Genomic DNA, 48,513 nt, shown 5'->3' with positions numbered 1-48,513 from the left:
ATTAAGTGAAATTGGTATTAAGCAACAGTGTAAAACGAAAATGCCAGCCCGGGTAAGGCTGGCACAACTTAATTGGTCTGTGAAATTGTCTGGATTACAGCTTATTATTTACCAGTGCATCCAATTCAGACAAAGAAGCCGCGATTTTTACGCCAGGCACGTTGGTACCAATCGTTGCCTCAAATGAACCTTCAACAGAAGAGCGGAACGAGGTAAATCCAATACGATAAACGCCGCGAACCAGTGCTTCGGTAGGGTTATTCATCGATGTGGTTTTACGCAGCAAAGAGTTGTAGCTTGCACCACTTGGGTTAGCTGGCAGCTCACTGCTGTCGTCATTACGGCCCAGGTTTTGTAAGACTTTGCCACCATCAGCAATGCTGTTGCTGTCGATGATGTTCATGCGGTCCAGGACAATATAAGTGTCGAAAAACTTATTGGCATCCTTGTCCATGCCTGGTTTAAAGTTTGCGTGAACAAAGTCTTCCTTACCTGGTGTTGCAACGGCAGGTGAAATCATAGAAACGCCAATTTCGTCGACCGCAGCAGGCACCCAGACATACAGATAGTAGGTATCTTTGCCTTTATACTTACCTTCTGGCACAACCGACTTATCTACATAACCGAAGTAGTTGCTGTAGTTGGCATAAGGCAACCGTGCTTCTATGCCAGCAACGCCTTCAGAGACAGAGCTTTTAAGATGTGGACCAGTACTCATACAGCCAGCAAGTGTTGTGAGTGCAATCAGAGGGAGGATCTTTCCGGATAACTTCATTTTCATTGTGTTGACTCCATGTCACCATTTTTAAATTCGCTCGAATTATAGGCGTGTACTGTGAAAAGTAAAACAATTTTTTACACATTTACCTGATGGCGGGTGAGTTAACGCCGTCTAACGAGCTAGCCAGCACAAAACATAACGTATTGATACGGCACAATAACACCTTTTTAGTTGATTGCATCTACCTTGCCACTAACGAACTAGTTTAAACTGTTGAATTTGGCGGTTGAGCTTGACTGACATGTCACTGAGTCTGGAAGCGTATTGCAGACTTTCTTCTGCGTCATTCAAAAACTGGCTGGAGGCACTTTGAATATTATCCGTATTTTGCCGTATGTCGTTTGTCATTGCCGATTGTTGCTCAGCTGCGGTAGCAATTTGTGAGGCCATTGCATTTATATCACTGATAAGGTTGGCTATTTCGCTAAAGCTACGAGAGGCATTGCTGGCGTCATCCACACTGGCTGAGGTCAGCTCATAGCACTGATTCATCGTCTCTACTGCCGAGTGAGAGGTAGATTGTAAGGTATTGATCATTGCTGAGATCTCTTCTGTGGAGGCATGGGTACGCTGCGACAGGACTCTGACTTCATCGGCCACCACAGCAAAACCCCGGCCCTGCTCACCGGCTCGGGCAGCTTCAATGGCAGCGTTTAACGCAAGCAAATTGGTTTGCTCCGAGATCCCCCGAATGGTGGCAACAATGGTGCTGATCTGCTGGCTGCTTTGCTCCAGCTGGTCCAGTACCTGGGTGGCATCCTTTACCCGGGATGACAGCGTGTCTATGGTTTGCTCAAACTTGCTGGCCAGAGTCTGGCCGGTGCGACTGTTATCAACCGCTTCACGCAATGCAGAGGCTGTCTGTTCGGCGTTACTGGCGATTTCTCCGGTTGCGGATGTCATTTGGTCGACAGCGGATGATATCTTAACAATTTCAGATTGTTGTTCCTGTGCAGCCTGGGCACTGCTTTGGGCTTGTCGCGTGGTATCTTCAGCTTGTTGTGTGAGGGTTTTTGCCGTGTTGGCAGTATCGAGCAAGGCATTGTTGAGCCGGTCAAAAAAACCATTAACAATGCGCGACAAGTTGGTTTCTTCCACCGTGTCTATACGGTCGGTTAAGTCACCGTCTGCGCCTTTTTGCACCAGGCCAATTACCTGATTAGAAGCGACAAATTTAATGTTGCCATCATGGATATAGTAAATGGCAATGGCAGCGCCTATCAGGGCAATCACAATATGGTACAGCAAGGGTGCGATCAGCCCCCAGTCGGTTTGATCTCCCCAGGAGAAGATAATAATTGGTGTGCCCCATAATTGTGCCCCAATGCTTTGGCAGTAGGTCATGGTGAGGTGGTGGGCAACGGTAACACCGATTAGGGCCACCAAGGGCATGACATCCCGGTAGCGGATCAGAATCGTAAAATTGAGAAAGAAAATAAAGTGACCTTCGCCCAGGCCGTTGGCTTGCTGTATGGTGATTGCCATCATCGCGGTTAACCCAACCGCCATAATTATGCGGGTTATGAATGCGCCCGGCATGGTTTTGTAAGCTGCCAGGCAAATACCAAGCACGGCACCGCCACCTAAGATCCCGAGCATAAAGTAGCCGTTTTGCCAGGGGGTTAACAGCGCCACCATAAAATAAAACGCCAGCAGGGTCATCAGTACTACTTTGTCCGCGCGTTTAAAGTCCTCATCAAACCTGGCTTTCATATAGTCGCTGAGTTTATCGTCATAACAAATTAGCAGGTTTTTAAGCATGATGTGCCTCTTTAATAAAGCTCGTCTTGTAGCGTTTTAAAATCAAAGGTCTCAGGATTGTAAGCCTTAACTATGCGCCATTGTTGTTGTGACCTTGCAAGCAGATAGGTACGCCCCTGGTGCCTGATCTGCTCGCCATCTTGTTGAATATTCAAGCCAAAATCCCGGCTCAGCTGAGCCAGAGATTCCGCTTTGGCATGAACGCCAGAAAAAGCATTGTGATAGGAGTGGGCATGTGCCTGCGCTTGTTGTGTTGAGCTATTCTCGTCTATATCAACAAACACCACCTGCGGCCACTGACTTTGCCGTGTTGTATTGTCTAATAGACTTTTTAAAATCAGCAGGGTAGTAGGGCAAACACCACCGCAATGACTAAAGCCAAAAAACACCACCGCCTTATTGCTACCCGAGTGCTCTAAAAAGGGCGCTTCTACTTGGCGGTTGCTTTCCAGCGGTACAAACGGCAGCCCAAAAATAATCCCCAGCAGCAGGCAAAGCAACAACACCATAAACGATGATTTCAGCATAGTGATATTAACAACAAGGCCTTGATCTGTGAGTCATTACTAAACTGTAGACTGCAAAGGAGAAACTAGCAATTTGGGTTGCTTTATTCCTATCGTTATACGTTTGTTTGCTTTTTAACTCTAGTCAACCGTAAGTAACTCTGAAAAGAGATAATGTTAGGCAGGTGATCCGAGCCGTATTGTTGTCCAGCGAATATGAGCAGCAAATGACCGTTGGCTATGATGACAAAAGAAACCAAGTTTTTTTACACCTGACGGCCAGCAAGCGCACCAGCTTGTTTATACAGTATCAAACATAAACATTCGCTTAAACAGGCGCAATAAAGCCACTCAATTGACCAAGTCAACGAAATGTTAGCTGTAAAAAAGAAGGGCATTGCTAAGAAGAGACTCAGCCAGCAGGCGAGCACATGTGTCAGATTAGCCAGCTTTGACTTCGGCCCTTTTCTCGGTACCCGGCTTGTATTTTTGGTAACAGCGTCATCGTGGGAAAAGGTATCCTTATTCCCTCTAAGTCATTGTTATAAGTTTATAGTTGCAAAAAAAAGGCGCAAAGCAGAACAGTCTTAAAGTTTGTGCAAATAAAAATAAATCTCATTTATATTGTTTTTTCAATAATATGCCAATACCATATTGCCGCTTTTACATCATTATTATTCTAAATCCAGCAAGGATAACCATGTTAAAAACTACTCTCAGTATGGTAGCGTTGGCTGTTAGCGCAGCAGCCATTGCAGACGATACCAATGTTAAAGATCTTCAAGCTGCAGATATGGAGCATATCGTGGTCTCGGGCAGTCGTGTGTTTGAAAGCATCGATGAAGTGCCTGCCTCCATTACAATTATTAATCAAAAACAAATTGAAGATCATTTAAAAGTAAATCCAGAATTACAAAGCTTGTTATCTCAAATTGTTCCTGGTCTTGCTCCGGATACGGGTAGTTCAAGCAATACAGGGCAATCGTTGCGTGGACGTGCGCCACTGGTAATGATTGATGGTGTACCTCAGTCTACACCACTACGGAACGGCTCCTTGGGTATAAAAACACTCGATCCAAGTGCCATCGCCCGTATAGAAGTGATCAAAGGGGCAACCTCAATTTATGGTAATGGTGCTTCAGGTGGGATCATTAACTACATCACCAAGCAGGCCAAAAGCGATGGTAAACCAGAAGGTGAAATTAGCCTGTCTAGCCGCTTTAGTGCGGTAAAGCTTGCAGAGAGTGCCGGTGCCCGAGTTGCGGGCGCGATTAATGGCCGCGTTGACCAGTTTAGTTATTTAGTCACGGCAAGCTATGAAGAAAATGGTGTTCAGCGTGATTCCCAAGGCGATATTCTGGGTTTACAGTATGGTCTGTCGGATACCGTGACAGAAAACTACTTTACTAAGCTTGGCTATGACTTCAATGAAGACAAGCAACTGCAATTTAGCTATAACTTCTATAGTTCACAGCAAAAAACGGACCTGGGTGATGTGTTTGGCAACATCAATTTAGGTGAAAAATCTTACGCTATTCACGTGCCCCCAGCTCAGCAGAAACAAGGGAAGCCACAAGGTCCAGAAGGCAACGAGAACATTACAGTCAAGTACACCGATTTTGAGATCTTTGCTAATACACAAATGACGCTAGATGCGTATATACAAGACATTGAGAACGTGTTCTTCTTCTCGCCAAGCTTAGCAAACCCTGATGAAGGGTACACTGGCGGTCAATCTGTCATCCGCTCTGAAAAAAAGGGCGCGCGTGCGACATTTAATACCTTGGTTGATTTTGACAATGTCCAGGCTACCTTCATCTATGGTATCGATGCGTTGAACGATGTGACCTCACAGCCACTTGTTGATGGTCGTATCTGGGTGCCAGAAATGGATATGGAAAGCATCGCAGGTTACCTACAGACCAAGTGGATTGTTGCCGATGACTTAGTGTTAAAAGCGGGAGTGAGACAAGAAAGTATTGATCTTGCGGTAGCTGATTACCAAACACTAAAACTTTGTCGTTCAGCGGATCAGTGCTCTGTGCCACTCAACGTGAAAGGTGACACTATTGACTATGACGCCACAACTTACAATGTGGGTGTTAAATATAACGCAAACGAAAAGTTCAGCCCATTCGCCAGTTATTCGCAAGGGTCTGATATCTCCGATATTGGCCGTCTGCTGCGCAGTGCAACGGTAGAAGACATTGGTCAAATTCAAACAGAAGCATCGATTGTTGATAACTACGAAATCGGTTTTAACTCTCAATTTGAGACGTTACGATTTGAATTTGCGGCATATAGAAGTACGTCTGAGTTTGGCACAACGAATAAATTCAATGAAGTAACCGGAGTGTATGAGCCTGTTCGAGCACCACAAAAAATATGGGGCTACGAAGCACTTGTCGATTACAAGATCAACGAAACGCTAAAACTCATTGCGACATATAGCTATGTAGAGGGTAAAGATACCGAAGCCGATACTTATCTTGGTTCAAGGCAAATTAGTCCACCAAAGCTTACGGCAAACCTAAACTGGCAACCGGTTGATGCGTTATCAATGACGCTGAGCTGGTTACATGTGGGCGACCGTAAACGTTTTGAGCGGAATGATAAAGGTAACTATGTTGGAGATCAGGGTCCAATTGACAGCTATAACGTGGTTAACTTCAGTGGTCAATATCAATTCGACCAAAGCTGGCAAGGGTTTGTTGGTATTGAGAACTTATTTAACTCAGACTACTTCCCAGCTCGCGCACAAGCCTACACGTACGGTGGCTACAATATTAAAGGTCTTGGTACAACGGCAACTGTTGGCGTGAAATACCGCTTCTAATACAACGACACGTGGGTTTGCTGGTCACCAAGTTCAGTAAATTCTAACACAATAAAGGTGTATCAGGGCTGATACTAAACCTAATCTCACAGTAGTTTGCGTTGTATCATTTTCATAGAAAAAGGCTTGCCAATCTGGCAAGCCTTTTGTCTTTTTATACCATAAAAAGCAGAAGCTTATTTATTCTGCTCTTTCACCGCTTTTAATTTAGCGGCATGGTCAATTTCATACGCTGGCATGTCTTTGTTGCCGTGGATCAGGTAGTTATCCATCCAGCGCATTAAGCGCAGGCTGTAGTCATACTGCGCAGCAACTTTACGGTTACCGTGACCTTCGCCCGGGTAGTAAACCAGACGTACGTCTTTGTCTTGTACCTTCATATAGCGGTACAGTTCCATAGACTGGGCCGGGTGAACACGCGGGTCGTCTTTACCATGCATGATCAACAGTGGGGTTTTCGACTGGCCAGCCCAGTAAATTGGGCTGCGCTCAAGGTACCACTGCCATTTTTGCCACGGGTAGGAGCGGGCATGTACCAGGAACATTTCGTTTGAAATATCGGTCGTACCAAACTTAGACAGCTGGTTGGTTACACCCACAAACATCACACTGGCTGCAAAGTGTTCGGTCAATTTAGTTGCGCCCCAGGCAGAAGCGTAACCACCGTAAGAGCCACCGGTGATACCAACGCGCTTGGTGTCAACCAGGCCCATGTTAACCAGGTACTCTTTCATGTCGACCAGATCGTCAAACTCTTTGCCGGCATAATCGCTCTGACCCAGTTTAGAGTAATCCACGCCTTTGCCCGTTGAACCGCGATAGTTCGGGTAGAACACCGCATAGCCACGTGCTGCACCCATCTGACCTGGATCTGAGTAGCTGGTCAGCCAGCCGTTTCTGTCATGGCTTTCAGGACCACCGTGTACCGCCATGATCAGAGGGTAACGTTTGCCTTCCTGATAATCCAGTGGGTAGATAAGCACACCACCAATCTCAACGCCGTCACGGGCTTTGAAGCTAATCGCTTCTTGTTTCGCCAGACGCTTGTCGTTCAACCAGGGGTTTGAATCGGTTAAGCGGGTTGGCTTTTTAGAGCGCACCATAAACACTTCACTTGGGTGTTTCGGGCTTTCTGCTCGTACGCCAATGGTTTTGTCAGAATCAGATACTGACAGGCTGTGCGCAATAAACTTGCCTTCTTTAACCAGCTTTTTGTATTTGCTTGAGCCTACTTTAACCTGACCAATGAAAGTCTCAACGCCCACATCGGCAATAAAGTTCAGTACGTTTTTACGGTTTGACCACTCAAAGTCTTTGAAGTGACCCATAAAGTTCGGGATCCACTCTTCTACTTTACCGGTTTTGGCATTGGCCAGATACAAACGTCCCTTAGCCGGGTCGTGTTTGTCTTCGGCGCCTAAAATGGCAATGTATTTACCATCGTGTGAGAATTCCGCCTCACCAAGCTTACCTTCGGTTTTAAACGAGGTGGTGATTTTTTGCGTTGCCACATCCATCACATGCCACTGAGACTTCATATACTGATCATCAATCAGCGCTGTTGGCTGGGTTTTTACTAATAATTTGCTGGCATCGTCAGACCAGTTGATATCGCTAACATAACCCTCAACAGGTACCACGGCAGGCGTCAGCGGTTTGTTGGTCTGTGCCAGGTCGACCAAATGTAGCTGCTTGTTTTTCAGGCCCAGCTCATATACTTCTGCCATAAAGCCAAGCTTTTTAAGCTCTTTTTCGCTTGCATCTTTGGCTGGCATAGCCAGGATAGCAACCTGCTTACCGTTCGGGCTCAGGCGATACTTGCTGATAGAGGTGCCTTTCAGCGACAGTACTTTTTGTGCTTCACCGCCATCGACTGCGATGCGGTAAAGTGACGTGAATTTGTCTTCTTTTTTCTTGGCCGTGAAGTAAATGAACTTGCCGTCTGCTGACCATTCAATCTTACCTACGTTGATTTTACCTGTGATGAAAGGCACTTCATTGCCTTCGTCATCAACAACATACAGTTCGCTGTAGTTTTTACCGTTGCTGTCTACGTACAGCTCACGGGGTACTGAGCGACGAAATGCCACCGATTCGCCATCCGGGCTCACTGCTGTTTGAATAACGCGTTGAATAGTAGGAATATCTTCAACTGTGATTGTATCTTTTGCCGATGCGGCAAAGGTGCTGGCACTGGCAAGGCCAATGGCAAGCGCGAGCGAGGTTTTTATTAGTTTCATAAATGTTCTCTGGATTACACTTTTTTATAAACTAGACCGCAGGGTGTAGTGCTAGTGAGCAACATTTTACGTTAGCATAGGCTGAAAACTAGTGTTTGCGATTAACCGTCAGCTTTATGGGATAAATAATTGCGACATATCAATTAAATGACATATTTTAATGCACAGGAGTTACTATGTCAGAATCACAGCCGCACCCTTTGGATACCAAAATACCCCCACTGGTTGTTTTATTGCTACATATGCTCTTGAGCTGGGGCCTGGTTCAGGTAGCCGGGCATGTCACTGTGTCTGAGCCGCTTAAAATTGGCGGGACACTGGTGCTGAGCGCGATTGGTATTATCGTTGCTCTGGCGGGAGTTTGGGCGTTTCGCCGCCATAATACCAGTGTTGATCCGGTGCATGTCGATAAAGCATCGACGTTGGTAACTGGCGGCATCTATCACTTTACCCGCAATCCTATGTATGTCGGATTTCTGTGCTTATTGATTGCACAAAACTGGTATCTGGGATCACCAGCAGGTGCGCTCGCTGTACTGAGCTTTATCGCTTATATGACTCGTTTTCAGATAAAGCCGGAAGAGCGGTTTTTACTCAAAACCTATGGACAGGCCTATCGAGACTTTCTGAGTACAACTCGTCGCTGGATTTAGGCCTTTGCTTTGTTTTGGGCAGCCCTAACTGTGCGCTCATATCCCCTGCACTTTACCTCCTGTCGATAATTTCTACACTTAGGGTAAGAGTAGGTCAGCGATTCGGGAAAGTACGTGTAATTATGCCAGATGCTCAGAGTACTAAAGCGCGTGTTTTTAAGCGGATCACTGATGTGTTTACCGTGCTTATATTTATGAGCACACCTGTATGCTTTGCAATATCAAGCCAGGTACTTGAGCTGGTTAGCAGTGAGGGGCCTCCTCATACCATTAACCACCCAGAGCGCAGTGGCATAGATCTGGATATTACCAAAGCCGTACTGGCACAGCTTGGATACGCAGTGCGCCTGGAGTTTGTGGCGCTGGGGCGCGCTGAAAAGTTGGTACGTACGGGGCAGTATGATCTCATGGCCCCAATTTTTTCGACGCAAGACAGCAAGAGCTTTTATATCAGTGAACCCATTGTCATTTACAAGCCTATGGTGTTTTCGTTGGCCAGGAGGAACCTGACACCTCAGTCTATTGGCGCGCTGGCGGACCATTCCGTGATCACTTTTCAGGGCGCGCCCGGATACTTTGGTGCGGCATTCAGAAAGATGTCTGAGCAGGCTGTTTACAGGGAGTCTCCCGATATGTCCGTGATCCCGCAAATGCTGGTAAAGTCGCGCTATGATTTTGCGGTGCTTGATCAGTATATTTTCTATTACTTCTATCGGCTCAAAGACAAGCGACGACCACTGACGCTGTTCCGTCATCATTACTTGATCCCCCCCGTACCTGCGAGCGTAGCGTTTAAGGATAAATCACTCAGGGACAGTTTTAATCGCGCGCTGGTGCAGTTTAAGCACAGTGCTCAGTATCAGCAGATCATTGAAGCTTATTTAGGGCAAGTTGAAAAGGAAATGTTTGCAGATAAGGGCAGGGGTGTCTCCTGGCAAAACCAGGAGACCGGTAAAATCACAGACTTTTCTTCGGTGGCAGTGCCACATTGGCAAAGATAAGACCAGCAATTAACGACATAAAAATTAAAAAGGTTTGCTGGCCAATGTGATCGGCAGCAACAAAGCTTTGGCCTTCTATTAGAGAATTCAGACCAATATAGGTTTTTGACCCGGGCACCAGCACGATCAAGCCCTGCATGGCGACAATCGAAGCCGGCGCGTTAACGGTCCGGTTAAACACGTTACTAAACACGCCGACGGCAAATGCTCCGACAAAGGTGCCCAGCGAATAATCCAGATAGACCGCCGAGCCAATACTGGCGGCGTAGGCGATAAAGCCCGATGCAATTGACCAGCTGGCGTGTTTGAGCTTAGTGCGGAAAATCACAATCAGGCTGCTACACAGCAGCAAAATTGCCATCCAGGCTGTCCATTTGGGAAGCGGATCGGGTTGCACATAATCGCTCTGTCCAAACAGGAAAAAGCCAATACTGATCCCCAAAAAAGCACCAAAATACAGCTTAAACAGCAACATAATGGCATCCATCACCCGCGCTGTGCCCGACACCAGATGGCGTGCAGAGAGCTCTGCAAACCCCAGTGCTAATGCCAGCCCCGGTATAAAAACAATGATGGCCGACAACACCACCAGGCGAATATTGACCATAGGATCAAGGTACGACGAAATCGCACAGGCTGCCAGCGCAGAAACGATGGCCACTACCGGCTCCAGCATATGGGTGACCCGCTTTGAGCGCGTAGACCACAGCACAAAGATAAAGACCAGGATAGATAACACCGCAGACCACAGCACATCATTCCAGCTGGTTCCCATTAACATGGCAAACGCGCCACCCGACACCGCAAATGCGATACCCGTCAGTAAACGGCCATATGGGTCCTTTGCCTGGGCAATGGCATCCAGGTTTTGATCAGCCTGCTCTATGCTGAGTTCACCTGCCAGCATGCGATTTACCACATCATCGGTATCGGCAAGGGATCCCAAGTTGTGATCGCCGGGCTCTACGCGGGCAACATGGGTGTATTCATCCTCATGTCCTTCTGTCCAGATCACAAATGTGACCGACGTCGGAGACATAACAAAGGACGACTTAAGGCCCAGGTGGGTGGCAACTTCCATCAGATGGGCTTCCAGGCGATAAGCCGGGGTTCCGTATTGATGAAGCATTTTGCCTAATTTAACAATAAACTTGCGTTTTTGTGTAAAGGTGGCTGAATTCAACGGCGTGTAACCTAATTATAAGTAAAAATCGACAGCAACTTTGCAGTATGGAAGCTAACAGCTTGTTTCGCCTCCACACTCAGTTTAGGCAATAACCTAAATTGCCGCGAATTCTAACCACTTTTCACGCAAATTCAACGCATTTTATTTGCATTTTTTGCTTCAATCCATTGTGACATATATTGGGTACTGCGAAGTGTGTGGTGTCGTAACATGCTGCCGGTAAAATTGGCGCGCCTGTGCGCAGTTAAATTATTCAGTGTATCGCTAATCTTTTGTTTTAGTTGAACCTCCAGGGCGCGCTTGTCATAACGAGCCTGGAGCAACGCCAGCCCGTTTTGCTGGGCCTGTTGATAGCGCGCTTCACCCTGATATAAAGCTACGGCTTCAGCCGCAAAGGTATGCGGGCAGTCGCTTATCGCGCCATGCCAGGGTAAATCGCCGTGCATGCCTTCTGCACCGATCTTTGTGGTTACACACGGGGTTTGTGTGATCATGGCTTCGAGCAGCTTGCCTTTAATCCCGGCACCAAAGCGCAGCGGCGCCAGACACACTCTACTTTGTGCCATCACGCTCAGTGCATCTTTTGCCCAGCCTTTGATTAAAAAGCCCGTTTTAGGGTTATGCAGCGCGGTCGCTTTGGGTGGCGGGTAAGAGCCATAAATATGCAGTTGCGCATCCGGTAGTTGCTTGCGGATCATCGGCCAGATCTGTTGCAGATAGAGTACCGCGTCCCAGTTAGGGGCGTGGCGAAAGTTACCTATGGTCATAAAGTGCTGACGGGCTTGATAATCTGGTAGCTCGCCATTGATTGCCTCCAGGTCCACCATAAATGGCAAGTGATGCAGCAAATCTTCGCACACGCCAAAGTGAGATGTCAGTAACTGATGTTCATAGTCAGAAATAATCAGAGACAGGTCGCAGCGCAGAATGGCGGCGATTTCGCGTTTGGCTAAGTCACTGTCCAGTAAGTTATCCAGTGTAAAAGCTTGCTGTGCTCTATGCGCGTCATGGCGTGCATTACGCAGGCATTGCAAATCTTCTGTATCGAGAATTTTGAGCGCGTCGGGCGCAAACTTATCGACCCGCCAGCCAAATTGCTCTTCCATCATAAAGCGGTCATACATCACGATATCGGGCTTGAGCCGAGTGATATAGTCGTCAAAGCTGCTGCAATTGAGCGTGATGGGTGTGCAGGTGATCTGCTCCTGGCTTAAATCAGCCATATGCTCGGTTTGCTGGGCCGGGCTGGCAAATTCAACCTGCCAGTTCTGAGCGCGGAAAAAGCGCAGTAAGGACATCATATGACTGCCGGCGGCCGAGGAATTCGGCTCCGGCCAGACATAACCAATTACTAAAACTTGTGTCATTTAAATGGAAGATTCTCTGAGTTGCAGCGATACATCCACCAGGGTGCGTACCGCAGGTTGCGATTTATTCATAATTTCTGCCAGTGCCTGACAGGTACGTTTGCCTATGTCATCGGCGTCGATGCGCACAGAAGACAAGGCAGGTTTCATCAATCTGGAGTCGGCCAGGTCATCGAACCCGACCACTTTGATGTCTTTGCCCGGTACCAGTCCATGTTCGCGCATCGCTTCCATCACCCCATACGCGATGACATCACTAAAGCAGACCACGGCCTGAGTCTCCGGCGCCTGGGCATACAAGGTACTAAATGCCTCGCGGCCGCCCTGGCGATTAGTTTGCGCCGCAATTTCCGGCATAGGCTGAGTCATATTGCGTAGCGCCAGCGCACTGCGAAAGCCTCCCAGGCGCTCGTGGTAATCCGAGATGTCAGGTGTTCCCCCCAAAAACGCCAGTCGCTCTAACCCCTGGTCGAGCAAATGCAGCGTGGCCAGGTGGGTGCCTTTTTGGTTATCGGGCAGAATACAGGGCGCATTGCTGTAGGGGATTTCCCGCATGATGTTGATCACCGGAAAGCCCGAGTCAATCAGCTGGTTGACCCATTCCATGGTGGTGCCCGGTGCGGGCACCATCACAAAGGCGCTAACATTGTACTCTTTTAATGTGTTGACGACTTGCAGCTGACGCGTCAGGTCTTCACTGGTATTAACCAGCATAGGCACCAGGCCTAACGCATAAATATGTTTCTCAAGGCCCACTGCCAGTTGGGCGGAATAAGGGTTAGTCAGGTCGTTGATCACCAAAGCGACCAGATTGGAGCGTTTACTGCGCAGCGCAGCGGCATCGCGGTTGTAGACATATCCCAGTTTGTCGATGGCGGCGAGCACCTTTTCCCGGCTTTTATCACTGACTTTGTCTGAATGGGTGAGTACCAAAGAGACGGTGGACTTTGACACCTGCGCTTCTCTGGCGACATCGAATATGGTCACTTTGTCTGGCTTTTTATTGTTGTTCATAATGGCCTGAATAGCTGATCAAACGGTTGACGAACGCTTAGTTTACCGTAACTTTGCGCCCGGTTGCACCTTAATCCCGATCAACACTAATTCATAACCGGTTTGAGGTGCAGAATTACCCCTCAAAGTGTTAGAAAACGTTTATTCATAACAACTAAATATAAAATATTCTGCCTTGTTATCTGGGAAGTTTTCTCGCCTCAGCGCTGGCGACTAAAATTATGTAGATTGCTATTAAACTAGTGCACATTTAAGGGATTTCGTTATATCATGAGAGGTTAAGATACGAATTCAAGGGTAGAAAAGTGGTGAATAAGAGCCCGGCTTTGCTGTTTTTTTTAGCTTGTTGTATGTGGGTCAATGCTGCGTTGGCGTCAGGTGGTTATCAGGTGCCCAGAGAAGAAATTGCGCAACTCGTTGATGTAGCGCCTATGCCCGAAGTGTTGCTCAATGAGCAGCATGTCTGGATGGCTTTGCTGACCAAGCAAAAAAAGACCGAGCAGGCGAGCGAGTCGGGTGTGCGTTACGGCGATTTACACTTTAATCCTACCACCTTTATGCGCCTGGGCCTGACAACCTATTCGGGCCTGAGTTTTAAACATGTGGCAACCGGCGCTGAGGTTGCAGTAAACGACCTGCCCCCGGGCAAAGTCTTTGCCCCGCGCTGGAGTGCCGATGGCCGCTATTTGGCTTTTATTCTGCTTAACGAGCAGGATGGCCGCTTATGGGTGTACGACATCAAGCAGCGTGAGCTGCGCGCAGTGTCGCGTTTTCCGCTTAACGGCGTCACTAGTGAAGTCCCTTATCATTGGCTGCCCGACAGCTTTGCGCTGGTGATCAACAGTGCTGTCAATCATACCGGAGAGCAGCCACAAGCCGCCCAACAGTCGCATTTGATTGGGCCGGTGGTGGCGCAATCACATGGCGCACTGAACCTGGTGAGTCAAACGGCTGAATCACTCTCGACGCAAGCCTTTGCACATTATGCGCAGGGGCAGTTGATCAAAGTGCCGCTGCAGGGGCGACCAACGGCCATTGGCGGGCCGGCTTATTTTCATCATTTTTCGCCCTCACCGGACGCCACTAATCTGTTGGTTGCAATGGCCATGCTTGAAGCACCGCAGCAGTCACAAACGGTCCAGCGAACACTGGCAGATCACCCCAGTGTCTGGCAAGTCTGGGGCATGACTGGATTTGCCTTGTATGAGTTATACCGGCCTGTGGTGCAGCCAGTATTGTCTGCGCCTCAAACGGAAGAACAAAACGTACTGGCTGCCATCTCACAGCCCAGCGCTGCACCAATGCGCAGTCACTTTCAGTGGCGAGCAGACAAAGGGGCTACTGTGGTTTGGGTACAAGCAGGTGATAGTGAGCACGACTATGGTTTGTACCATATTGCATCACCCTTTAAACGAGAGCCGCGCTTGTTTATGGCCTTGCAGGAGCCTTTTGTTGCGATGCAATGGGGCGACTCAAACATCGCCTTGCTGACCACGGCAGAAAACGAACGCTTCTGGCGCACGTCGGTGATCAATCCACTGGCGCCGCAACGTAATCCGCTGGAAGTAACCCGGTATAAAGTGTCGGATGCAAACTCAGAGCAGTGGCTGACAACTCGCAATGATCTCGGTGCACAGGTTGTAAAGGTGGTGGGCAGCCGCTACTTGTTTATTCGCGGTACTGAACGAGCGCAAGGCGAGGATCTGCCGTTTCTGGACCGGTTTGACGCCAGAACGAACACCCGCACCCGACTATGGCAATCTCAGGCCCCGTATTTTGAACAGTTCGTTGCACTGCTGGACGATGAGGGCATGCGTTTCATTACGCTCAGACAGTCTAAACAGGAGCAGCCGAATTACTTTGTGCATGACAGGACCTTCAGTTCCGTCGAGCAGATCACACATTTCAGGCATCCCTATCCGGCTTTGCGGGGGTTGTCTCGCGAAGTGCTGAGCTTCGATAGCGGGGATGGCACACAAAGGTCAGGTACGCTGTATCTGCCGGTCAATTATGACCCCAGCTTAGGCCGTATACCTGTGTTGATGTGGGTGAAATCACCCGAACAGAGCACGCAGGCATTTCGTTCTCCTCATTACTTTGTGCCGCTGGATCATTTTGGCCCCTTGCCACATCTGGCACAGGGCTATGCCGTATTTGAAGTGGATGGCTTTACCTTGCCAGGTGAGCAGGGCATCCCTGCAGAGCTCAGAACGCAATGGCAGTCAATCGCCAAAGGCGCTGTGGCAGTGCTTGCACAACAGGGGATTGCGGATGTCAGTAAAGTGGCCATTGGTGGTCACGGCGCGGGTGCAACCATTGTGGTGGACTTACTGGCCAATACGGACTTGTTTGTGACTGGTATTGCACGCAGTGGCACCTATAACTTCACGCTGGCGCCGTTTATGTTTGAGCAGCGCATTGGGACTTTATGGCAAGACCCGCAAGCTTATCTGACGAGCTCACCGCTGGCTTATGCTGCGAATGTTGCTGGCTCAGTGTTATTGATCCACGGTTATCAGGACCGTCAGCCGGGTAGTTTTGCGGTGCAAAGTGAACGCCTGTTCAGCGCATTAAATGACTTGGGTAAACGAGCGCGTCTGGTGCTGCTGCCCGAAAGCGATCACCAGTATAGTAATCAGCAGGATGTATTGCATATGTTGTGGGAGCAGCAAATTTGGTTGCAACGCCACTTTGATCCATTGCCACTGATCGAAGAGATTAACCAGGTACCAGAAGCGTTGCGGTTTGAATTAGTGCCAGAGCCTGCCACGCCCTGGCCGATGTAAAAGGAATAATGCGTGAATAATCCATGGAATAATTCGTGGAATAATTCGTGGAGTAATCCGTGGAGTAATCCGTGGAGTAATCCATTAAATAATCAGTGAATTATTCCTTTGCAGACATTGAACTGCCCAGTGATGCGGCGATCACCATAAAGATCGCCAGCCACTGCCAGGCGCTCAGCAATTCACCTAAGATCATCAAACCGGCCAGCGCAGCGATGGCGGGCTCCATGCTCATCATAATGCTAAAGCCCTGAGCGGGCATTTTCTTTAGCGCGACCATTTCCAGGCTGTATGGCAATGCACTGGATAATAAACCAATGGCGATACCCAAGGGGATCAACGACCAGTCAAGCAGCGCAGCGCCTTGCGATACCACGCCAACCGGCACCACCGCAACAGCAGCGACACTCATACCGATCGCAACGGTCGTGCCACCAGAGCCATGGCCACCACTTTTTTTGCCAAACAGAATATAGCCAGCCCAACAGGCACCAGCGGTCAGCGCAAGCACCACGCCTATCGGGTCCAGGCCATCTACTTCGCCCATTTGTGGTAGCAGCAATAAAATGCCGGCCAATGCCAGCGCGACCCAGAGGTAATCTCGTTTACGCCGGGACGAAAATAACGCCACAGCCAGCGGTCCGGTAAACTCCAGTGCGACGCCAATCCCGAGCGGAATACGCTCTATCGCATAATAAAAAGTCAGATTCATAATACCCAGGCTGAGGCCGTACAAAATGACCGGGCGCCAGTTTTTGGGTAGGTGTCGCCAGGGTCGAAACACCAGGCATAAGATCAGGGCCGAGAACCCCAAGCGATAAGCGGTTGTGCCCTCAGGACCAACATGCGGGAATAGCTGTTTGGCAATCGAAGCGCCAGACTGAATGGTGACCATTGCCAGTAACAAGCACGCGATGGCATACAGAAAGCTTTTGTTTAAAACATGCATCGAGAAGTCTCGTCATAAATGAAGGCCGCCAGTCTACTTATCAAACTGACACTGCTCAATAGCTTTGTATACATTATTCCATGATTTTCGATATTGCGGTAATTTAAGCGATTTTCATTTAAATTTTATTAGCATTGTGTATTAATTTTCTTTCAAGTTGCGGAATTAATTAACCTGCTTGTTGGCCGCATGAGCGCACCTGGATATTAACGGCATCTGCTTTTCGTTATATAATCTAATTCGTATGTAGGAGAGCAGTGCAGTGAAAAGTATCTATGTGAGTGCAGAAAACTCAGATCTGGTGTGGTTAGTTGTTTCATTACTGAAACATCACAATCCGAACATCCGGGTGTGTCATGGCTTAACCGCCAGCCAGCAATTAAGCCTTCAGGCCGAGCAAGCGCTTTCGGAGTTTGGCCTTGCTCACAACACAGAGAGTTGCCACAGTGAGCTGAGAGAGCCCCATTGCGACATGTGTATTCATATCGGCAACTCCGAAACCGCTGAGCAAGCCGCCAGCGCACACATGTGGCACATTGAGTTAGAGCAAGTGCTTGAACCTTTTAATCCGTATCGCAAGGCCTTGTACGAATTAAACTGTAAAGTACGTGCCCTTTTAGCTGAGTTCGAACAAGCCGACCCCATCACACCTATGACGTTTTACAAAGCCATGAGTGATGAGCTGAGGCTGAAAACTTTACTGCTAATTTTACAAGAGCAGGAGCTTTGTGTGTGTGAGTTAATGGTTGCGCTGGATGAGCCCAGCCAGCCCAAAGTATCCAGACATCTGGCACAGCTCAGAAAAGCGGGCATACTCACCGTGCGCAAGCAAAGCCAGTGGGTCTACTACGCATTAAATGCACAGTTGCCTTGCTGGATGCAGCAGGTGTTGCAGCGTACTTTGCTTGGCGAGCCTGACAGTATCGCACTGGAGCTGACAAGACTGGCTAAAATGGGAGATAGGCCTGCTCGTCAGCAAAGTTGCTGTGCTTAGTGTTGCTTCAGGTAGGCGAGCCAGTCTTGTTCATGCCTGTGCATCAAGGCGTGTTTTTTTGACCCCCAATGCGCCTGTTTGTCTTGCTCGCTCAGAAATGGACCTGCACGACACATGGCACAATGATTGTGGGTTAAATAGGGCGGCTGGTTGAGCGACTGGCGCAAACCTGTGTGTGGCTTTGCCGACCAGTAGTAGGTAATTCCGCTGGTGTCTTTTACGTGTTTATCTCTGTCGACATTGCGGATCCGATAGCCTTCAAACGCGTTAATGTTAAAATCAGACTGGCCCAGATACCGGTAATCCAGGCCAGTACACAAAGACCCTTCCAGATTCCATTCACAATAGGGCTTCACATCTTTCGAGGTGACCAGTGCGAGCATTGGGCCGTCGGGGGCCAGTGCAAAGCGATGGCTAAAATCAACAAAGTTGCGCAATAATCGCCGATTAAGCGTGTTGGTCGACAGTGTCTGCGCATCAAATGCCTGTTTGCTGGTAAACGCGGGGATCAAAGGAAACTGGAAGATCACAGCATCAAACTGGCGACCTGCCAGGGTCGCCCAGCTGCGCTGATTGTTGACGTCAAACTCTGTCAGTACTGGCACATTCTGCGCGCGCAACTCATCTAGCGCGTGCTGCTGGTACTTGCTTCTCAGCGTTACTTCATCGTCGTAGATACTGGCACATAAATGGCCAGGCTTTAGCTGTTTGTTCAGTGACAAAGAAAAGCTCAGATCACCATCGCCGACGGTTAATACGCGCCAGTCAGGCTCTATCAACATAACATTACTGTCCGGAAAAATAACAAAGGCGCGATGATAGCAGAAGCGCAGTAGGGGATAAACCAACGGATTATGTAAGGCCTCCCCTGCGTGGCTTAGTGGGTTATTTCATCCAGGAGTCTCAGCACATCGCGGCTGGCCTGCTCCATACGATTTAGCTCGCTAATGGCTTTTTGCTTTTCACCCGCGACAAACAGGGTCATAGCTTCGACACCCGCGCGATGGACCTCTTTGTGCGGGCCATCAATGCGATTGATAATACCCGACTTATTCAGCCCTTTACTCGCTTCGCCGCTGAGCCATTTACCCAAACGACAACTGGTGTGGTCGGCAAATTCAGTGATCCGCTTATTGCTGTTGCCGGCAATAACGCCATACACTTCACCTTTCCAAACCACATGATCGAGCTTGGCAGTCTGGACAAAGGTTTGTAATGAGGCCGAGACAATGGTCTTTTTCATCGAGCCGCAGCAGCTAACAATATTGCCGTACTCGTCATTAAGATGAGCAATGCTTGAAGACAGGTCGTTGTTGGAGTTTTGGATCACATTCACGCCATCAACCGTCAGCTGAGTGGTATCTATGATCTTTTTAACCAGATCTGACACTTCGTTGGCCGACTCATTGGTATTGTTCGCCAACGCGCGCACTTCATCAGCGACCACGCTAAAGCCTCTACCCGCTTCACCGGCACGGGCTGCTTCAATGGCTGCGTTCAGCGCCAGCAGGTTGGTCTGATCAGAGATCTTTGAAATCGTCGTCACAAAGGTATTGATGTTGTCGGCCATGTGCGACAGGCCCGAGATATTGTCTGTCATACTGGCCATATTGGTTGACAGACTCGACATGCCGGAGAGGATCTTTTCCAGCGAAGATTCGGAGGTTTCGAACGACGCACTGACCTGAGAAATGGAGCTGCTTTCTTCTTCTATCTGATGCAGGCTGCGCAGCACCGCGTCACGCACTTCATGAATTTGACCCAACCCGGACAGGGCACATTGCAGTAGCTGATTGTCTGTGTTGTCGTTTAATTGTTGTTGTGCTTCAACTAGCTCGCGCTGCATCGCGTGCTTTTCTGCCTCCAGTTGCTCGTAAGCCTGTCGTTGAGCGGCCAGCTCGGCTTTTAACTGCTGTATTTCCGATTGCTGGCTGTTATTGGCAAAAAAATTCTTTAACACTGAGGTTCCCTCGACTATCAAAACTGTCTGCAGCATAGCAGCGAAGCCACTAAAGTGCTAGATTTATGTAAATAAACAATGATCTACATAAAAAATAAGTAAAAAGCACTGAGTTTAATGTGGCTAAAATACGGGCAAAAAGTCACCCAAGTGACACTTGGTCATATTATCTGACGGACATACGAAGCGCCTTACTGGCCTTATTTTCGTACATGTCCAAATCGGCCTGGTGGAGCAGTACATCCGGGTCAATATTAGGGTCGGCTTTGGTTCTGCCAATGCTAACACCCACTCCGTACTCGAAGACTTCTTCCATCAATGCGGCGCGCAGCGCTTCTTCTTGTAAGCTGGTATCTTGAGCAAAGGCCACAAATTCGTCTCCGCCAATACGAAAACAGGCATCCGCGCTAAACTGTTTGCTCATCGCCTGTGCTACCGATTGCAGTATTTTATCGCCAATATGATGGCCATAGCAGTCATTAGCTTGTTTAAAATTATCTAAATCAAAGTAGTAGAGATAAGTACTGGACGCACATAAACGCTCAAACTGCTCAAAGCATGCCCGACGATTTCCAAGCTCCGTTAACTCGTCGTGCGATGCATCAAACTTAAGCTTTTGCTCCAGTTTATGGCGCTGTGCGATTTCATGGTTGAGTGCAGTGATGGTGTCGCGCTTTTGCTGAATAATGGTGTGCAGGCCATAACATACCAGCATAAAGCCCAGATGCTTTAGGGAAGTATCAAAGGTGTTGACGGATATAAACTCAATGGCCATCAGGTCATCAAACAGGTCTAAAATAAGCCCCACGCAGTAGGTGATCCAGGCATACAAGAGTAGCTGGTATTTTAGGTGGGGCAGGCTGAGCACAAGTACATGCAGTGCCACGGCAAGCCAGATAAACTCTTCTATGGTTCCCGCGTATTGAACCGGGTTCTGTAACAGGATCACAATTGCACACGCCGTTGCCAGCCAGATCAGAGCAAGTAATAATTTTTGACGCATACGTGACCCTCCGTAATCCCTTTAGTTATAGCAGGTTTTACTGGGGCTGTGGCTTACAGTACTCATCCGGCTAGTTCGACGGCCTGGGCAATCATAAATAAATGACTTACAAAGACAACAGACGTAAGCGTAAAACGCATTTTTTGATAGTCCTGATGGGCTTCATGCCATGTTTTTGCGCTGCGTTCAAACACTAACACCAGCCAGTAAGCGACTGCCAGGTAGGTTAATAGAATCACCTGTGAAACCAGCGCCAGTAAAGGGAAGGGAATAATCACCAAAATAGCCACTACGGCGCGTTGCTGCGATTGCTCTCCCGGTCGCCACAGAGTGCCGGCCAGAAAAGCCAGTACACCCAGGCTGTAGTAGCTAAAGGCGTCGATCACAGCTGAAGAGCTGCCCACCATTAAAGTAAGTGCGACACAGAGTAAAAAAGGAATAAAGCCAATGTAGGCCAGCATGATATGGTTGAGGTAAGAATGCATTCAGGTCTCTTAAAAGTTTGTTCTGGCTAATGTTTTAATTATATCTGATATACGCATAAACTTTGCCAAAGTTTCATCAATTTTTTGGATTACAGTAATTCAAACAATCTGTTTTAATAAAAATCCAATCCCCCCTATCTTAGTAATCACACAGACGACAGGGCTGATACAAAATCAGACCCGCACTTTTTAACCTGAAAACTGAGAGAGAAAAATATGACTACCTCTTTGATTAACACCAAAATCCAACCTTTTAATGCCACTGCTTTCCATCATGGTGAATTTGTTGACGTGAGTGAAAAAGACCTGCTTGGCAAATGGTCTATCGTCTTTTTCTATCCAGCGGATTTCACTTTTGTTTGCCCCACTGAGCTTGGCGACCTGGCTGACCATTATGCCCAGCTGCAAGAAATGGGCGTAGAGGTATATTCGGTGTCTACAGACACCCACTTTACACACAAAGCCTGGCATGATGCCTCTGAAACCATCAAGAAGATTCAATTCCCAATGATTGGTGACCCGACAGGTAAAATCACCCGTAACTTCGGTGTAATGATTGAAGAAGAAGGTCTGGCGCTGCGCGGTACTTTCGTGATTAACCCTGAAGGTGAAATCAAAGTGGTTGAAACCCACGACCTGGGCATTGGCCGCAGTGCAAAAGAGTTGGTTCGTAAGGTACAGGCCGCTCAGTACATTGCCTCACACGATGGTGAAGTATGCCCGGCTTCGTGGCAGCCTGGTGAAGAAACACTGGCTCCGTCTTTAGACTTAGTTGGTAAATTGTAATAAGGCATTGTGTTCGGGCCTGGCTGGCCCGAACCATCACTTTCCCTGCAAGCTCGCCCATCTGAGGGTCGAATCAATCGGTTTATTGGCGTAAATTTCGAGGATGTACAGAATGTTAGATAAGCAAATTAAAAGTCAGTTGCAACAGCACTTTGCGGCGCTGACCGATCCTATAGAGCTGATCCTGGCGCTAGACGACAGTGCTAAATCAGCTGAGGTGGCGTCGCTGGCGGAGGAATTGGCATCGCTCAGCGACTTGATCACCCTAGGTCAGGCTCAAAATAGTGAGCGCACCCCCAGCATGACGGTTTACTCACCAAAGCGAGATACCCGGATAGAGTTTGCAGGCGTACCGATGGGACATGAGTTTACCAGCCTGGTATTGGCGTTGCTGCACAGCGGAGGACACGCCGCCAAAGTATCTGAGCAGGAACTAAATGTGATCCGCTCACTGCAAAACGAGTTGAATTTTGAAATTTATATTTCACTGAGCTGTCAAACATGTCCGCAGGTTGTACAGGCGCTTAACCTGATGGCCGCGCACAACCCCAAAGTGAAAACCACTATGATAGACGGCGCGCTTTTCCCGGATGAAGTTGCGCAGCGTAACGTGTTAGCGGTGCCCAGTGTTTACCTAAACGGTGAACTATTCAGTCAGGGCGCAATCACTTTGAGTGACGTACTTGCTAAGCTGGATAGCACGCTCAGCGAGCAACAGGCCGAGTTATTGGCGCAAAAATCTGAATTTGATGTGTTGGTTGTTGGTGGGGGCCCGGCGGGCGCAGCGGCTGCCATTTATGCAGCGCGAAAGGGCCTTAATATCGGCGTTGTGGCCGAGCGCTTTGGCGGTCAGGTTGCCGATACTATGAGCATCGAGAACTTTATTTCCGTCTCAGCCACCGAAGGGCCAAAGCTGGTTGCCCAGTTAGAAGAGCACGTTAACGACTATCAGGTTGACGTGATGAAAAACCAGCGCGCAAGCGCTTTGACTCAGGGCGACAACCTTGAGCTGACGCTGGAAAATGGCGCAACCCTTAAAGCCAAATCTCTGGTTATCGCAACGGGCGCGCGCTGGCGCACCATGAATGTGCCCGGAGAGCAGCAGTACAAGGGTCGCGGCGTTGCTTATTGCCCACATTGCGATGGTCCTTTATTTAAAGGGAAATCCGTTGCGGTCATCGGCGGTGGTAACTCGGGTATTGAAGCGGCCATCGATCTGGCGAACCTGGTTGAGCATGTTACCGTGCTGGAGTTTGCCGACTCACTGAAAGCCGATGAAGTGTTAATTAAGAAGGCACACAGCCTGAACAATGTGACTATCATTACACATGCGCAAACAACCGAAGTATTGGGCGATGGAAATAAAGTGACGGGCCTGACCTACATTGACAGACAAAGCAATCAGCAACACCAGCTTGAGCTTGCGGGGATCTTTGTACAGATAGGTCTAATCCCCAACACTGAGTGGCTCGAAGGCAGCGGCATTGCATTAACGCCATTTGGCGAAATTGCCATAGATGCCAAAGGCGCAACCAGTATACCCGGCGTATTTGCTGCCGGAGACGTGACAACTGAGCCCTATAAACAAATTATTATCGCCATGGGCGGTGGTGCAACGGCCAGCCTGGGTGCATTTGATTATTTGATCAGGCATCAATCAACAGAGGCCGAGCAGGCAGCCTGATAAATTAGGGTTACGCACTGGATTACACCCAAGCCTGTACTCATCTGAGTACAGTTAAGCCGCAACCGGTTTTGCACTGGTTGCGGCTTTTTTGTCTTTGCGTTTTGTACCTTTGTTGTTTGACTATACTTGCGTGTGTACTTCTATGTGCTGATGATGGGTCACTTTGATTATTGGGCTTGCGCAGGTAGAACGGTATGCAGTAAAAGTGAGCACAGCACCCGAAGAACACGGTGATACGGCCAGGCAAATGGCTGTCTGTATCAGTCTGCATACGTAAATAAGGCTGCAACAATGAAAACCTCAATCGCGTCTGGTGCCGCGCGAAATACCTTAGGTCTGGTTTTTTGCTCGTCACTGTTGTTTGCGCTGGCTGGTTGTGGAGTTGACTCTCCCAGTGCAACGACTACCAATACTCCTCCTACTCAATCTGATCCACCACCAGCAGATCCGCCTGCTAGCAAAGGGTATAAAGTTGAACTGACTTCGACTCAGCCGATATCGGCATATGAATTGAAACTAAACTTTAGCGTTGCCCCCAATGAAGGGTCGCTGTCCACCAGCAACAGCTTTATTGTATCCGACGGAACTTTGGTTGCCCTGGGGCCGGTATCCGCCGAGCAGGGTAAGTCATTGCACTTTGGTGCGCTTACCTATGGCAATAGCACAGGGTTTAGCGGCTCAGCAGAAGTGCTGAGATTTGAAGTCAATGCTGACTCAGATACCGCACCGACGGTGTCCAGCAGCAAAACACTTTGCATGAATCGACTTGCGCAACAGGTGAGTTGCAGTATTTCGGTCAGCGAACAGTGAGGGCGCGATGATGAAATATTTAATGATAACAGCGCTGCTGAGTTTACTGAGCGTGTCTGCACTGGCTCAGGAAGGGTCCACCGCAGGCGCAAACTACGATAAATCACTGGCACGACCTGTGCCTGTGCAACAAGCTGCGGCTGTGGGTATGACGCCCATTACCTTTAGTGAATTCCCAATTAATACCCCAATCACCGACCAATATGCCGACAGAGGTATTATCTTTGGTGGTGATGCGCCATTTATTACATCAGACAGTGCCAATCCAACCACCCCGGTATTAACTGGCTCACCCAGGTTTAATGGCGCGATTGAAGGGCGCTTTGTAGACCCGCAAACCGGCGAGCCGACTACGGTTAACAGCTTTTCCCTGGACGGCGGATATTTTGATAATTTAAGCTCTACCCGGCTGCAGTGGTTTAACCCTGAAGGCCAGTTGATCAGAGAAGTCCTGGACTCACAATTTGGTATAGAACACTTTGCGATTCGCGATGAAAACATCGCGTCTTTTCGCATTGAAATCATCGCGCAGGAAGATGCTGGCTATGCCATTGATAATGTAGCATTTAACCTTGTTGAAGCTGCGTTTGATCACACCTTTAATCTCGATAAGGTGATCCTCTCACCGGGGACGCTCACGGCAAATCAGTTTTCTATTTATTTTAAAGATTTGGAAGCGCTCAATGGTGCGGCGCTTACCGATGTATGTAACTATCAGTTTCATGCCGAAGATAGTAGCCAGAAAGTCACCGCTTTGAACTGTGACGTTAGCGCGGATAAAAAAACATTTAGAGTCGATTTTTCGTTAACTAAGGCCCCATATAACCTCAGTGGCGCGCAGGTGTCGGTGTGTAAAGAAGAGCAGTGCCAGAGCATTGACGACGTCAACAATCTGAACGTTTATACCACCGCATTTAATGTTGCGACGGACGGCTTCTCGTTTCAAAATGGTGACTGGAACCGCTTTATGTTAACCGAAGTCAAAGATGTTTCCCTGTCCTCTTTCTTATGCTGGAAGTTTGATAGGTGTACACCTGACCAGTTATCGTATCTTGGCTTTATGCGCAAAGTGGCGAGGTCTTTTGCCAGCTTTTTGGCACCGGCAAACCGGCGCAAAGCCTATGATGTGATTGGTTATTACCGGCTTGAAGATTATACCCAAGGCCTTAACAGGCTGGACCGGCGCTTTTTGGGGGTATGTCACGGGATGGCCGCGTCGGCGATTGCCAATTATAACAACGCCAGTGAGGGCGTTGCCTGGGGCACGAACATCGACGCCACACTGACGCGTGCTCAGATCATTTCAACCTTCCAAAGCCACTGGGACAACCGCAACAGCGAGTCGCCAAAGCCCTATGTGAAGGCGGTGGGCAGTTACGATGTTAAGTCGGATGCTGCGGATGCTTTTCATGGCCTGTCCAAAATTGGCTATTACTTTTTGTCTCAGTCTGCATTTAAGGGCAATGCCTGGATAGGATCACATCCGCGAACGATTTTCCCGGGCATCTCTGCTATGAATGCTTTTTACTCACCGCATTTTATGGAAAACAAAATTGCCAGCCTGCGCTTTTCCATCAACCGTCCGAAAGGGCGAGGTGGCCACTCCATTCTGGCGGCCGGGTTGATCCAGTACAACGATGTGTCTTTGTATATTACCCATGATAACAATTTCCCCGGTCAATACACTATGATGGAGTTCACCAATGCATTGACGTTGAGCCATTTTATATTCTCAGGCGCGCCCGCCAGCGACAGCGAGCGGTATGACCAGCATGGTGACTTTAAATTGACCAACTACTACAGTGCATCGAGTTATGCTCAGTTTGGTGCGTATACTGACCTGACCGATCAGCTGCGGATCTATGGCCAGCCGGGTGCCAGCGAGCGCGCTGCGGATGTACAAAACGCTGATGGGGATGATCCGGCTACTGTGGTGGAGCTGGAGCATCCACAGCATATCACCGTGCTGATAGCCGGTGGCAAATTAGTGAGTGTTAACAAGGTAAGCGACCAAAGTGCGGTTATCTTGTCGCCAATCCTTGATGAGCCAGATCCCACACAGGCCTACTTGAAGAATTCGGAGCTGGTTACAGAGTTTATATTGCCCTTAACCGATACTTACGCCATTGCGGTTGAGAAATACCCTCAATACCCGGAAGTGGAGGTGTATGTCACCATTCCACAAACTAATGGCAAGGTCTTGGTCCTCAACTATGAAGATGTACTGACTCAGAGTGACGAAGACAGTGCCACAGTGCAGCTGACCGTAGGCCAGCAAAATGACAATGCCAATATCAGAATTAATGGCGTGGCGCAGGCACCGACGTATGCCGAGGAAAACAGTTTTGTAGTGGCACAGGTTTCAGCTCTGAAGGCCATCGTAAATGAGCGAGTTGTGTCCTTGAGCTGGCAAAACCCGTCGGGCAGTAATCTTAAGGAAGTGGTGGTCACCAGAACTGTCAACGACTTACCCACATCTATAGATGATGGAGTTAGGGTATTTGCCGGGCTTGACTCAGAGTATGTTGATAGTGCATCCGCAAACACGCGCTATTACTATAATGTTTACTCCATTGCTGATGACTCAACATCTGAACCCAACAGCATTTACGTAGATACGCATCAGGCAACCTTGCATGGCAAAGTAGCAGATGCCGATGACATGGGAATAGCGGGTGTTGAAGTGGTGCTAACCAACGGCGTTGGCCTGAGCCAGATAGAGGTAGCACGTCAGCTTACCGATGCCAGGGGCGTCTTTAGCTTTGCGAATCTCGCCAAAGGACTATACAAGCTTAGTTATAGTCATGCGTCTTATAGTTTTGAGGTATCTGATGAGGCGATTAATTTAACTGAGCCCAGTCAGCAGGTCAATCAGGTGGGGGTTGCCACCCCAGTACTGTTGATCAATGTTGAAAACGCGGTGGGTTCTGAACAACAAGTCAGTATAAATTGGTCGGGACTACATATCGCAGACACGGCAACTGTGGATATTGCCTATCAGGTCGGGGACCAAACAACGGAAATTGCCACTGGCATTGCATTCTCTCAGGGCCGTTACTTGTGGGACGTTTCTGCACCAGGTAATACATCGGTATCCGTGCAAATTATGCTGAGTGACGACAAAACGGTCATAAGTGAACAGCAGGTCTTTGTTTTAAAAGAGGTCAGTCCGTTTGACTTTAGTGGCGATAGCATCCTCTCTGCCGATGATGTCAGTGCAATTGTAACCGGGTGGTCTGCCACAACAGGGGATAGTCAGTTTGACCCGCGTTTTGACCTCAATCAGGATGGCGAGATAGACCTGAAAGACATTATGCAGGTGGTGGCTGCCTTAAATCAGGAATAATCCATGGAATAATCATTAGGTAACTTTTTGTAACCGTGAGGGCTGATTCAGGCCAGACAGTATGTTTGGCCTGAATCGACATTTAGATTAATTGTTACAATTGAGATACTGTATTGGTGGCGGTTTTAATGCAAGATATCGACTTAAACTCGTCCATCAGTTTACCGAATGATCTATGTCCGATATTTACTTTGCCGATTACCGTTTCAATCTGCCTGACATGGCACTATATCAAAATGGCTATCGTGTGCCCCTTAAACCCCGGCAATCCCGCCTGCTTCACCTGTTACTCACCCGTCACAAGGAAATAATCAGTAAAACTCAAATTTTGGATGAAGTCTGGGGTGATACTGTGGTGTCGGAGCAGGTTATTTTTCAGACCATGAGTCAGCTCAGAGCCCTACTTGGCGACAGTGCCATACAAACTTATGCCCGCCTCGGGTATCAATGGCAGTGGCCCATTTCAGATACACCGTTGCAAACAAAACGCTCAAACAAACAGAGTGTTTCGCGCTGGTGGGCAGCGGCATTACTGGTCGTTGGTGCAACCTGTGTTGTGCTGTTTGAGATGAACTCTGTAGATACAAGAGCCGCAGGGCCAGAAATCTCGATACTGACCACCGAACAATCACCCAACCCGAATGATGCTTTTTCGGATATTGCCGCTGAGGCCATTTCCATGTCTCAGCTGTCTCTTGCACAGCACACTGTGACGCAGATGAGCAAGGAGCAGATGTTTGAAACTCCTAAGCGCTTATGGTCACAGTCAGAGGAAGGCAGTACACAGTGGCAGCTGTGGGGCACTGTTTACTCACAGCCAGAGGGGAGCTTTATACATTACGGTGTGACCCGGCCGGGTCGTGTTTGGCAAGGTTATGTTTATTCGGCAAAGCCCGGGGATCTGGCAATGCGCTTTGCTGAGCGCCTGAGCGCGCTTGCACAGTTGGGTGTATTTGCAGATAAATGGACAGGGCAGGACGACCTCGCGCTCCTGACATTGAGCCGCCACGCACCGGATGAGCCTGAAATTATTCTGAAAGCGGGGCGTCACTATATCACACAGGCGCAACCCGATCTGGCGATAACTTACCTGAACCGGCTGATAGAAGAATATACTGATTACCAGTACAAACCTTATATTGCGCTCGCTCACTGGCATAAGGGCAAAATATTCAAAATGCGTGGCCAGCATGCGCTGGCGACATCAAGCCTGGGCCGGATGCGAGATGTGCTGGTCGATACTCAGCTGCCAGCGCTGCAACATACATACGTAACGACCTTGGCCTGGCTGAGTCTGGAGCTGGGCAACTGGGCGCAAATGAATGCCGTGCTCGAAGAGGCAATTGCTCAGGCCAAAATACAAGGTCGAGCATTACAATGGTTCGAGCTTCATATCTTGTATTCTATTTTGGCCAGTAAAACGGGTCAGACAGAAAAACAATATCAGCATCTCAGTCTGGCTCAGTCCGTGCTGATTGGTTATGCGCTGGACAACAGCAATCGGGCCCATGTCTTGTATCTTTTTGCCTTGTTTAGTGACAGCGATACAGATGCTACGTCCTATTTAAAACAGCTTATTGCGCTGCCACGCACGGGCAGAAATTACTGGGTACAGGATGACGCATTGGTGCGTCTGGTTGACTATGCACTGAAGCTGCAAGATTTTAATGAGGCGCATGCTTTGCTTCCCTCAAAGGGACTCACCCCCAGGCAACTGTTGCTTAGGGCTAAAATTCATTTGGCACAGAGTCAGCCTGAGCGTGCCATACCCGTGCTCAAAGAAGCTTTTAAACTGGCACAACAGCACTTTGATGGCCAAAGTGCACTGCAAGCTGCTTTGCAACTCTACCGTTTGCCTGTGAGCAGCATTGAACAAAAGCGCTACTACCTGGCGTTTCTGCGGGCCAATACGGGTGATGACTGGCTGCGCCACCAGCAAATTTCGCAGCGAGAGCTGGCAACGCTTTGACCTTGAGCCCGCTGCGTAAACTTCAAAATCAGCGTATGAGTGTCATGGCGCAGGCGCTGATGTTGGTACGAATTGTAGCCAGTCTATCGCAAACCAATGCTGGCCAAGCGCCCGTATTTCCAACGGGGCGTCGGAGGCAATCAGGGTTGCAGGTACTTTCACTAAATGCATTGCGTTAGACGGTGTGTTCTCTATTTGGGCAACCAGATGGTGCCCTTGCCAGAACTCTATACGAGCTGAGTCATCCGCCCTCAGTTTTACCTGTAATTCGGCGTTTTGTGGTTCGCTGTTGGTAAAACGATAGCTACTCCATGGCACCAGTAACGGCTTATCGCCTGTTGGATAATGAAGCGGATTCTCGCTAAATGCCAGGCTTTGCCCGCGCGACTGCGTTGGAGCAAGAAGGTAGGTGTTATCCTCAGCAAAATAATGCTCAGCTTCAATGCGTTGCCCTACCTTGAATGTTGGGTGCGACCCGGTTGCTATTGGCTGACTGAAGGGGCCCTGGCCTGCTGAAGTTAAGGCCGCGACAGTGTAACTTGCTTGGCCACCGCCTGGGAGCTGATCAACAAACTGGCCGCTTTTCAGGTCGTCGCCAATGCGTTGGAACTTTCGGCTCAGCGCTCCTTGCGGATCTAAGTAGCTGCGGTTAACGGCATATTGAACGGATTGATCTTCAATTTCTTGCCAGCTGATAGTGACACGGTTGTTTTTATCTCGTGAAGCGCGCACGCCTGTGGGCGCTTGCGGGATCTGCTGAAGCCGTTGGTGCGCTTTTCTGGCAAGATGCTGTGCATCAGCGACCGCTTGGGCAAACTGCGAATCAAACGGTGTTTCCTTTGTCCCGGCTGGTTGATCCAATACCAGACGAAACCCTTCAATACTGCCATAAAAATCTGCCGCTATGGTATCTGGGTTGAATACCCCGCGAGTCTGCCAGTGCCAACCTTCACCGGCTACATGATACTGTGCACATTGCTGGGGTTTTTCCTGATCCCAGCTATGACAACTTTGCAGAAGCTCTTTTACATTACCCAGCATATCGTGCAGGCCAAATGCATTGGGACGGTACATCCCAATAACAGTATGATACACGGCGCCGTCGTTGCATCGTGCACTGGACTTGTAGCGGTGCTGATGGTCAATTTGCATCCCAGCCAGGTTGGCCAGGTCCTCGGTATTTTCGTATTTACAGATCTGCGTTTGTTGCCTGTCCCCGCCAAACGGGAGGCGGTTTTTTGTCCCGGCTGATGCTGCAAGTTGCCACTCTTTTTGTGTTGGCAAGCGGTAGGGTTTGCCCGTTTGTTCAGCCAGCCACTGAGTATATGCGAGGGCGCCTGACATGCCGACACAAACGACAGGGCGATAGGGGTTTGCAACTAATTCCGGGTCGTCCCAGTTACCCGGAGAATCAGGGTCTGGCCAGCGAGTTGATGTAAACAGCATGCACTTTTTGGGCACCTGATACTGAGTGGCTGCCACAAAGCGCGAAAATTCTGCAACCGTGACTTCATATTTGCCCATTTGTAAGTCTATTTGTTGTGTCTCATCTTGAATGGCAACCAGCGCTGGCTCTATAGGCGTGCCTGGCACCTGAGCCACTGTCGTACTGAGTAACATTAAACTAACTGGTAAATTCATAATCATCTCCTCTCAAAGTATGCCGCGACACTATCAGCTGGCGAGGAGTGAGGTCTTATTATACTTCTGATAGTGTGGTTGTGAGAAGTTGGATAGATTATATAAGCATTAAAATCAATTAATTAAGTGAAGGTGGAGATAAAATAAAACCTCCCCCATCACTTGCGATGACGGTTGTCTGTGAGCAAATATGTGACTTGGAGATACTCACATCTTTGTCAAGCGTTACGGTTTTATAGTACTGTAGTTAGCCCCAGATAACGCAATCCGGGCGATTGTCTTTAAATGTCCAGCAAGCGTTAATTGAGTTGCAGAAATTGGTTTTTGGGCAGTTAGGCAGTCCGGTTAGCGCGCCGCCACCAACCTGAGGGGTTTGCTGTGGTGCCAGTGTGTTACCTTGCGACAGCGACTTAATTTTCTTCTTGTTTAATGTGAGTTTCATGCTCATTTCCTTTGTAGTGAGAAAAGCCCAGCCGGGCTTAGTCTTATTTCCCCTGACTTGCCGAACATGCGGTAAAAGTCAGAGTCGTTTCAGTCAATCCACTAAGATTAAGCAGGTTGACGCTATTTCTGTTTGTCCGTTGTGCTTGCCTGGGAAGGGGCTTCACGCCAGGAAAACTCGCCATAAAAGGTGGTGCAGTTCATTGTTACCTGCTCGGCATTTGCGAGATAAAGCTGATTGGTATCGGACTGTGGGTAGGTAAAGTAGTCGCTACACTGAGCGCTCTGACCTGGACCTATCACGACCTGGCTACCGGCCTTGAGTGTGCAACGTACCAGCATGTCCAGTGGTGAATATTTGGGGCAAATATTGAGCTCCGTCCGGTACTGTGCAACCAGGCCTGTTGGTTTTTCCAGTGACCACCATTTGCCGAACTTAGAGCCTTCGTAAGTGCTGTTCCAGGCGCGCCAGATAGTAAAGTCACGGGTAACCTTGTAGCTGCGCGCATTACAAAGTCCACCCTGGCCACTGGCAGCAACCACGTCTTCGGGCAGGCTCTGCGCAGGAAGTACTTCCAGGTCCGGGTGTTCAACAACTGTTAACGGGCAACTTGATGTTGCATTGACCTGCGCGGGCGGTGCTGAAGGCGGAGTCTGACTACAGCCGGCGAGTGCGGCCAAGAAGGCGGCAATAACACAGCGAGCCGGGATAAGTTTATTCATTTTGTTAATCTTATTGTTAATTTTTAATCACTATATTGTGTTTTAACTCAGAATAAAAGAGAGGGATTTAGTTGCATCTCATTATTTTGTTTTAGAATAAACATAACGGGTGTATCAGTTTGTGTGAAAACTCACCTGGGCTGGCCATTTGGTTGCCGGACTGGTTTAGAAAAATTCAATTTAGCTGGCTTGTAGAGTTATCAATTAAACACTAGGTTTACTTTTTTAACAAAAAAGGAACTGGTTATGTGTCGCTTAATACTTATCTTACTGGGGCTGACTATCAGCCTCAGTGTTTTTGCCACGGTTTTACCTGCCACGCACCACGCGCTGGTCTATGAGGGCCGGGTACATAAAAACTATCAACAAGGCAGTGTGGAGTTTAACTGGCCCGGAACGGCCATTCATACTCAGCTGGTGGGAAAGTCTATTGCGATCAATCTGCAAGGTTATGGCGACCAATTTGATGTGCTGGTCGATGGTCAGTTGCATCGCAAGATTGTGACCGCGTCGACGGGAGAGGCCGAGCGTTTTGTGTTATTCGAACAGGCCGAGCCGGGCCGTGTGCTTATCGAAGTGGTCAAACGCTGGGAGCATTATCAGTCACGCAGCAAGCTGCTGCATGTTGAGGTTGATGGCCGGTTGGAAGGGGTGTGGGAAACGCAGCCGCATATTCTATTTATTGGCGACTCAATCAGTGCAGGGTTTGGCAGTGAGTCGACCAAACGTCAATGTGACTGGCAGGAAATTGTCGACTCCAGCAATGCCAGGCTGGCGTTTCCGTATATAGCAGCACAACACTTGAACAGCACATTTACGCAGGTGTCGTATTCCGGACTGGGCTTGATCCGTAACTGGAATGGCAACCAGACGCACCATACCTTAGTGGATTATGTTGACCAGCTTTCGGCGCTGTACGGGGATAACCTGGCTTATCAGGAGCGCTTTCCTCAGCTTATTGTACTTGAGTTTGGCACCAACGATTTTAGTACAGATCCGCAACCTCACGAACCCTGGCAAAATATAGAAGAAGTTAAACTGGCCTGGGAAGAGGCCATGGTTGAGTTCGTCCGCTCATTGCGCAGTCGCTATCCCGATGTGGCCATTGTGGTCATGCCTCGCCCGGCGTATCCCTATGATTTTATTATTCCTGCCACCGATACGGCGTTGCGTCAGCTTGCCAGCGAGGGCATAGAAGAGGTGTATGCCAACACCTTTATATCGCCGCTGGAAGGCTGCATTTGGCACCCAACTGCACAGGAGCATCAGCATATAGCCAGCGAACTGGTGGCGTTTATTAAACAGCATAATCTGCTTTAATTGGTGGGCTTTTGGGGCGCAAAAGTCGTTTTTCTTCAATTCTCAGGTTGCGGTTGCGGGTAGTCTGATGGTCATTCACTAGATAACAGGAAATGACCATGAAAAGAGCCAATTATTTACAATGCGCCCCAAAGTTGATGCAACACCTATTCACTCAGGAGCAGTTACTGAATGAAGAAATCACCCGTAATCTGGATATTAAGCTCTGGGAGCTGGTGAAGCTCAGAGCGTCTCAGTTAAACCAGTGTGGCTATTGTATTGCCATGCACAGCCGTCAGGCGATGGAACTGGGCGAATGCCCCAAGCGGATCATTGCACTCAACGCCTGGCGCGACATGTCGGGCTTTACCACTAAGGAGCGATTAGCGCTGGCTTTGTGCGAGCAATTGACAAACGCCCAGCCGATTGAGGATACTTTGTATACACAGTTGTCTGACGTGTTCAGTGATGATGCCCTGGTGACCTTAACGGTAGCCATTAATGCCATCAATGCCTGGAACCGCGTTGTTAAAATGTTTAAACCTGAACCAGATGCATAATGAGTTAACTTTACAGCGCCATCAACCGGATGGCCATACAGGACGATACGTGCAGGCCGTGTGGTTTGCACGTGCTGCGCAAGCGGGTACTCGCTGGTTGCCCTGCGATGGTGCCCAGGGGATCTTGTTTGTGCTCAAAGGCGAGCTGATGCTGGATGGACAAAAGATAGCCGCACCTTTTCATATTCAGGCCCCTGCAAAACAATCTGTAGAGCTAAGTTATAGTGCCGGCGCTGAGTTTGCCGGGATCCGACTGTTCCCGGCAAGGTTTAAAGCGCTACGCGAGGCCGTCTCCCCCTTGCTGGCGCCATCTGGTTTGTCTGAACTGGCTGAGCAGCTCAGGCAAACGCCCAAAATCAGTACGCTTGAGCAGTGGCTCGAGGATTTTTCTGCTTTAGCGCCCGATCCTAGCTACGAGTTGCAACACACGTATCAGCTGATCAATAAACTGATGCAGTTGAACCCGCTTGAGGATGCTTATCGCACTATACCACTGTGTATGCGCCAGTTAGAGCGGCAGGTCAAAGCGCAGTCAGAGCTGACGCCCAAATACCTGGCTCGCATTTATCGGATCCGCAATGCACAACAGCAGCTCAGGGATAACCCTTTGACAAATCTGGCACAATTGGCGCTGGCCTGCGGCTTTTCCGATCAAGCCCACCTCACCCGGGAGTTTAAACAGATTTTGCGGATCACGCCGGGTAAATATGTCCGCCAATTATTTGCCTGAATAGCAATTTTTCTGTTGCCAGCAACACGGATTGGGCGTATATATCGCGCTCGAATTCTATTTTACCGTCAGGTGTGTAATTGGACCTTATATGGGTTTTTTTGCTCATTGTTATGAGCGCTGTGTTTGCTTTGTGCGAAATCTCACTGGCTGCGGCACGTAAAGTTAAATTGCAAAGCAGGCTGGATCTTGGCGATCTCCGTGCCAAAAAAGTGATGTATTTGCAGGCCAATGCACATCAGTTTTTTGCCGCCGTTCAGGTTGTGCTGAACGCGCTGGCCATTGTGGCTGGTATGATTGGCGAGTCGGTATTTACGCCCTACCTCTATCAGGCATCACAAGTGGTTACCGGCCTGTTTGTGGCCGATGTAAGCCAATACCATGCCGTTTTGCTGCAAGTTTCTACCGTACTGTCGTTTTTACTGATCACCGCGATGTTTGTGTTGTTTGCCGACTTGCTGCCCAAACGGGTTGCTATGGTGATCCCCGAATCAATCGCAATGCGCTTTATCAGTCTGATGCTGGCAAGCGTCTGGTTGTTTAAACCTGTGATCTGGTTGTTTAACCTGATGGCAGATGTGATTATCCGTGCATTTAAATTACCCAATCAGCGCGATGAGTTGATCACCCGGGACGACCTGTTTGCGGTGGTTGACCAAAGTGCAGAGCAGGGCGAGCTGGGGGCACATGAGCACAATATTATCGGTAATGTGCTGGATTTAGATCAGACCAGCATTACCCAGGCGATGATCAATCGCGATGCCGTTGAGTGGCTGAATATCCATGATGATGAAAAAGCGCTGGCTAAACAAATTCAAAGCCGCAGTTTTCAGCAGTATTTACTCTGTGATGCTAGCCTGGATCAGGTGATTGCGGCCGTGGAGGCCAAGCAGCTGTTAAGCAATCTGATTGCTGGCCGATCCCTGCTTGATGCCCAGCAGGAGGCTTTTTTACAGCCGGTTATTCTGCTCGATACGCTGAGCTTGTCGGATGCACTGAACGCGCTAAAAGCACATCCTTGCAATACTGCGGTGGTGATCAACGAGTTTGCCACTGTCGTGGGCATGGTAACTTTGTCCAGCATCTTGAACTTTATTGCGCTTAAAGACAGCGAAGCGATAGAGGCCCAGTTTCGGCAAAAAGATGCCTCGCGCTGGCTGGTGCAGGGCGATATGTCGATGAAAGACTTTCAGTTGTCGGTGGTCGAACATGAGTTTATGCCCGTTGACTCAATAGAGACACTTGCGGGATATCTGATCCATCACTGCCGACATTTTCCGCATCAGGGCGAAACGATAGAAATTGAGGGCTTTACCTTTAAAGTGATGGAGATACAGGGCCTGGCCATCAAGCAAATTGAAGTGAGCCGCGGTTAAATTGTGCGCGGATGCCAATCGCGATTAGCATCCGCGATTGGCATCCGCAAACCTCAAGTACACCCCTGTTTTCAAGGTGCACCCTTTGCCAAATCAAAGTATCAAACTGCATACCCGTCGGGCACTGTCACTCGCTTTACAAGCCTGCATCTGTCTTCTAGAGTTTTGAATAACCGTAAATTTTAGCGGAGCCGGCAGATTTGACCTGGCTCCTAATCGAGTTGTCAGTGCAATTATCAACGCCTTCTTTATTGCTTATGGCTGGTGCCGGGGTGGTTGCCTCCGCGCTGGCTTTGGTGTTTTTGTGGCTGGCCAACCGAGACGTTAAAGCCACGTTGTACTGGGCACTGTCGCCAATCTGTCTGGCGCTCTGTATGATCCTGTTTGGCGTGCAAAACGAGCTGCCACTGAATTTACGCTATCTGTTGCCAAACTTGTTCGGTCAGGCCGCTCTAATTCTGGTGCTGATTGGTTGCTACCATGCCTGTGAACAAGCCGTACCGCTGCGCCAAATAGTGTGCTATTACGGGGCATTTTTACTCATCCATTGTATTTTTACTTATGTCGTTTCAAATTACGCGTCGCGACTCATCTTAGGCATGATCACGCTCACCATCACCTCAGGCTGGATCTGGGCTTGTCTGTACCGCTTTGGTCGGCCCCGTTATTCCGTGTCGCTGGTTCTGATCAGTCTGAGCCTGGGGTTTCTCAGCTTTTTTGCCTTAGCTAAGGCGTTTGATGTTTTGTCAGACCCCGCGGTCAGCAGTCTTCAGCAAGATCACACGTTAAAGGCGCAGTTATTTGTGGTTTCCCTGTTTATGAGTCAGCTGGTGTTTAACTTTGCCTTTGCGATTATGACCGGGGAATATCGTAATGCCAAAAACCGTGAAATCCAGCAGCAGTTGATAGAATCGAATCAGGCACTGCAACAGGAAAAGCAGCGCGCCGAGCAGCACTCCAAAATGAAGTCTGAGTTTTTGGCCAATATGAGCCATGAGATCCGCACACCTATCAATGGCGTGATTGGGTGCCTGAATTTATTGCTTAGTCACGACCTGGAAGCACAGCAGAAACAATACGCCAAACTGGCGGATGCCAGCGCCCACTCGTTACTGGGTGTGATCAACGACATTCTGGATTTTTCTAAAATTGAGTCGGGCAAACTGGAGATAAGCCCGGACTCGGTTGACCTCTATGAGCTGGTGGATTCGGTGGCCAAGTCGTTTGCTATCACGTTAGATCAAAAGCAGCTCACATTACTGGTAGATTGCCACGCTCTGAAGCATCGTTTTGTCCGCCTTGATCCGATCAGAACCCGCCAGATCCTCACCAACTTACTGAGTAACGCCGTCAAATTCACCGACTCCGGCACGCTTCAGCTTAATTTGGCCTGTGATGAAGTTGCAGTATCAGCCTCTCGCGAGGCTATCACCATATTACAGTGCGATGTCATTGATTCGGGGATTGGCATTCCACCAGAGGCCAGGCACAAGCTGTTTAGCTCATTCAGTCAATGCGATGCGTCGACAACCCGTAAATATGGCGGCACCGGCCTGGGGCTCGCCATTGCCAAGCAGCTGTGTAAGCTGATGCACGGGGATATTGAGTTAGTTGATAGCACAGAGCCCGGTGCTCACTTTCGCTTTCATTTTCAGGTCGAAGCACAAAAAGGCGGGCTGTGGGGCAGGGACATAGCGCCGAGTGATGCTCGTATTGCGGTGTTATCACAGCACCCCAGGCTGACACAAGTATTGTGCCAGCAGCTCGAAGCGTTGGGGTGTCAGGCGCAGGTGCTGATGTTACCGCTGGCAGGTGAGATAAGCCACGATGTGTTGGTTTTGGATATGACCGAGCCTGCGTATCAGGAGAAACAGCTCGAGGCGCTCAGGGCCTTATCGGGGAGTCGAAAAATACTCGCTATTTGTAATATGCAATGTGAGATACAGCGTGAAACGGTATTTGCTCAGCATCAGATCACTGTGGTTTACCCGCCGGTTACGGCAAAAGATCTGGTGCAAATGTTTTCAGAGCAATGCGGCTCTAAGCTGCCAGAGCCTGCAAAAACTGAATCGCCTTTACGGGGCGTACGCGTGCTACTGGCAGAAGATAACCCAATTAATCAGGTGGTTGCCAGTAAAATGCTGGCAGCCTGGGAAGTGGAGGTACAACTGGCCGAGTCGGGTCAGCAAGCCGTAGACATGCTGAAGGCCATGCCGGAGCATGCCTTGCCCGATTTGGTCCTGATGGATTGTCAGATGCCTGTGATGGATGGTTATGAAGCAACCCGGCATATCCGTAGCAGCCCTGAGCTGGAGGCTTGTCGCGATTTGCCTATTATCGCGCTGACTGCCAACGCCATGCAGGGGGAGCGGACAACTTGCCTGGCCTGCGGTATGAGTGGCTATGTCAGCAAGCCCATTCAGGCCGAGGTGTTACAAGCTGAAATGCTCAAAATGCTGGTGGATAAAGCCGCAGGCCAAACGCAATAGACGCCCGACACATAACTATCAGGTTAGATAGCGCCGCCGCTTTTTACCCATTGTTTGCCTGGTTACTTAGCTCTTTTGGTAAAACTATCGTAAACACCGTGCCTTCACCGGGTTGACTGGACAAGGCGATACTGCCATTTAAACGGCTCTCTACCAGTTTTTTCACTATGTACAGGCCAAGACCACTGCCGCCTGCGCCAACGCGGGTTGTGTAGTACTTATCAAATACTTTACTGGTTTGCTCACACGAAATGCCTTTGCCATTGTCTTTAATGTTCAGCGTGACTTTATCATCCTGATGATCGACCTGAATATCTATGGTGCCTGCTGTTTGCTCTTCAAACGCGTGGATCAGCGCGTTATTGATCAGGTTAATTAGCACCTGAGATAAAGCGCCGGTATCCGATACTATGTGCAAGGTTTGTGGGCAGTTAATGGAAACTGTGTGTGGGGTACGTTTTAATTTAGGGGTCAAAACATACTGGATATTGTGCAAATAGTCGTGCAAGTTACACTCTGAGATGGTGCCACTGAACTCGCCGACTACGATGTTCTTAAAGCTGTCGATCAGGTGCATCACATTATCCATGCTGGAGAGCACAATCTCACAACTTTGGGCGGTGTTATCAATAAAGGTTTGCAGATCCTGTTTTGCCAGCGTTTGCTTTTGCACTTTCTGGGCAAGTTCTTGCTGCTTTTCATTCAGGTGTGACACCGCGGTGCGCACCACACTCAAGGGGGTGCCCAGCTCATGGGTTAGCTCACCAACCAGCTCGCCAATGTGGCTAAAGTGTTGTGAGGTTTCCAGTTGCTGCTCTTTGAGTTTAGAGAGTTTTTCCAGCTCCAGCGTTTTGTCTCTGAGGGTCGAGATCAGCTCGTCGCGCAAATTAATCAGGGCTTGCAGTTGCAGGTGGGTCGATACCCGGGCCAGTAATTCTTCCTGACGGATGGGTTTTGTAACGTAGTCGACCGCGCCCACGCTAAAGGCTTCTACAATGTCGCTTAATTCGCTTTTGCCGGTCACAAAGATAACCGGGACCTCTTTGACCTTACCCAGGGACTTGAGCCGTCGGCAGGTTTCAAAGCCGTCTATGCCAGGCATCATCACATCAAGTAAGATCAGGTGCGGCAGAAAAATGGTGGCAATGTTTATGGCTTCTTTGCCCGATGTGGCAAAGGCCACCTCGTAGCCTTCCGGCTCTAAAAAGTTAGTCAGCAATTCAAGGTTTTCAGCCTTGTCATCAACAATTAAAATTCTGCAATTGTTCAGTGAAACCGGATCGTCATCCATCTTGCACCTCGTCGAGCGCTGCAATAAAGCCTGTCATGTCAAACCTACTTATAAATTTAGCCAAGTATTGGGTAAGCTGCCTGTTATTTGGCTGCTGAGCGTCAATTTCTTTCAGGGTTTGCTTAATGCGCGAGCTGTTATTCACCTGAGCAAAGCGTATTAGTTGTGCTTTTTGCTCAGCGGGCAGCGAATAGTCGGCCAATATGAGCTCAGCAGCAGGCTCATCGCCCGATACTTCGGCGCCTTCCAGCTCGGTGTGCTCAAAATGGTCGGGGAAAAACGACAGCAGGGAGTCAAAGATCTGCGCTATGGTGTAGGGCTTGCCAATAAACTGGTCAAAGCCAATGCTCAGGTAATGTTGTACCTCGTGGTGCAGGCTGAATGCCGAAATGGCTACACACTTTAGCTCCGACAGGCCAAGCTCTTTACGAATAATCACAACGGCTTCATCGCCGCGCATAACGGGCATGAGTAAATCCAAAAATACAATGTCAAAGCTGTTTTGCTGGATCACCTCAATGGCCTGTTTGCCATCTTCTGCGTAGTCTACCTCAATACCACATGCGGCCAGTGTCTGGCCCAGTATTTCCCGGTTATAAGCAACATCGTCAACACATAGCGCGCGCAGTTGCTTGTCGCTGCGTACTTTCAGCTGTTGTAATGTCTGGCGCTGATTGCTGTTTGCCTCAACCTCGGCTTCGGGCAGTGGCAAAGTAAAACAAAAAGTGCTGCCTTTGCCAGGCTCCGACTGCACATTCAGTTTGCCGCCCATCATTTCAACTTGCTTGGATGAAATACACAAACCCAGCCCGGTGCCGCCTTTTTCGACCCCGGCGCTGCCCTGGGTAAAGCTGTTAAACAGATTTTCGAGATCTTCCGGTAAAATGCCGGGCCCGGTGTCTTGCACCTCAAAGCGGTGTAAGCCGGGGGAGGGCTGTGAATAGCTCAGCGTAATGGTGCCCTTGTCTGTAAACTTCACGGCATTGCCAAGTAAATTGATAAGCACCTGACGCAGTTTACCCTGATCGCCATGCACCCCGGTTGGTGCTTTGAGCGCGCTGTTTAATTGCCAGGTAAGTTGCTTTTGCTCGCACTTGAGTTTGAACATACTGCCCAGGTCTTCAAGCAGTCCATTGAGCTCAAAATCGACCGGGTTCAGTTTGCTTGAACCGGCCTCGATTTTTGAAATATCCAGCACATCATTGATGATATCCAGCAGGTGGTTTCCGGCTCGGATAATTTTATTCATGGTGGTTTTGTGGCCTGAGTTCAAACCGCTGTCGCGCTCCAGCAGCTGGGCAAAGCCAAGCACAGCATTCAGCGGCGTGCGTATTTCGTGGCTCATATTCGATAAAAACATGCTTTTAGCCAGGTTGGCTTGCTCGGCCCGTTCTCTGGCGGCCTGTAGCTCTGCGGTGCGCTCTGCCACCTGGCTTTCGAGTGCAATATTGTTATTACTGAGGCGCTCCTGCAGCTGAGTATTGCGCCAGGCAATGCCTAAGTTATGGGCCAGGTTTAACAGCAGTTGCGCCTCTTGCTCTTCTATTGGGTTGGCGTAACAGGCAATTGCAAAAACCGGGGTGCCGTCGCTTTTATCGCCCAGAAACAGCATGGCGTAGTTATCCAGCACCACACTGCGCTCTGCGTGGGCACGCTCGTGCGCGTTATACTGAGCTATAAATTGTGTCTGGATGGGGGCCGGGATATCTAAACTAACCGCTTCTTGTGGCAGGATCTGCTCAAAGTGCTCGCTGTCGCGCTCAAGTGAGACGATAAAAACGCTCATTGGCGCCGGTTCAAACTGCTGACTTAACGGCAGCGTTTCTGTCAGGCTCTGAAACACCCTGAGTTCAAATTCAACCAGCTCGGAGTCGCTCAGCAAAGCGTTGGTGCAGGTGATGATTTTGTCTAACCCGGACTGCACTTGCTGGGTTTTATCCAGATGCTGGTAGGTGCGCAGCGCAACCAGTACTGAGGCTTTTAGTTTACTGCTGGTCAGCTCCGTTTTGGTTTTGTAGTCGTTAACATCGTATTCCCGGGTAATGTCGGACTCCGGCGCCATACCCGGCTGGCCGGTGCGTAATATGATCCGTACCTTATGATTTTGCGCCTCTTCACGCACGTATTTCGCAAAGTCCAGGCCTGCTTCGGCGGTTTCCATGACAACATCAAGTAAAATCAGCGCAATATCGTCGTGTTCAGCCAGCACTTGTTGTGCCTGAGTGCCACTGTAGGCATTCAAAAAGGTCACGCCGCGGCCATCCAGCTCCATTTGTTCCAGTACCAGCCTGGAAATTTGGTGGATGTCTTCTTCATCATCAACCAACAGAATTTTCCAGGGGGGCAGAGTGGGTGACTCATCGGGCTCATCATCAGAGCCAAACAGGAGCGCGTCATCGTCGAACATAGTGCATCTCACTTCACGTACTGAACTTACAGTGTAGTGAATGATCAATAAAAACGACCACTGATTGGCGCATTTATCAGGGCCGTGGCACCCTGAATGCAAGCATTTGGAGGCTTACAAAAGCGGCTAGGGCAGCGAGGCTTCCATAGGCTGATAAACCAGGCCGCCAGACTCGGCAATCTCTCCGGCGAGCTCAAAACCATACTTTTGATAAGCCCCCACCGATGGCAGCGAAGCCGAAACCGTAACGCTCTGCTCCGTGGCCAGCTCAAATGCGGCATTAATAAGCGCTTTGCCAACGCCCTGATGTTGCTGAGCAGGAGTAACAAACAACATGGCAATATGACGACCCGCCTTTAGCTCAAGCATACCAACAGGCTTGCCTGCATTTTCAGCCACCAAAACTTGATTATCCTCCGCCAGCCGCGCCGCAATCGCAGCAGGAGCGGCAATAGCCTTAAAAGTATCCCGACCAGCTGCTGGCAAGGTATCGGCCAGGGCACTATCAAATGATGCCATACAAATCTGGCTGAGAATCTCTAAATCCTTTTGTTCTGCGGGTCTTACGTGCATGTTATTCCTTGTTTTAGGTGGTGGAGTTTATCGGTGTAATGATGGTTTGTTTGGTCAGTGGTGCTCGGTGTGGTCGCCAGTTCGGCTGATTCTGAGGTGTATATTAACACCGCTATTCAGGTGGTTGGATTTGGTATGGCACTACAGGGTCACTTTTCACCTAGTTTTAGAACGGCATTGTTGATTCATCCATGAAGCGCCAACCTGTTCGGCCATCCAGGGCCTCACCTTCGAGCCTGAAAAAGCGGTGCTTTTTCCGGGCGGCTCTCAGCCTCTAAAGTCGGGGTCATTTCAACAAACAGTTCGACAACGGCATCGTTGATTCATCCATGAAGCGCTAAGTAGTGCGTTCGCCAGAATCGGCCGTCCAGGGCCTGTTTTACTATTTTGCTTTTACTGCAAAATACCAAAACTGGCTTACGGCGTCCTGCCTCCAGTGTTCAAATCATGCAAAAAGCGGTGCTTTTTAAAACGCATGATTTTCACTCATCGAGCCTGAAAAAGCGATGCTTTTTCCGGGCGGCTCTCAGCCTCTAAAGTCGGGGCCACCGGTACCCAAGACAGAGCAATTGCCCTTAAAACCAACCGTCTCAATCCCCTCTAAAGTCGGGGCAACCGGTACGAAAAAGATTGTTACATGTTTTGCACGGGTTTGTCTCAATCCCCTCTAAAGTCGGGGCTTCCGGTACTATTTGCTCTTATAATAGTCATTATAGTTTCTACTCGTCTCAATCCCCTCTAAAGTCGGGGTCACTGGTACGAAAGGGAATTCTCCATAGGAGAGCATACTGTGTCGTCTCAATCCCCTCTAAAGTCGGGGTCACTGGTACTATAGCGGATCGAGGCCGCGTCGTACAAGGGCTGTAGGGGGTAAAAATGTCGATGTCCTGTCGGCTGTTCCCAAAACGGCTGACTTACTGACATTTTAACCCTTCTTAAACCAGTAAAAGGTATAAAATTCAACGGCATGCAATCTAAGCTACTGACAAAGTGCGATTTTGACTTTGGCGGTGTGTCGTAACATATTGATTTATTTGTATAAATAAAAAGATATACCACTTGCTATGTAAAAATACACTTTTGCACAGCATATTGATTGGAAATGGAGTTTTAGGCTGGTTTCACAAAAAAGTGCGAGGTCTGAACGCAAGGGTTTTCACACGATGACCCCTCTCACTATAAAATATTTAATAAAATGCTCTTGCAGACACAAAACGAACTCTTTTCTCTTGTTAGCAATATGTTTTTATTGTTAAATTCCGCTATCCATCCTACAGGGAGATAGCTATAGGAATGAAAAACAATAACGCATCAAGGACAAGAAAAGTTGAGAACTTTAGGCTCCAGGTTCAGCGTTCTATCCGTCTAATAAGGCAAGAGCTAGGGCTGTCCCAGGAAGAGCTGGCCAGGAAGCTTGGTATAAACCAAGCCACGATCTCGAATTATGAATCAGGAAAAACTGAGATGACTATTTCTCAAATGTTTGAATTTTACCTTGTCTGTGGCAAAGATCTATCGATAAGTAACATAAAAAACATACTCTCAGACGACAGCAAAGACCTTACACCAGAAAACAAAGATTCAGGAGAATAATAAATGGACTATTTATATATAATTGTAGACTACTCGCCAATCTTCGTTATTTTGTATGGTCTTTACATGACTTGGCGGTTTGAAACCGCTAGGTGGTTCTTGCTTACACTAGGGTGTGTTGAACTCGTTGACGAATTGTTAATAAGCGTTGCGTTGAATTGGCAAGTACATTACTATGCTTATGCGGCGGCGATGAACTTAGCTTTCCTCTTGCCAATCATGTACAGACAGAAGATTGCTTATTGGCTTTACGAACGCTCAGGCCATGATTTTTTTAATAATGTTGTAAACAAACACTATATTTCTTTGCAAGAGCTTTCTGTATTGCTGGTCCTTGCCGCTGTAGCAACAATCAATGTTGTAACTTGGTGCGAAGTTTTGCTGTACAAATACAAGTTTGTTTCTAACGCGCCAATTAAGCTATACGTGCGAGACAATACAGTGGCCATTTTGCATTTGCTGTACATAGCCGCTCTGGTCAGGTACGTATTGAAAGCCGAATTCAGAGAAGGATGTTTAACCAATGAGAAAGAAATTACTCCCTGAAAAGTTGCTGTCAAAAGTGGTTGGTGGTGCCGGTGGCGGGTCACAATCACCATCTCTACCAACTGTGGCACAGTTTGCTCCGACGATTACGAGACCAACTCAACAGCCATAACTAGCTGTTTCTTTAACCGAAATCGCTTGTCCTTGCCGCTGTAGAAATAATCAATCTTGTAACCTGGTGCGAAGTTTTTCTGTACAAGTTTGTTTCTAACGCGCCAATTAAGCTTTACGTGCGAGACAATACAGTGGCCATTTTGCACTTGTTGTACATAGTTGCTCTGGTCAGGTACGTATTGAAAGCCGAATTCAGAGAAGGATGTTTAACCAATGAGAAAGAAATTACGCCCTGAAAAAGTGTTAGCTAAAATAGTAGGTGGTGTTGGTGGAGGAGCAAGCTCGCCATCGCTGCCAGCTGTGGCCCACTTTGCCCCGACGATTACAAGACCAACTCAACAGCCATAACGGACTGTTTCTTTGACCGAAATTTGATCATACCTGCATGCATGGGCAAATTTCGGTTACAACTTAAAAAGTAACACAAAGATCCCAACCTCTGAATTTCAAATTCAAGTGGTCAATATTGCTATGGCGCTACATCCTTATCTTTGGAACTGATTACGAACAAAGACGGTGTATGTTTGGCGCACAAGCTTTGCGCTGAGTGTCTTTTGACTTACTTAATAAAGTGGAGGGTAGCACGCGTTGTCGTTAAGTCGTGTGTGAAATCAACTGAATAAATCAGAGGTATTACAATGCGTGCGTCCCATTGTATCAACTACCGTAAGGGGATTTCAATTCCTTTTTCGTTAATAACCTTTCAATAGATTCAGAAGACGAAATATCCCAATCAATAAACCAGTTTTGCTTTGAAATCTGATCTACTATTTCATCAATATCACCTTCATTAAGTTTGCATATTCTGGATAATGCTCTATCAGCTATTTGGGCTTTCATCTTACGAGTCAAATATGGGCATGATAATGAGTCAAAGAAAATATGGATAAGTTCAGAATCATTTTTAACTGTAAAGTATTCTCTGTTGAACTTTTCTAAAATACAGTTGACAACCTTTGTTCTAGTTGAAGAGTACGCCCTCTTGTCCTGAACATAAAATAAGCTAGTCATTAGGCTAAAGTAATTGGTCTTATCCTTAATATCTAAATTTACAATCGTTTCTAGAACGTCTTTAGATAATTGATAGCTAATATCAATATCTCTTATTGCGATTAGCAAGTTCAAGCACTCAATGTCTCTCATTGTATTTTTATTTATGGATGATTTTATAGCAAGGTAAGATTCGTCATATATTTTTTTCTTAATTATTTCAGAATTATATTTCCCTAGAGAGTTGGCGATTTTATTGATAATGATTATTATCTGAGAAATTAGGTACGTGCTCCTAACCCTGAAGTCCATAGAATAAACAAAGAAAGAAAGCTCTATTATAATCAGTAGAAAGTTTGTCATTCTTTCGCATTGATTTTTATCATCTTTGAAATCTGAAATATGTTCTTCTATTTCAGATACCTTAACCCTAGCGAGAGTAAAGTAGTAGCCAGTGATACTTGAATACGAAATTCCATTGTTAAATACAATGCATTTGATATCCGTTATCAATTGGTTTGATATTTGATAGTATCTATTCATGGGGCTGATAACTCCCATGATCTTTTTTTCTTTATCTATACGGTCGAATTTATTAAATATGTTCTGTATTAGGTGTTTGTATTGTTGTTTGGCGATGGTTACGCCTGTAATGAAAGGGACACCAAAAGATTGGTTTTTTGACTCATTGCAATATAGTTTGTAATTCTCTAACTCTTCCGTTATGGTTCTATATACTAATTGTCGGACATGCTCATTATTGTGAAATAAAAAGTAATCATCCACATACCTTTTAACAACATAATCTTTATTTTCAAATAGTTTGTGCTCGATTTCCAGTTTGTTTTTTACTTCACAATCTATAGATTGCAATAGAATCTCAGAAAAAATCCTGGAAAACTCTGGTCCAACAACAATACCATGGTGCTCGCCAAGGTTTGCATCTGTCATTAAGCGCTCAAACAAGTTTTCAAAACTATGGTGATTTTTTGATTTGATATAACTTTCTAATTCTCGAATGGATTTTGAAAGCTGAAATGTAGATATTGAGGGGAAGCATTTAGCGATATCAAACTTGAACAACTTATTAAACTTTTTCTCAATCCTGTGGAATTGGTAAGAGTCATAGAATTTATATAGAAAGCCAACATCTTTGTATTCAAAGAAAGTGCTAGCATAAACGGGATCAATATCCCCATCAATTGCTGCGCCTTCGTCTTTAAACTTTTCAGAGGGGTCAAAATCTGAAGAATCAGTTTTAGCATAGTATGAATCAGCTATCTTTGAGGGGTACCTAAGAGAAAAGCTACTTCTGTTACACAAGTGTGTAATCAATTGATTGTAATCTCTATATAGGTTACAAACTTTGAGCTGTATGGCTGGATGAGGAAGATACAAAGTTCTCTCAGAGTTAGAGTCCTTTGTTATTTTATACATCAAAGGTCGTGTTTCAGAGTTATTTTTAAATAAAATGTCATGTAGTATATGATTAGCGCTGAATGTTCGAGACTTTACTGAAATCTTGTAGAATCCTTCATTTGTTAAGATAAACGGTACTTCATAAGGAAGTACGTCGGTTAGTAAAACTCTATGGAAGTCTCTTTGTACTGGTCAAGTCCA

At 48.1% G+C, this 48,513-nt stretch carries 35 protein-coding genes and 1 pseudogene; 17 read left to right on the top strand and 19 right to left on the bottom strand.

The window, feature by feature from the left end:
• Positions 1-94 precede the first annotated feature (94 nt).
• From C3B51_RS14160 to C3B51_RS14150, 3 genes are all read right to left on the bottom strand, one after another.
• Positions 95-781 carry a LipL32 family surface lipoprotein gene (locus tag C3B51_RS14160; RefSeq protein ID WP_125717839.1) on the bottom strand — a complete coding sequence of 229 codons (687 nt, stop codon included), beginning with the start codon at positions 779-781 and terminating at the stop codon, positions 95-97.
• A 192-nt stretch (positions 782-973) separates the two neighbouring features.
• Positions 974-2,542: a methyl-accepting chemotaxis protein gene (locus tag C3B51_RS14155; RefSeq protein ID WP_130245457.1), complete on the bottom strand. Its 1,569-nt coding sequence runs from the start codon at positions 2,540-2,542 to the stop codon at positions 974-976.
• A gap of 11 nt (positions 2,543-2,553) precedes the next feature.
• Positions 2,554-3,069 (bottom strand): SCO family protein, encoded by a 516-nt coding sequence (locus tag C3B51_RS14150; protein WP_130245456.1) that lies wholly within the window; start codon positions 3,067-3,069, stop codon positions 2,554-2,556.
• A 679-nt stretch (positions 3,070-3,748) separates the two neighbouring features.
• Here C3B51_RS14150 and C3B51_RS14145 point away from each other — a divergent pair.
• Positions 3,749-5,884 (top strand): TonB-dependent receptor, encoded by a 2,136-nt coding sequence (locus tag C3B51_RS14145; RefSeq protein ID WP_130245455.1) that lies wholly within the window; start codon positions 3,749-3,751, stop codon positions 5,882-5,884.
• A 176-nt stretch (positions 5,885-6,060) separates the two neighbouring features.
• On the opposite strand, the gene C3B51_RS14140 is transcribed toward C3B51_RS14145, so the two are convergent.
• On the bottom strand, positions 6,061-8,124 hold the full coding sequence (locus C3B51_RS14140; RefSeq protein WP_130245454.1) for a S9 family peptidase: 2,064 nt from the start codon (positions 8,122-8,124) through the stop codon (positions 6,061-6,063).
• Positions 8,125-8,300: 176 nt separating this feature from the next.
• On the opposite strand from C3B51_RS14140, the gene C3B51_RS14135 reads away from it, so the two are divergent.
• Positions 8,301-8,777, top strand: a complete 477-nt coding sequence (locus C3B51_RS14135; protein ID WP_130245453.1) for a methyltransferase family protein — start codon at positions 8,301-8,303, stop codon at positions 8,775-8,777.
• Positions 8,778-8,971: 194 nt separating this feature from the next.
• Positions 8,972-9,778, top strand: a complete 807-nt coding sequence (locus tag C3B51_RS14130; protein WP_130245452.1) for a substrate-binding periplasmic protein — start codon at positions 8,972-8,974, stop codon at positions 9,776-9,778.
• Here C3B51_RS14130 and C3B51_RS14125 read toward each other — a convergent pair.
• The 3 genes from C3B51_RS14125 to C3B51_RS14115 form a co-directional block, all read right to left on the bottom strand.
• On the bottom strand, positions 9,735-10,961 hold the full coding sequence (locus tag C3B51_RS14125) for a threonine/serine ThrE exporter family protein (RefSeq protein ID WP_125779208.1): 1,227 nt from the start codon (positions 10,959-10,961) through the stop codon (positions 9,735-9,737). The two genes, C3B51_RS14130 and C3B51_RS14125, sit on opposite strands and share 44 nt — an antisense overlap.
• A gap of 134 nt (positions 10,962-11,095) precedes the next feature.
• A complete protein-coding gene (locus tag C3B51_RS14120) occupies positions 11,096-12,331 on the bottom strand; it encodes a glycosyltransferase (RefSeq protein WP_130245451.1) in 1,236 nt (411 codons plus the stop codon).
• A complete protein-coding gene (locus tag C3B51_RS14115; RefSeq protein WP_130245450.1) occupies positions 12,332-13,345 on the bottom strand; it encodes a LacI family DNA-binding transcriptional regulator in 1,014 nt (337 codons plus the stop codon). It lies immediately after the preceding gene.
• Between the two features lie 308 nt (positions 13,346-13,653).
• On the opposite strand from C3B51_RS14115, the gene C3B51_RS14110 reads away from it, so the two are divergent.
• Complete coding sequence (locus tag C3B51_RS14110) at positions 13,654-16,131, top strand: alpha/beta hydrolase family protein (protein ID WP_130245449.1); 2,478 nt, start codon at positions 13,654-13,656, stop codon at positions 16,129-16,131.
• Positions 16,132-16,231: 100 nt separating this feature from the next.
• Here the strand turns inward: C3B51_RS14110 and C3B51_RS14105 are convergent, their stop codons facing one another.
• On the bottom strand, positions 16,232-17,080 hold the full coding sequence (locus C3B51_RS14105; RefSeq protein ID WP_130245448.1) for an EamA family transporter: 849 nt from the start codon (positions 17,078-17,080) through the stop codon (positions 16,232-16,234).
• A 262-nt stretch (positions 17,081-17,342) separates the two neighbouring features.
• On the opposite strand from C3B51_RS14105, the gene C3B51_RS23975 reads away from it, so the two are divergent.
• Positions 17,343-18,074: a metalloregulator ArsR/SmtB family transcription factor gene (locus tag C3B51_RS23975; RefSeq protein ID WP_240701908.1), complete on the top strand. Its 732-nt coding sequence runs from the start codon at positions 17,343-17,345 to the stop codon at positions 18,072-18,074.
• Here C3B51_RS23975 and C3B51_RS14095 read toward each other — a convergent pair.
• From C3B51_RS14095 to C3B51_RS14080, 4 genes are all read right to left on the bottom strand, one after another.
• Positions 18,071-18,856, bottom strand: a complete 786-nt coding sequence (locus C3B51_RS14095) for a class I SAM-dependent methyltransferase (protein ID WP_130245447.1) — start codon at positions 18,854-18,856, stop codon at positions 18,071-18,073. The genes C3B51_RS23975 and C3B51_RS14095 overlap by 4 nt on opposite strands.
• 95 nt (positions 18,857-18,951) lie before the next feature.
• Positions 18,952-20,034 carry a methyl-accepting chemotaxis protein gene (locus C3B51_RS24080; RefSeq protein ID WP_125717817.1) on the bottom strand — a complete coding sequence of 361 codons (1,083 nt, stop codon included), beginning with the start codon at positions 20,032-20,034 and terminating at the stop codon, positions 18,952-18,954.
• A gap of 166 nt (positions 20,035-20,200) precedes the next feature.
• Complete coding sequence (locus C3B51_RS14085) at positions 20,201-21,037, bottom strand: GGDEF domain-containing protein (RefSeq protein ID WP_130245446.1); 837 nt, start codon at positions 21,035-21,037, stop codon at positions 20,201-20,203.
• A 62-nt stretch (positions 21,038-21,099) separates the two neighbouring features.
• On the bottom strand, positions 21,100-21,522 hold the full coding sequence (locus tag C3B51_RS14080) for a DUF3429 family protein (RefSeq protein ID WP_130245445.1): 423 nt from the start codon (positions 21,520-21,522) through the stop codon (positions 21,100-21,102).
• A gap of 216 nt (positions 21,523-21,738) precedes the next feature.
• Here C3B51_RS14080 and ahpC point away from each other — a divergent pair, with 216 nt between their 5' ends.
• The 5 genes from ahpC (at position 21,739) to C3B51_RS14055 (ending at position 30,120) form a co-directional block, all read left to right on the top strand.
• Positions 21,739-22,308 (top strand): alkyl hydroperoxide reductase subunit C, encoded by a 570-nt coding sequence (gene ahpC, locus C3B51_RS14075; RefSeq protein ID WP_125717811.1) that lies wholly within the window; start codon positions 21,739-21,741, stop codon positions 22,306-22,308.
• Between the two features lie 112 nt (positions 22,309-22,420).
• A complete protein-coding gene (ahpF, locus tag C3B51_RS14070) occupies positions 22,421-23,992 on the top strand; it encodes an alkyl hydroperoxide reductase subunit F (protein ID WP_130245444.1) in 1,572 nt (523 codons plus the stop codon).
• A gap of 294 nt (positions 23,993-24,286) precedes the next feature.
• On the top strand, positions 24,287-24,805 hold the full coding sequence (locus C3B51_RS14065) for a hypothetical protein (RefSeq protein ID WP_130245443.1): 519 nt from the start codon (positions 24,287-24,289) through the stop codon (positions 24,803-24,805).
• Positions 24,806-24,812: 7 nt separating this feature from the next.
• Complete coding sequence (locus C3B51_RS14060; protein WP_130245442.1) at positions 24,813-28,151, top strand: carboxypeptidase-like regulatory domain-containing protein; 3,339 nt, start codon at positions 24,813-24,815, stop codon at positions 28,149-28,151.
• 175 nt (positions 28,152-28,326) lie between these two features.
• Complete coding sequence (locus C3B51_RS14055) at positions 28,327-30,120, top strand: winged helix-turn-helix domain-containing protein (RefSeq protein WP_130245441.1); 1,794 nt, start codon at positions 28,327-28,329, stop codon at positions 30,118-30,120.
• Positions 30,121-30,162: 42 nt separating this feature from the next.
• On the opposite strand, the gene C3B51_RS14050 is transcribed toward C3B51_RS14055, so the two are convergent.
• The 3 genes from C3B51_RS14050 to C3B51_RS14040 form a co-directional block, all read right to left on the bottom strand.
• Positions 30,163-31,761, bottom strand: a complete 1,599-nt coding sequence (locus C3B51_RS14050) for a formylglycine-generating enzyme family protein (protein ID WP_165389159.1) — start codon at positions 31,759-31,761, stop codon at positions 30,163-30,165.
• Between the two features lie 247 nt (positions 31,762-32,008).
• Positions 32,009-32,203, bottom strand: coding sequence for a hypothetical protein (locus tag C3B51_RS14045; RefSeq protein WP_046006057.1), 195 nt, complete (start codon positions 32,201-32,203; stop codon positions 32,009-32,011).
• Between the two features lie 122 nt (positions 32,204-32,325).
• Entirely contained in the window at positions 32,326-32,925 is a 600-nt protein-coding gene (locus C3B51_RS14040; protein ID WP_130245439.1) for a hypothetical protein, read from the bottom strand.
• A gap of 246 nt (positions 32,926-33,171) precedes the next feature.
• Between C3B51_RS14040 and C3B51_RS14035 the strand changes: the two genes are divergently transcribed.
• The 5 genes from C3B51_RS14035 to C3B51_RS14015 all read left to right on the top strand — a co-directional run bounded on the left by C3B51_RS14035 (position 33,172) and on the right by C3B51_RS14015 (position 39,379).
• On the top strand, positions 33,172-34,245 hold the full coding sequence (locus C3B51_RS14035; protein WP_130245438.1) for an SGNH/GDSL hydrolase family protein: 1,074 nt from the start codon (positions 33,172-33,174) through the stop codon (positions 34,243-34,245).
• 98 nt (positions 34,246-34,343) lie between these two features.
• Complete coding sequence (locus C3B51_RS14030; RefSeq protein ID WP_130245437.1) at positions 34,344-34,784, top strand: carboxymuconolactone decarboxylase family protein; 441 nt, start codon at positions 34,344-34,346, stop codon at positions 34,782-34,784.
• Positions 34,777-35,514: an AraC family transcriptional regulator gene (locus C3B51_RS14025; RefSeq protein ID WP_165389158.1), complete on the top strand. Its 738-nt coding sequence runs from the start codon at positions 34,777-34,779 to the stop codon at positions 35,512-35,514. The genes C3B51_RS14030 and C3B51_RS14025 overlap by 8 nt, the downstream gene beginning before the upstream one ends.
• A gap of 80 nt (positions 35,515-35,594) precedes the next feature.
• Positions 35,595-36,890: a hemolysin family protein gene (locus tag C3B51_RS14020; protein ID WP_130245435.1), complete on the top strand. Its 1,296-nt coding sequence runs from the start codon at positions 35,595-35,597 to the stop codon at positions 36,888-36,890.
• Positions 36,891-37,117: 227 nt separating this feature from the next.
• Complete coding sequence (locus tag C3B51_RS14015; protein WP_130245434.1) at positions 37,118-39,379, top strand: ATP-binding protein; 2,262 nt, start codon at positions 37,118-37,120, stop codon at positions 39,377-39,379.
• Positions 39,380-39,422: 43 nt separating this feature from the next.
• On the opposite strand, the gene C3B51_RS14010 is transcribed toward C3B51_RS14015, so the two are convergent.
• From C3B51_RS14010 to C3B51_RS14000, 3 genes are all read right to left on the bottom strand, one after another.
• Positions 39,423-40,670: a sensor histidine kinase gene (locus C3B51_RS14010; protein ID WP_130245433.1), complete on the bottom strand. Its 1,248-nt coding sequence runs from the start codon at positions 40,668-40,670 to the stop codon at positions 39,423-39,425.
• A complete protein-coding gene (locus C3B51_RS14005; protein WP_130245432.1) occupies positions 40,663-43,077 on the bottom strand; it encodes an ATP-binding protein in 2,415 nt (804 codons plus the stop codon). The genes C3B51_RS14010 and C3B51_RS14005 overlap by 8 nt, the downstream gene beginning before the upstream one ends.
• 126 nt (positions 43,078-43,203) lie before the next feature.
• Positions 43,204-43,650 (bottom strand): GNAT family N-acetyltransferase, encoded by a 447-nt coding sequence (locus tag C3B51_RS14000; protein ID WP_130245431.1) that lies wholly within the window; start codon positions 43,648-43,650, stop codon positions 43,204-43,206.
• 1,293 nt (positions 43,651-44,943) lie between these two features.
• On the opposite strand from C3B51_RS14000, the gene C3B51_RS13995 reads away from it, so the two are divergent.
• Both C3B51_RS13995 and C3B51_RS13990 read left to right on the top strand, forming a co-directional pair.
• Positions 44,944-45,243 (top strand): helix-turn-helix transcriptional regulator, encoded by a 300-nt coding sequence (locus C3B51_RS13995; RefSeq protein ID WP_130245430.1) that lies wholly within the window; start codon positions 44,944-44,946, stop codon positions 45,241-45,243.
• A gap of 3 nt (positions 45,244-45,246) precedes the next feature.
• On the top strand, positions 45,247-45,789 hold the full coding sequence (locus tag C3B51_RS13990; RefSeq protein WP_130245429.1) for a hypothetical protein: 543 nt from the start codon (positions 45,247-45,249) through the stop codon (positions 45,787-45,789).
• 771 nt (positions 45,790-46,560) lie between these two features.
• Here C3B51_RS13990 and drt3b read toward each other — a convergent pair.
• Positions 46,561-48,471, bottom strand: a pseudogene (drt3b, locus tag C3B51_RS13985) (antiviral reverse transcriptase Drt3b); the annotation flags it as partial.
• Positions 48,472-48,513: the final 42 nt, after the last annotated feature.

The sequence above is a fragment of the Pseudoalteromonas rubra genome (assembly GCF_004212645.1).
Taxonomy (GTDB): domain Bacteria; phylum Pseudomonadota; class Gammaproteobacteria; order Enterobacterales; family Alteromonadaceae; genus Pseudoalteromonas; species Pseudoalteromonas rubra_G.
Note: the sequence above shows the minus strand (reverse complement) of the source record. Positions and strands in the feature narration are given on the sequence as shown.

Bases quoted from the DNA above. Each gene is read 5' to 3' on its own strand.
- C3B51_RS14160 (WP_125717839.1), bottom strand. From the start codon at position 781: ATGAAAATGAAGTTATCCGGAAAGATCCTCCCTCTGATTGCACTCACA.
- C3B51_RS14155 (WP_130245457.1), bottom strand. From the start codon at position 2,542: ATGCTTAAAAACCTGCTAATTTGTTATGACGATAAACTCAGCGACTAT.
- C3B51_RS14150 (WP_130245456.1), bottom strand. From the start codon at position 3,069: ATGCTGAAATCATCGTTTATGGTGTTGTTGCTTTGCCTGCTGCTGGGG.
- C3B51_RS14145 (WP_130245455.1), top strand. From the start codon at position 3,749: ATGTTAAAAACTACTCTCAGTATGGTAGCGTTGGCTGTTAGCGCAGCA.
- C3B51_RS14140 (WP_130245454.1), bottom strand. From the start codon at position 8,124: ATGAAACTAATAAAAACCTCGCTCGCGCTTGCCATTGGCCTTGCCAGT.
- C3B51_RS14135 (WP_130245453.1), top strand. From the start codon at position 8,301: ATGTCAGAATCACAGCCGCACCCTTTGGATACCAAAATACCCCCACTG.
- C3B51_RS14130 (WP_130245452.1), top strand. From the start codon at position 8,972: ATGAGCACACCTGTATGCTTTGCAATATCAAGCCAGGTACTTGAGCTG.
- C3B51_RS14120 (WP_130245451.1), bottom strand. From the start codon at position 12,331: ATGACACAAGTTTTAGTAATTGGTTATGTCTGGCCGGAGCCGAATTCC.
- C3B51_RS14115 (WP_130245450.1), bottom strand. From the start codon at position 13,345: ATGAACAACAATAAAAAGCCAGACAAAGTGACCATATTCGATGTCGCC.
- C3B51_RS14105 (WP_130245448.1), bottom strand. From the start codon at position 17,080: ATGCATGTTTTAAACAAAAGCTTTCTGTATGCCATCGCGTGCTTGTTA.
- C3B51_RS14095 (WP_130245447.1), bottom strand. From the start codon at position 18,856: ATGTTGATAGAGCCTGACTGGCGCGTATTAACCGTCGGCGATGGTGAT.
- C3B51_RS14085 (WP_130245446.1), bottom strand. From the start codon at position 21,037: ATGCGTCAAAAATTATTACTTGCTCTGATCTGGCTGGCAACGGCGTGT.
- C3B51_RS14080 (WP_130245445.1), bottom strand. From the start codon at position 21,522: ATGCATTCTTACCTCAACCATATCATGCTGGCCTACATTGGCTTTATT.
- ahpC (WP_125717811.1), top strand. From the start codon at position 21,739: ATGACTACCTCTTTGATTAACACCAAAATCCAACCTTTTAATGCCACT.
- ahpF (WP_130245444.1), top strand. From the start codon at position 22,421: ATGTTAGATAAGCAAATTAAAAGTCAGTTGCAACAGCACTTTGCGGCG.
- C3B51_RS14065 (WP_130245443.1), top strand. From the start codon at position 24,287: ATGAAAACCTCAATCGCGTCTGGTGCCGCGCGAAATACCTTAGGTCTG.
- C3B51_RS14060 (WP_130245442.1), top strand. From the start codon at position 24,813: ATGATGAAATATTTAATGATAACAGCGCTGCTGAGTTTACTGAGCGTG.
- C3B51_RS14055 (WP_130245441.1), top strand. From the start codon at position 28,327: ATGTCCGATATTTACTTTGCCGATTACCGTTTCAATCTGCCTGACATG.
- C3B51_RS14050 (WP_165389159.1), bottom strand. From the start codon at position 31,761: ATGAATTTACCAGTTAGTTTAATGTTACTCAGTACGACAGTGGCTCAG.
- C3B51_RS14045 (WP_046006057.1), bottom strand. From the start codon at position 32,203: ATGAAACTCACATTAAACAAGAAGAAAATTAAGTCGCTGTCGCAAGGT.
- C3B51_RS14040 (WP_130245439.1), bottom strand. From the start codon at position 32,925: ATGAATAAACTTATCCCGGCTCGCTGTGTTATTGCCGCCTTCTTGGCC.
- C3B51_RS14035 (WP_130245438.1), top strand. From the start codon at position 33,172: ATGTGTCGCTTAATACTTATCTTACTGGGGCTGACTATCAGCCTCAGT.
- C3B51_RS14030 (WP_130245437.1), top strand. From the start codon at position 34,344: ATGAAAAGAGCCAATTATTTACAATGCGCCCCAAAGTTGATGCAACAC.
- C3B51_RS14025 (WP_165389158.1), top strand. From the start codon at position 34,777: ATGCATAATGAGTTAACTTTACAGCGCCATCAACCGGATGGCCATACA.
- C3B51_RS14010 (WP_130245433.1), bottom strand. From the start codon at position 40,670: ATGGATGACGATCCGGTTTCACTGAACAATTGCAGAATTTTAATTGTT.
- C3B51_RS14005 (WP_130245432.1), bottom strand. From the start codon at position 43,077: ATGTTCGACGATGACGCGCTCCTGTTTGGCTCTGATGATGAGCCCGAT.
- C3B51_RS14000 (WP_130245431.1), bottom strand. From the start codon at position 43,650: ATGCACGTAAGACCCGCAGAACAAAAGGATTTAGAGATTCTCAGCCAG.
- C3B51_RS13995 (WP_130245430.1), top strand. From the start codon at position 44,944: ATGAAAAACAATAACGCATCAAGGACAAGAAAAGTTGAGAACTTTAGG.
- C3B51_RS13990 (WP_130245429.1), top strand. From the start codon at position 45,247: ATGGACTATTTATATATAATTGTAGACTACTCGCCAATCTTCGTTATT.